Here is a 57671-nt window from a genome sequence, read left to right as displayed (position 1 = left end):
GGTATGGTGCGGCATTTTGGAGTTCTGAAGTCCAAAATCTTCAAGCTTTAGATGCCCTAATAAAGTAAGATATGAAATTGGCAAACAGACTAATTGGTCTGTAGTACTCATTCTCAAAAGCTATTAGAACTATAATAAACAAAGAGATTTACATCAAATAATCGATGAACGACACGTTTCAATATCTCAAAAAGATAAGTAGTAAAAATTACAAACTAGCTAGTTGGTAATAGTTAAAAGAGAGATTGCTGCTTTACGGGACTTTCATGATTCAATAGCCACTTTTTACGATGTAGGCCACCTGCATACCCTGTTAAAGAACCATCGCTACCAATTACACGATGACAGGGAACCACTATCCAAAGTGGATTTTTACCATTTGCAGATGCAACGGCACGTATAGCTTTTACGTCGCCCAAGGTTTTGGAAATTTCTAAATAAGATACTGTCTTGCCATAAGGTATTAGACACAAAGCATCCCAAACCCGTTTTTGAAAATCTGTTCCTTGCGGATTTAGTTTCATCTGAAAAGTATCTCGCTTTCCTTCAAAATATTCTTGCAGTTGTTCCGAAGCGTTTTTTAGTGTAGAGGGGATAGACTTAGATAGGATTTCTTCTGTATCAACTACAGTTATAGATGATAAACCATCGCTATCTCCTGCAAGTTTGGCTATGCCAAGAGGAGTACTGATAAAAGCCGTATCCATAGGTAAATAGTTTTATGGCCTAAACAAAAGAGAACTACCTTGGTGAAATCTATTCATCAAGTATTCCGGAGCGTTTTGCGCGGGTCTCCCAGTTTTTCCTTGCCAGCTCCTGTAAGTCGGCAACATTGTCGCTCTCGTCCATTATTTCCAGCCCTAGAAGTGTTTCTATAACATCTTCCATAGTTACTAGTCCACTTACAGAACCGTATTCATCTACAACCAGGGCAATATGTATTCTTTTGGCAATGAAGGTGTCAAAAAGGCGAGGTATTGGTGTATTCCTTTCGGTGATTAAAATTTCTCGTTTGATTTCAGAAAGCAGAATGTTTCCGTTTTTGTTTACCATTTCTTCTAAAATAGTATCCTTCAATACAAACCCGTCAATGTGATCCATTTTATCTCCGTATACGGGAATACGAGAAAACCTCATTTTAGGATTGGCCTCGAAAAACTCGGCAATGGTTTTAGTTTCAGAAGCAATTTTCATGACCGCTCGCGGTGTCATTACATCTTTGACCAAAACCTGGTCAAAACGCAATAAGTTCTTTATAATGGTTGATTCTGATTTTTCAAAAACGCCTTCGTCCCTAGCCATATCTGTCATTGCTGTAAAATCCTCTCGGCTTAGTACACTGCCATGATGCCCCTTACCACCTACAAGTTTGGTGAAAAGTTGTAAAATCCATAACAGTCCGGTGTATTTAAGTGCAACGACCATGATTTTTAGAGATTTAGCCGTAAAATTGGCCAATTGTCTCCAATAGGTTGCGCCAATTGTTTTGGGAATAATTTCTGAGGCTACCAAAATAAGAATGGTCATAATGGTAGAAACTACGCCAACCATTAAATCCTCAGTAAATGTTACACCAAATATGCTTTGTGTAGAAGTGCCGTACATTTCAGCATAAGCCACCTTGGCTTGGACCCCAACTAAAATTGCACCTACCGTATGGGCAATGGTGTTCAAGGTTAGAATCGCAATAAGCGGTTTATCTACATCTTTTTTGAGGTCTTCTAAGGTAGCTGCGTAAGTTTTACCTTCTTTCTTTTTTAAATTAACGAAAGTTGGACTAATACTTAACAGCACTGCCTCTAGTATAGAGCAGAGAAATGAAATGAAAATTGATATTAAAGCGTAAAATATTAATAAGCCCATGAAAGAGTTTTAGTAAAACGAAGATACCAATTTAAAGTATAATCTTATGGTCTTATTTGGTTGGTAATGTGGCTTTATAGAAAATTTGTTGAACGGCGGGACGTATATTCAGGTTATAGAGGTTTCTATTTTCCCTGGTTGGATTGACCCGATTGGACAAGAAAATATATACCATTTGGTTTGATGCATCTGCCCAAACGAAAGTACCCGTAAAACCACTATGTCCAAAGCTATCTGAGCTTACTTCGGGTGCAGGGTAAGCCTTTGATAGCGGTAGATTGGCGTTATCTAATGAGGGCTTATCAAAGCCTAGACCTCGGCGGTTGTCATTTCCGGGATACTGCACGCGTGTAAATTCTTTTATTGTAGCCTCGGAAATATAGCGTTTACCATCATATACTCCGTATTGCAGGTACATCTGCATCAATTTTCCTAAATCTGTTGCGGTGGCAAAAAGCCCGGCATTTCCTGAAATACCACCCAAAAGTGCTGCATTTTCATCGTGAACCCAACCTTGGGTTGTAGAATGTCTAAAAAGTGTATCTATTTCCGTGGGAATTATAGTATTGGAAAAACCTTTGGTTTTTGGTTTGAAGCCCATTGTAGGTGCATCCAACGGTAAATAGAAATTTTTCTCTAAATAGTATTCATAGGATTCACCTGTGAGTTGCGCTATTAACTCAGGAAAAATTAAAAATGTTAATCCGGAATACACATATTTCTTTTCAGCAGATATCTTAGAGCGTTCAATTTGGCGATACATTTTTTTATTGAACTTATTTTTTGCGAAAAGACCATCGTACGCCTGGTTTTTGAAACGCCTGTTGGACGACGTTCTCACAAATCGTTTCTTCAGCTTACCGTTTTTCCGGAAAACTTCATTTAGAAAAACGATATAGGGTTGAAGTCCTGCTTGATGCGCTAGAATTTCACGCAATGTAATATTCTGCTTGTCTTTTATTCCTTTCCAGCGCGTCCAATAGGTACTGAATGGCACATCCAAATCTAGTTTACCCTCATCAACAAGTTTCATGATGGCAGGCAAGGCAGCTGTAATTTTAGTCACTGAAGCTAAATCATAAATATCATCTAGCGCAACTGGTCGTATACTATCATAGGTGTGATAGCCATACGCTTTGTGAAAGATTATCTTCCCATTTTTGGCCACTAATATCTGCGCCCCCGGAAAAGCGTTCTTCTTTATTCCGTTTGTTATTACTTTTGAAACATTAGCGTTTATATATGCGGAATCTAGACCTACTTCGGAAGGATTTCCGTAAGCAAGAACATCGTTTACCGCAACATTTAATGGAATTGAAGTGTCTTCCTGTGCTTGCGCCAGTTGGATTGTTAAAACAAGGAGAAAAAATGAGGTTATTTTCACGAAAACTTTTTGATAATTACGATTAGCCTAGTAACCTAACCGCATCTTTGGCAAAATAGCTAGCGATAATATTGGCTCCAGCACGTTTCATGGCCGTAAGCTGTTCCATTACTACGGCATCATGATCTAACCATCCTTTTTCGGCAGCAGCCTTTACCATGGCATATTCTCCACTAACCTGATAAACGGCAACGGGAACATCAACCTCATTACGAATTTCGCGTACGATATCTAAATAGCAAAGCCCAGGTTTTACCATAACGATATCTGCGCCCTCGTCAATATCCATTTCAGTCTCCTTTAAAGCTTCGAACCGGTTGGCAAAATCCATTTGATACGTGTTTTTATCTTTCGGTACATTTTTAACATCCACAGGAGCAGAATCCAAAGCATCCCTAAACGGACCATAAAAGGCACTGGCATATTTGGCACTGTAACTCATAATTCCTGTATTTACAAGACCTTCATCCTCCAAAGCCTCACGAATAGATAGGATACGTCCGTCCATCATATCGCTGGGAGCAACAAAATCGGCTCCTGCCATAGCATGGGATACACTCATTTCTGCAAGGAATACGGTAGTTTCATCGTTTATTATTTCTCCGTTTTCTACAATACCATCGTGACCAAAAGAAGAATATGGGTCCATAGCAACATCGGTCATAACCAACATTCCAGGACAAGCATCTTTAACGGTTTTAATGGCGCGTTGCATCAATCCATCATCGTTCAATGCTTCCGTGCCTCTGTTATCTTTTAGGTCGTCCGGTACTTTAACGAAAAGTAGTACGGCATGTAGTCCCATGTTCCAAAGTTCCTTCACTTCAGTGGCAAGATAATCAAGGCTTAACCTGTAATAGTCTGGCATGGATGCTATTTCTTCTTTTATGCCCTTTCCTTCAGCTACGAAAAGAGGTACCAGAAAGTCCTTTGGCGATATGATGGTTTCACGCACTAAATTTCTGATAGATTCGTTTGTTCTTAGTCTGCGGTTTCTTCTAAGTGGGTACATGTTTTTGCCTATTTTTGAGTATTCAAAGTTACTTATAATCCTACTAAAAAACTGAAAAATGACGAACTCTTGAGTGAACTAAAACATAGCTTGAATTTTAAGTTTGAATGGCGGAGTTATCAGCAAAATTTTCTTGATAATTTTGAGGAGCATATAACCGATAATCACTTGCATGTGGTTGCTCCACCAGGCTCCGGAAAGACTATTTTAGGTTTGGAGATTTTAAAGAGGGTCAATAAGCGAACTTTAATTTTGGCACCTACTTTAACCATTAGAAACCAGTGGTGTGATCGGTTGGAATCATTTTTTCTAATTGAGGATTCTTTGGTGGACTATACAACGGATATCAAAAAGCCTAAGTATCTTACTTTTTCTACCTATCAATCATTGCATGCTTTAAACAAACGTCTTTTAGGTGATACGAGTGATTCTCTACTAAAATTCATCAAGAGATACGGAATTCAAACGGTAGTTCTGGACGAAGCCCACCATTTAAAAAACGAATGGTATAAATGTTTGATGGTTCTAAAAGAAATTAAGGGTTTAACCGTGGTAGCACTGACTGCCACGCCACCATATGATAGTTCCGGAGTTGAATTGAAGAAGTATTTTGAACTTTGTGGACCCATTGACGATGAAATTGCGGTACCTGATTTAGTGAAGAACGGAGACCTTTGTCCGCATCAAGATTTTATTCATTTCTCTAAACCTTCCGAAGCGCAGATAAAATATATTGTTGAGTACCGTGAGAACATCATTGCCTTTATGCATGAGCTGAAAGCGGATAAGAGTTTTCAAACTCTCGTTTTGGAACATCCATTTTATAGAAACACGGAAGAGGTACTCGAAGAAATTTATGATAAGCCTTCTTTCTTATCGGCCCTATTGATTTTTTTGAATGCTGCAGGAATTGAGATTGATAGGGAGAAACTTCTCTTTCTGGGTTTTGAACATACTTCTGTAGATTTTCCAACCCTTACCTACGATTGGTTGGAAATTTTATTTCAAGAACTTTTGGTGGTACAACGGGAAGCCTTGATGGCTTATGAACCCATTTTGAATAGCATTGAAAAGCGTATGAGTCGTATTGGCGTATACGAGAAAAAGAAGGTTAATTTTGTTGGTGATGAGCAACTTTATAAATCCTTGGCGAGCAGTCCCAGTAAGCTGCAAAGTATTAATAGTATTATTGAAAAGGAGCAAAATGTTTTAGGCGATAATCTGAAAGCGGTTGTGCTTACGGATTTTATTCGGAAAGAGTTTCTGGAATTTAACAGCGATGATGTAGAGGTACTTAATAAGCTAGGCGTAGTCTCTATTTTTCAATACTTGCGTATAAAATCCGCGCAAAAACAGAATTTGGGAATTCTAACGGGTTCTCTGGTCATTCTCCATAAAACGGTAATAAAAGATTTTCAGCAACTATTGGGTGAGGATTCCTTTGGTATGCAAACATTGGTCACAGATACGGATTTTGTTACGATTTCTGTATTTTCGAATGCCAAAAAAAATATAGTTGCTGCGGTGACGACCCTTTTTCAGACAGGAAAGATTAAAATACTCATCGGTACTAAATCTTTATTGGGCGAAGGTTGGGACGCTCCAGCAATAAACACTCTGGTTTTGGCATCTTACGTTGGTTCTTTTGTGTCTTCAAATCAAATGCGAGGTAGAGCCATAAGGACGGATGTAAGTGAGCCCTCTAAAACCGGCAATATTTGGCATTTGGCATGTCTGGACCCAACTGTTAACGATGGAGGAAAAGATTTAGAAAAACTGAAACGAAGGTTTGCTGCCTTTTCAGGAGTTTCCATTACTGGAGAAGCGTATATTGAAAACGGATTGGATCGATTGCAACTTCCTGAGGTGTTTGATAAAGAAACCAAGCTGGACGAGTTAAATGAAACCATGGTACGCTATGCATCGGAGCGAGAAGTCTTAAGAAATAGATGGCATGAAGCCATTGATAAAGGTAAAATGTTGGTGCGTGAGGTAAAAGTACCTTATGCAGGAAAGAAATCGTTTCAAGAAGTAAAAAAGATGCGCTCTGTAGATGCTGCGCAGTTTCTTTTGATCGAGGTGGTAGCCGGTTTAGGTTTGTTTTTCCCTGAGTTTTTAATGAAGAATATAGGAACACTATTGACCAAGGGTACATTTCAGTTTTTATATTTCTTGTTGGTAGGGATTATTATTGGCTTTGCGCCTAAAACCTATAAAGCACTCAAGTTATATTTCTTATTCGGGAACTCTATAAAGAAAACCGGGAATATAGGAAAAGCACTGTTGGCTTATCTTATAAAAACGAAGCGGGTTCATATAGGTAATTCTGAGATTATAGTAGAAACCGAGCAATATAGTAACGGTAGTTTTGCCTGTTATTTAAAAGGAGCTTCCAATCACGAAGGATCTTTGTTCGTAAACCTTTTACATGAAATACTTGCACCCGTAGAAAACCCTAGGTATTTACTGGTTAGCAGTAGTTGGGTAAAAAGGAGATGGGACGTCCGTAATTATTATGTCGTACCACAGGATTTAGGAAAACGAAAAAAGGATGCCATAGAATTTCACAGCTTTTGGAAAGAACATGTTGAGAATTCAGAACTACTCTATACTCGAACAAAAACAGGTAGGAAGGAACTATTGAAGGCACGATTGGCCCATGTGGTGTATCAGTTCAAGGAAGTTTCCGAAAAGGCAATTACTTGGAAATAATACGGTCGGTATTTTCCTTACAGCGAATCATTTGCTTTAACTGTTTCCGATATCCATAGGCAGACCATAAAGTGGAATCTTTTTTAATTTCAACAGGGTTTTCATCTGCATCTATAAAGCGTTTTGTTGCACCTACTAGTGGATGATCAAGTCCTTTGATTTTTAATATGGAATTATTGCCCGGGATTGTCAACTCCCCTTCGTAATCATAGCAGAAAACCAAAACCTTATCGCCCACGGACATATCCGTATTGCTAAAGCAGTCAGTAGAAAAATATTTCTGATTGCCATAACTATTGTGGCCCATATCCTTTATTTTGTAGACCTCATCTAAGGCTATGGTTCCTTTCTGAGATATATACAATGGGGCAGCATCATAATTGGCTTTTTCCAGGTTGACCACCGTGCCTGAGAATACAAGTGAATATTCCTTGCCACAATAACCAATAAATGGTCCCGATTCTTCCCACCAATAGGTGTACCCTACATCTAGTGTATCTTGGGTAAATACAATTTCTATATCACTTTTTGATCGTTTAGTGTCACACGATGTACCTATCGTCAGAATAACAAAGGCTAAGATCAACTTATAGATAAAGTGATTGCTCAAGTAGTCGGTATCAAGGGTTCTAAAAATTTTCACTTTGTAGGTCCGGGTTTTTTTTGGCCTTGTTTTGTGATTTCCTTCAAGCGTAATTTACGCGTCTCTTTCTCTTGCTTCAACTTCGCTTTCTTTCTATTTAAAAGCTTAGTATGCTTAGCTTTATTGACAGTATTTTTAGCTTTTCCTTTTTTTGACATTATTTGGTGTTAATGGTCTAGACCCAATCCTTAGGATTTTTTAAAGTTTCTACCAATCGGTATTCTTCACTTCCCTTTTCAGGTTGATGGTCATAACGCCACTGTACATGTGGAGGCAAGCTCATTAATATGCTTTCTATTCTACCATTTGTCTTTAGGCCAAACAAAGTGCCCTTATCATGAACAAGATTGAATTCCACATAACGCCCTCTTCTTACTTCCTGCCAATCCCTTTGCTCTTTGGAATAGGGTAAACCCTTTCTTTTTGAAACAATCGGTATATAGCTGTTCAAGAAACTGTTTCCGACCTCTGTAACAAAATCATACCAGTTTTGCATGGACGTCTCCTCGGTTGCTTTGCAGTAATCAAAAAACAGTCCACCTATACCCCGTGCTTCATTTCTATGCGCGTTCCAAAAATAAGTATCACATCTATTTTTATAGATAGAATAGAATTCTTGATGATGTGCATCACATGCTTTTTTACAAACAGAATGAAAATGAATTGCATCCTCATCAAAGAGGTAATAGGGCGTTAAATCTTGACCGCCACCAAACCATTGATCTACAATGTTCCCTTCTTTATCATACATTTCAAAATAACGCCAGTTAGCATGAACTGTAGGAACCATAGGATTTTTTGGGTGTAGTACTAAACTCAATCCGCAAGCATAAAAATCGGCATCTTCTACCCCAAAATAAGTTTGCATACTCTTAGGCAGTGCACCGTGTACTCCGGAGATATTAACACCACCTTTTTCAAAGACAGCACCATTTTCAATCACTCTAGTACGTCCACCTCCACCTTCTGGCCTTTCCCATACATCCTCATGAAATTTAGCTTCGCCGTCAACCTCTTCAAGTCTAGAAGTAATGGTATCCTGAAGATTTTGAATGTAACTAAAGAATTTGTCTTTCATCAAAAGAAAATGTTTGTGCGGATCAACGGCAAATTTACGACTTAGAAAGCAAGCAGTGAAGGCTTAATGGCTACAAAAGTGTTTTTAATTAGTTTTTTTGAGTTGTAAAAGGCTTTAAGCGTAGAGCTCGTATAACTCCATATCTAAAGGGGCTTCGTTTGGAGGTGTGTGTTCGTTTGGAAGAGTTTTTTGCCAGGTATATCCGCATTTTTCGGCTATACGAACGCTGCCTTTATTGGTTTTATGAACAACAATTTGAAGGGTTTCTAGCCTTAAATGTCTTATGGCATATTGGGATATTGTTTCAATTGCTGTGGTAGTAATACCCTTTCCTTCGTATTGATATCCTATGCAATAGGCAATTTCAGCCTGTTTTTTTTTCCACTCCAGTTCTTTTACATAAACAAGACCGATTACTGTACGGTTTTGATTGTCTTTTAAAATGAAAAGAAACTCCTCATTTTTATGATATTCCCGAACTTTTCGCTCAACGAAAATTTGAGAAAGTGTAGGAGTAAGGTTTTGGGCCAACGTTTTTGGAAAATAGCGTTGCAAACGTTTAGCATTTACAGTAGTAAAATCGCAAATTCGCCAAGCATATTTTTCATGGATCGGTTCTATGGAAAATTTTTCGAAATGGGCAATGAAGCTGTTTTCGTTTTCCATATCTAATTAAATTTAGCTTATTGGCCTCCACTCTTTTACCGCGTCTATAAACGCTTTGGCATTTTCAACAGGTACATTTGGTAATATGCCGTGACCAAGGTTTACAACATAACTGTCTTTTCCAAACTCATTGATCATCTGTGTAACCATCTTTTTTATTTCTGATGGGGGAGATAACAATCTAGCAGGATCGAAATTACCTTGAAGAGTTATTTTCCCTCCTGTTAAGTAACGTGCATTTCTTGCGGAACAAGTCCAATCTACCCCAAGAGCGGCGGCACCGGATTTAGCCATATCCCCAAGGGCAAAGCAGCAACCTTTACCGAAAACGATCACTGGCGTTTCCTCTTTTAGAGCATCGATAATCTGCTGAATATACTGCCAAGAAAATTCATTGTAATCGGTAGGTGAAAGCATGCCTCCCCAAGAATCAAAAACCTGCACGGCATTTACACCTGCTTTTATCTTCGCTTTTAAATAAGCAATAGTGGTATCTGTAATTTTCTGTAAAAGTTCATGTGCTACAACGGGTTGAGTAAAGCAAAGTTCTTTTGCTTTGTCAAATGTTTTGCTTCCTTGTCCTTGTACGCAGTAACATAGAATAGTCCATGGAGAACCGGCAAAACCGATGAGCGGCACTTCGTCATCAAGTTTTTCTTTGGTAGCTTTAATGGCGTCCATAACGTAGCCTAGTGCATCATTTACATCAGGGACTATGACTTTATCCAAATCTTTCTGAGAACGAATGGGATGAGGAAGATACGGGCCAAAACTAGGTTTCATCTCTACCTCAATGTTCATAGCCTGGGGAATTACCAATATATCGCTAAAAAGTATAGCGGCGTCCATACCGTATCTACGGATGGGCTGTACCGTAATTTCCGATGCCAATTCCGGTGTCTGACAACGCGTAAAGAAATCATACTTTTTTTTGATTTCCATAAACTCAGGAAGGTATCTTCCTGCTTGACGCATCATCCAAACGGGTGGACGATCAACTGTTTCGCCCTTTAGGGCTCTAAGAAAGAGGTCGTTCTTTATTGACATAGGTATAATTTGATTCCCATGAAGCGGGAAGTCTATTTATTATTCAACCATAAAAATAATTAATTCTTATGGTATGTTTCGTTCACCAATTCAATAACACTTTCTACCGTTGGTATTTTTGCTATATGAACTGTTTCAAAATGTTTCTTTGCTTCCGTAGCCGTAGTTTCACCAATACAATATGCAACTTTGTTGGGTGTATTTTTTATTAAATAGCTGGTAACCGTCGAGGGGCTAAAAAACAAAACGCCTTCTACACTGTCTTCAACCTCTGCAGGTGCGTGTTTGGTGGTATACGCTTCGATTTCGTTCACCTTGATCTTGTTCTCTTCCAAGATATTTGGCAGATCATCAAGTCTAAGGTTGCTGCAGAAGTATGTTACTTCCGTGCCTTCTAGATGTTCAACTAGGTATTCAGCTAATTTTTTAGCATCGCTTTCTTGATGCTTTACAGGGCCAATATAACGTTTGACCATACGTTTGGTCTTGCGGCCTACGCAATAGATATTGCTGAATTTTAATTCTTCTGGAGAAATACTTTTAATAAGTGCTTCTACCGCATTTTGACTCGTAAGGATAACGTTTCTAATTTCCTTTTTAAGGATTAGAGTAGAAATTCTATTGGAGCTCACTTTTATAAAATCTTCAGACTTGACTTTTATATCTGTATTAAAAAGCTCTTCTTGATCAGGAGTGAGGTTCTTGGTAGAAAATATTTTAGTATTTTCCAATGTGCCGGTTGCATTGGTCATTAGCAACTTACCGCCTCTGCTTAGAATGCTATTGGCACAATCTTTAGCTAGATAAATGTGTTTGCCTAACGGGGCCGTAAATTCCGCTTCTAATTTTTTCTTCCCATCTACAGTTAAGAGTACTCCTTTAAGAGTTACTTCGTTTTCCTTGTCTATAGTTGCAAGTGCACCAATTGGTGCTGAGCAGCCTCCTTCTAGAATGCGAAGAAATTCACGTTCTATTTGGGTGCATATCTCCGTTGGTCTGTGATTAAGTTCAGCACAAGCCTCGCGTACGAACTCGTCATCTTCCTTTGCAACTACCATTATTGCTCCTTGTGCAGGAGCGGGAACCATCCATGTAAGTCCAACTGTATTTTCTGGCTCAAGGCCAATGCGTTCCAATCCGGCTGCTGCAAATATGGCGCCGTTCCAGTCGCTGTCCTCTAATTTTTGGTAACGGCTATTGACGTTACCGCGAAGGTCCACTACGGTATGCGTTGGGTAGCGGTTTAGCCATTGTGCTTTTCTACGAAGGCTTCCGGTTGCAATGATGCCTTCTCTTTCGCCCATAAACTCTTCGTTCTTTTTAAACGCAAGAATATCAAGAAAGTTGGCGCGCTCAAGAACTGCAGCTTGCACAATACCTTTTGGTAATGCGGTTGGCACGTCTTTCATGCTGTGTACGGCAATATCAATATCATCATTAAGCATCGCCACGTCTAGGGTCTTGGTAAAAATACCGGTAATACCCATTTCGTATAGCGGTTTGTCTAGAATTAAGTCGCCCGTAGATTTTACGGAAATGACTTTTACCTTGTGACCTAATGATTTTAGTTTGTTTTTAACCGTGTTTGCCTGCCATAGCGCTAATTCGCTATCGCGTGTACCAATTCGTATGACCTTGCTCATGGAGTGTCGAGTTCGAGTTGAAAGACTTTTTGAATGAGTTCTAGACTGGTGTCAGAATCGACATTGTCGTCTTTTAGATGATTTGCGAACTGCTTTGTTATTTTTTGAATTATTCTATTGGAAATTACGTCTGCCTGCTCCTCGTTAAAGTCCGTTAGTTTTTTAGACTGATAGTCCATTTCTTCGTCCTTCATCGTTTTAAGCTTCTTTTTCAGGGCTTTGATGACAGGAGCGAATTTTCGAGTTTCAAGCCATTGGATAAAATCTCCCTTTACTGCATCTATAATAAGTTCAGCCTCTGGAATATGTTGTTTTCTTCGCTCTAACGTATCATCGGTAATTCTAGAAAGTTGATCTAAGTGTACCAAGGTAACATTATCCAGATCCGTTACATTATCAGAAACATTTTTAGGAATTGAAAGGTCTAAGATTAAAAGTGGCTTTTTGGTATGGATAAGGTCTTTTGAAATAGTTGGAGACTGCGCCCCGGTTGCAACGATCAAGACGTCCGTAGATCGAATCTCTGTCTGTAAATCTCCATAATCCTTAACCACCAGATGAAATTTTCCGGCAATTTTCTCTGCCTTGTTTTTCGTTCGGTTAATAAGGGTAATATGCGTATTCTTAGTATGTTTGATAAGATTTTCGCAAGTATTTCTGCCAATCTTGCCCGTACCGAACAACAAAATATTCTTATCCGAAATATCCGCAACATTTTCCATGATATAACGAACTGAAGCAAAAGAAACCGATGTAGCTCCCGAAGAAATTTCAGTTTCGTTTTTTATACGCTTACTGGCCTGAATGACCGAGTTACATAAACGCTCAATAAATGGATTAGCAATACCATGTTTTTTAGAACGGTTGAAACTGGCCCTTAATTGACTGATAATTTCAAAATCGCCCAAAATCTGGCTATCCAAACCAGTACCCACACGGAAGAGATGGCTAATAGCATCATTGTTTTTGTATACGTAAGCTACTTCCTGAAACTCCTCAACAGAGCCTAAAGTATTATCGCAAAGTAATTTTATAAGTTGAAAGGGATGCTGGGCAAAACCGTTAAGTTCGGTCCTGTTACAGGTTGATGTTACTAAAAGACCATCAATGCCTAATTCTGAGGCTTTTGTCAAAATGCGTTCCATGGCTACTTCATCTAAACTGAATTTGCCACGTACCTCGGCGTCAGCTTTTAAATAGCTAAGGCCTATAGTATAGAACGAGTTGTTTTTTGAAATATGGTAATCTTTCATGAAAGCTTTTAGAAGCGCAGGCAAAAATAAGAGCCCTGAGGGAATAAAAATAACGCTAGAAGAACAATAAGTGTCGTTAAGGGGTTTTTTGGATGTATATGGATGTAAATTCACTGAAAACCAGTATTTTTGTAGGAAATACTGTGCTTTACAGTAATTCTATTTAGAACGTTTCTAAATAAAAAAAAGCCAATTCGTGTTTAATATGGAAGGTAAAAATATCGCTCAAGGTTCATTTCAAGAAGTGCTTATTGAAGATGGGTTTTATGTGCTCAAGATTCAAAATGATACCACGGAAACACAACGTGTATTGCGGGATATTGATAGTAGTTACATACAATTTCACTTTTGCCTTAAGGGGGAGGCCAAGTTTGTTTTTAATGAAGGGCGGTACAACCTTGAAGTTTCTGAAGAAAATTCCTTGTTGCTCTACAATACACAGATAGACCTTCCGATGGACTTACAGTTAGCACCAAATTCCTGGTTGGTTTCTGTAGTTATGACCATTAGGAAATTTCATTCGCTTTTCTCTAAAGAGGCAGATTACATTCCTTTTTTAAGCGCAGATAATCAAGATAAGAAATATTATGCTCAAGAAGGGGTCAGTCCCGCTATTGCGGTTATTTTAAGTCAGATGATGAATTATAATCTTCATCCATCTATAAAAGAACTGTACATAAAAGGTAAGGTGTATGAGCTTATCTCTTTATACTTTAATAAAAGCGATGACGCAGATATTGAGCAATGTCCTTTTTTAGTAGATGAAGACAATGTGCGTCGTATCCGGAAAGCAAAGGAAATAATTATTTCACGAATGGCAGAACCACCTACACTGACAGAATTATCCGAAGAAATAGGATTGTCCTTAAAAAAGTTGAAAGAAGGATTTAAGCAAATTTATGGGGATTCGGTTTTTAGCTTCCTGTTTGACTATAAGATGGAATATGCTAGAAAGATGTTAGAGACTGGCAAGCATAATGTAAACGAAGTAGGTTTAAGAGTGGGCTATAGTACGGCCAGCCATTTTATTTCTGCCTTTAAAAAGAAATACGGCACTACTCCTAAAAAATATTTAATGGCGTCTGCAAATAGCTAAACTTTTTAGCAGATATATGAGGTTCATTTTCTGTTTCGCAAACTTGCACGGAAAAAATAAGAACCAACTAGTTAGTCGGTACAATGAAATATTTTTTGAAACCGTTATTTCATGGGAGCCGATTTGTATCGTGAAACTTTCGGTGAAAGGTGAAATGAGAGGTTTTAAATCCGATGTTTTAAATAAAACCGACTTGCGAGTTGGTATTTTAAAATGTTTTACTCAACTTAACTAATAGGTCTAGCCACCATAATCCCGGTATTTTTCTTGATGCCTTTAAGATATTCCGAAAGCGGTTTTTTGGAGACTTCTACTTTCATAGAACCGGTAGAGGCATGCAGCAAGTGAATACGACCATCTTTCTCTCTGGTTGCTATTCCGGTGTGTGTAATGTCCAATCCGTTTATTGATGTAGTCAATGCAATGATGTCACCAGATTGAATCATATGCTCGTTTGCGGCAATGTCATCCTGAGCCAATATACAAATAGGTTGATTGTTGAGGTAGTTTTCGGAAGCCTTTACTTTTTCAAAATTCTTGTCATCCTTTAAAAAAGGATAAAGGTCGCGATGTGTACTCATAAAATTAATAGGCTTGGTTATTTCCTTTCCCCCTATTTCAGCAGTAATATCTTTTAGTAATTTTTTTTTTTCATTGTTGGCAATCCATTCTGAAAAGTAATGCAGACGAGAGGCATATCCATCAAGCTCACCGTCTTTATAACGAATGCTTTCGAGGGTTTCTGTGAAATCATCAAAACTGGATTCTCCATTTTTTAACATCAGGCCAAAAGCAAGGACATTCTCTACATAAGTGGTACAATCTAAACCTTGTAAGTTAATAACTAAAGTTTCTGTATCGCCAATCTCTAATGTCTTGGCAACATAGGGCGTATCCATAAACGTTTTCCCAATAGCCACTATGGTTTTTCCAAAATCTTTCTCTAATAAGCCATCAATAGTAATCAACTTGTTTTCTACAGCTTGTTTATCTGCTGGTGAGCAAGTAATTTGCTGAGCAGAGGTGTATTGCGAAAGGATTAAAACAAAAATAAATAAGATGCTTTTTAGCATATGTATTGGTTTGGATTGATAAATGAAATTACATAATAATTCCTTGACTTTTACAGGTTTTACTACTGCCTAGTCTATTCCTGTTCAGGGTAGAGAATTAAAGATTCATTAATTATTGGATAAACAACATTAGTAGGGTTAGATAAGACGTTTAGAGAGACTTGGTAATCCTGACCTAGAAGTTGTAGTTCGGTATCGGAATACTTTAGTTTTTCCAAATTTAATTTTGGGTATAAATTTATTAGCTCTTCAGGTATTTCTCCTAATAAATGAGATGATGTATTTGAAGAATTAATTCTCCAAGAGGTATAATTGTTGAAGATTTCGGAAGAAGCTTCTTCTGATCTCCAAATACTTGACGTTGTGAGGTAACTTATATCCGTACTAAATTCAAAATTATATAAGGAGTTTTCAATAATACTAAAATTGGGTTTTTCTAGAATCGTAATCTGTTCTAAGGGGAGCTCACTTAGTTCTGAATATCTATAAGTGTAATTATTCTTCATTGTAAGGTTGAACTGAGTCAAGTAACTTTTAAAACCGGATATATATCCAATTCTGGAGATTTCGGGGTTGTCAAAATCAATTTCTACAACCATTTCATATCCCCTTCCGCTTCTTTCGGAGTTATCATATCCTTTTGAAACACTGAACAAATAAGTATTTTCAGGAAGCGTTGTTTCTAGAACTTGGTCATAGTCTGTAAACTCAGTATAATCAAGAGTAATATTTTTTGAATCATCGCTTATTTCGAAGAAAGTGTACTTCGGTAATTCTTCGGTATCTCCAATGGAAATTAAATATCTTATGCCGGGTTGTAATTCTAAACCCTCAACTTGAAGGCGGTCTCCTTCAACCTCTGTATCGTTACGAGCGACGACTCCCGTTTCAGGAGATTGGATATGGTATTTTAAAAATGCAGGCACAGAGTTTACGGTAATAGTGTAATCACCTACTTTGCTATTAAGTTTGTTATTTGAATGATTTGTTTTGCCAATATTTAATTCTCTAATTAAAGATGAATTCGCTTCCCCAGATTCTGATGAATTCCACTTAAAGCCTTTCTGGATATTTGTGTAGGTTAATAAATTGTGAGCAATATGATTCTCATATTCAGCTACGGATAAAGTTGTTACAACTAATTTTTCTGTATTTACTAAGGCAGTATCAATGGCGCTAAAAGTTAAAGTACTATCTTCTTTAATACTTTTATAATCTAGTAGTTCGCCATCTTGGTCATGAACAATTACCCAGTATTCTATTTCGGTTGTGTCCGAATGTTCATTTAATCTATACGTTAAGTAAACTTCTTCTTTAGGTTCTTCAGGAATTGGTTCTTCTTTGGCAATAGGTTCATCTATTTCTGTTCCTTCTGTGCAGCTTATTAAAGAGTAAATCGCAGTAAAAAAAAGTAACACATATTTAATTTTCATAAGAAGAGTGGTTAGTTTAATAGATGTTTAGATAAATATAGTATTACTTTATATTTTAAGTCTAAAATCAAAATCCATGATGGCCATACATGCCGTAACCATGTGGTCTATAGATATCTGCTCGTTTTCTGTCTTTAAGTTTAAAGGCTTCGGTAAGGTATTCAATTACATCTTCATCAGTGTCTGTATCTTCAATACGCATTGCATCACTCTCGTAGAAAGGCTTCGTCTGAAGTTTTTTATTGTTTTCAAAGATGAGGAGGTACATAGAGAAATTCTTATCGTAATCTTCGTTATTTCGCTTTTTAAAATAATAGCCTGTGTACAATTCTCCTTTGAACTTAAACTTTTTTTGTGTTATGAAAACAACAGAATCTTTAGCGCGATTATATTTTGAATCTTCAAAAAGAATAGCTTCCGCCAAATACTGCTGTGAATTATATTCGGCAGGAAAATGACTGAGCACACCTACTTCTTCTAACTTATTGAACAAAGGAAGTCTTCCGTTTATATCAAAAGCCAAATCTATCAACGGTTTCTGTGGTACCGGTTTATTATTTTTAATTAACTGTGCTAGGTAAGTAGCTTGTACACCTGGGTCGCCAATTAATGAAATTTGATTAAAAAATTGTTCTACGGACTTATCAGTATGAAAAGGATATAATAGCGTTACGTAATTCTCTAGCAAAGACGTATTGCTTCTGCTGGTTCTTGGATTGTAGAAGTCCGTCTGGGAATTGGATAGGTCCCTGCCCAGCTGTCTTTTAATGAGGGTTTTTGCGTCATTTAAAATCTGTGTTCTATACTTTTTATATAGTTTGGGCTTTATGACATCTTTTATCAGTAATTCTGATAATAAAGAAAAAATAGGTTCTTTATATTCAGGAATGGTACTGTAATCCAAAAGGGTGGGGTATAGCTTTTTTGCCAGTTCTAAATTCTCTCGATAAGGTTTAAAAATTAGGCTAATATTGAACGTATTAGAAAGCAGAGGCAAATCGGTTTCCATTAATTCTAATAACAATTTTGTTGAAGTGTCATTAGACTTTTTTGCGATTTCTTGAAGTAGTACAGCTTGTGCGGTGGAGTTGTTATAAGATTTTAAGTAAAAGCTTTTATAAAACTCAGTGAGATCAACATTTTTTAATTTTGCTAGTTCACGGATGAGGTGTAACTGAATTTGACGTTCTCCTTTGCTTAAATCAAACTCTATGATATGCTTTTTAAGGGCATTAACATGTTTGTTTTCAAATTTTATAAATCTATAGCCGTCTAGTGCAATACTGTCATTGGTGGTTAGTGCGCTAAAAAACTCAGGAACCTTATCTTCAAATAAATTACGTCCGATAACGGTGTCTTGTGGTACAAAATTATCAAAGAACGTACTTACAAATGTACTGGGGCTTTCAATGGTATCAACCACTGCTTTTAATTCATATAGAAGTCCATCTTTTAAAATGTTTTTTACTAAAATCCCCCTTGTACTTGCAGTATCCGATAAGGTCATTTGTAGTTCATGATATCCGTTGGGAGAGGTTTTGGTTTCCTCTCTGATAACGTTATATTTTTTGTGAGCGTAGAGTTTTTTGCGCAAAGCCCAAGCAGAATCTAAACTTCTAAACATTAAGAAATCGTGAGATTTATTTAGTTCTATGGACACGGCCTCGCCGTTCTGATTTTGATAAACGGTTTTTTTATGGAAAGGGTCGTAAGATTTTCTTTTGGGTGCACCAGTGTAATAGTTAGTGCTACTTTCTACAAATTTGGGTGGTTTTACAGTAGATTTAGTACTGAAAAATAAAGCGGTATCCACAACGGTTGTAAAAGGTTTTTGGTCTTTTGTTGATGTAAGCTTAAAGGACTCAAAAAACTTGGATGCTGTATTTTCATCTTTCCCTACCATGCCCAGTAGATAATATTCACCACGACGTATAGTGGTCATGAGGTATAGATGTTTTTTAGTTTTTGTGTCTATTACTGCGGATGAGGTTAGAATTCTGCCTTTAAAGGAATTGAAGGTAGGCTTAAGTTGCAGGTCTTGATAGAACCGTTTTTGTATTTGTTTCAATTCAAAAGTATCTGCCTCAATAAAATTGAAATCGTTTAAAACTGATTTACGAAGAAAGTAGTAATTCTCTGTTCTAGAATCATAACCTTCTACCCATCGGGTACCACTTCTACTGCGATTAGTGAAACTATAGAGAGGAGGCATTTGGATCTCAAAATCTTCGAATACGGAAGAAACCGTGTTGGGTCTCTTAACTACATCAGCCCTAAATTTTAGGCTATTAAATATGGTATCCGAAAATTGAGTAACATAATCACCTTCACCTCCCATTTTTATAATAACCAGTTCTAAAGGTGTTTCAAAAATCTGATACCGCTGGTGGTCGCCGTTTTTTAATTTATTTTTTATGTCCAATCCTTTAAAAGGACCATTTTTAATCGATTTTTTTTCAATTATTTTGCCGGGAATATTTTCAAAAAGGAGTTTATCTATTTCTTCTAAGGAAAATAGAGCATCTTTTTTTAGAAAAGAATAGGTGGGAATGCGGTTTATTACAATAAAACTTCCATTTGCTAAATCTGGCGATACATAGGTGGTTTTTCCAATATCGGATATTGGATACAGTTTGTTGGGAAGATCAACCGTAAAAAAACCATCTTCCGGACCATAGTTACTGTATTGGTTGTCACGTTTTTTAATTTCAAATTTCTGTTTCAGTATTTTACCCTTGGAAGTCGCTTTTGATAACAATGGTTTTACGGTATAGCCTTTTTTTCTCAAGAGAGAAATAACACCTTGTTCACCGGGTAAATGTGCTGCACCAATACCTGCAAAAACCTTTCCTTTTTGCATAACGGAATCCATCCTGTGGGTCATATTGGCATTGCGTATGTACAGCATATTTTTCATATAATGCGGGGTGTACATAGCGCGATCAAGAGAATCTAATAGCGCTATATTACGATTCCTGTACGCATCTTGAAGCAAGAACATGGGGTCTGATTGCTGCATCTTTTTTTGAAGCCATTCATCTGGCTTTTGTTTGACGGCATTTAAACTGGCCCTTCCTACAAGAGCAGCAGATTCCTCCATGTCCTCTAAAGCAATAATAGGCTTATTGAACTTTTTGCCAGCTTGGTAAATAAACATGTCTAGATAAGTCTCCTCCTCAAAATTCTGGGAAAACTCATTTGTACGGTAAAGAATGTTATTCACAATTCGGTCTTCGTAGGCCAAATATGCTCCTAAAATCTCTTTCTTAGGATTATCCACCTTAAAAGAACGGGCATAAAATCCCTTGGTAACAAAACCGGCTTCGGCCGCATATTTGTTGGAGCCAGAGATGTTATCTTTTTCTAGCCAGAGACCAGGATCAGATTCTAGGGCTACCATATCACTTTTGTCCAAGGCATCAAAAAAGACATCGTCTAACCTAAAAGCAATTTTTTTACTAACGTGCATAGTGCCATATAAATACGATGTTTGCTTTAGGCCATTTCCAGAAATTTCCCATAAAAGGCTATTTTTTTCTTGGGCATTGACCGAAAAAGAAATCAGCAAGAGAAAAATCGATACAATTCGCATAAATGCTTTTTAGTTGAGGGAACATAATAACAGTAAAGGGCCCATGGCTAGCAATGAGCGCTTTTCACAAAAATAGAGAAGCGTTTGGTGCAATATATCCCTATAAACCGTTAAAATAAATATTGGTTTTAAGGTATAACGGCTATTCGTGAGTTGTATTTCCCGAACCTTCCATATTTTCTAAACGGAGTCTGGTACGGGGTAAACTTTCGGGATAATTTTGTTGTAAGAAGGTAATTAATTTTTCGCGAACATGTACACGAAGGTCCCATGCAGTAGAGGAATCCTTGGCACTCATAAGGGCTCTTATTTCAACGGAATTTACTTTTGAGTCAGTGACCTGAATATTGTTAACTTCTCCGTCCCAAAGCTCTGTTCCTTTCAATATTCGCGTAAGTTCTTTTCGAATAGCATCAAAAGGAACGGAATAATCGGTATACAGAAAAACAGTCCCTAAAATATCTGCAGAAGATTTGGTCCAGTTCTGAAATGGTTTGTCAATAAAATAAGTAGTGGGTAATATTAAGCGTCTTTTATCCCAAATCTTCACTACAACATAGGTAAGTGTAATTTCTTCAATACGGCCCCATTCTCCCTCAACCACTACAACATCGTCTAATTTGATTGGTTGTGCTATAGCAATTTGGATTCCGGCCAGTATGGTCCCGATCATTTTCTGGGCGGAAAAACCAATAATGATACCTGCAACACCTGCAGAAGCAAATATGCTTACCCCAATCTCTCTAATGCTATCAAAGCTCATAAGAGCTATTCCTGCGGCAAGGATTATGATAATAAAAATTATAATTCGTTCTAATATATTAAACTGCGTAGCAACTTTTCGGGCTCGTAAATTGTTTGACGTGTTCATGTCATAGGTGTGCATGACATGTTCTTTAATAATCTGAATAACTGTTATAAGCAACCATGTAAATGCGAAAATAAAAAGTAGCGTACTGGCTTTTCTAAAGTATAATTCTAGATGTGTTAAACCTAGTAATTGACGTAAAGACCCCATTCTAATTAAAATAGAAAGTAAAATGAAAAAAATGGGTGTACTTACTTTTTTTACGGAAGAAGGAGGAATTAGATATTTTGGGTTTTTCCCCAATTTGCGCAGTATTTTAAGAACTATAAAATAGGAGACCAACAAGACTGTAAGGGAACCTAATAGCAAAAGAAGGGATTTGTAGTTGTCGTTGAAAAAATCGTTTAACATAGTAAAGGTTTCAAAAGGCAAGTATAATTGGTATTAAGAAATATACCGGTCTAAATCGCTTATATAATTGATCTTATCTATAACAGCATCAAAAAGTATTTTAATAACATGCACATTAGATAGGTCTCAAGGCTTATTTTTGTGAAAATTATACGTTTGTCCAATTAAATGGGCACTTGAAGATAGCCATATTACCTTAAAGGCGAAAGTCCTTTATTGTGAAATTGCATGTCTAATAAACCGAAAAAGTATTGCCAAACTATGAAAGGAGTTTTATTGGTTAATTTGGGTTCTCCAGATAGTCCCACTGCAAAAGATGTTAAGCCGTATTTAGATGAATTTTTAATGGATGAACGCGTAATAGACGTACCCAATTGGTTGCGTAATATTTTAGTGCGTGGTATAATTCTACAAACGCGACCTAAAAAATCTGCGGAGGCTTATGCTAAAATATGGTGGGAAGAAGGTTCTCCTCTTATTGTACTTTCAGAGAGGTTTACAGATAAGGTAAAGGAACATTCGGATATTCCTATCGCCCTAGGAATGCGCTATGGTAGTATGACCATTAAAGGAGCCCTTAAAGAACTTCATGATAAAGGCGTGGATGAGGTGTTGTTGGTGCCTTTGTATCCGCATTATGCCATGTCTTCTTATGAAACGGTAGTAGTTAAAGTGATGGAAGAGCAAGAAGCACTTTTTCCACATATGAAATTAACCACTTTACCGCCTTTTTATAAAAATCCTGAGTACATACGTGTACTTTCTGAGCGTATAGCAGAAAACCTTGAAGGCTTTGATTATGATCATATTCTATTCTCGTATCATGGTATTCCGGAAAGACATATTCGCAAGTCAGACCCAACCCGTTTTCATTGTAAAATTGATGGTAAATGTTGCCAGACGAACTCTGTGGCACATAACACCTGTTATCGTCACCAGTGTTTTGATACTACGGAATCCGTTAAAGCGTATTTAAATCTTCCTGAAGATAAGGTGAGTAATTCCTTTCAATCACGTCTTCCTAATGATCCTTGGTTAAAACCATATACCGACTTTGAGTTTGAGCGTTTTCCAAAAGAAGGTATAAAGAATCTTGCGGTCATAACTCCTGCATTTGTTGCTGATTGTTTAGAGACACTAGAAGAAATTGCCATGGAAGGACAACATCAATTTCAGGAAGCTGGTGGTAAGGAATACAAACACATACCTTGTTTGAACGAAAGTGAAGGATGGGTTAAGGTTATGGCTACTTGGATTAAGGATTGGCAAACTACTGGTGCTCTGCCTGCATAAGTCAAAAACCAATATGAGCTGAATGTCAATACCAATGAATAATGGCTAAAGTATCTGCAGAACAATTAGGGTCGGACCCAATAGGTAAACTGTTGGTAAAACAGGCCGTACCAGCTTCTATAGGTATTTTAGTGATGTCGCTCAATATTTTGGTCGATTCTATTTTTGTTGGAAATTGGATCGGTTCAATTGCCATTGCTGCAATAAATGTAGTGCTGCCGGTTTCTTTTTTTATTGCAGCATTGGGGATGTCCATCGGTATTGGTGGTTCTAGCATTATTTCTAGAGCTCTGGGTGCCGATAATCATGCCAAGGCCATAAAGACTTTTGGGAATCAAATTACCTTAACATTACTGATTACTACAGTAATGGTGGTACTCGGACTTTATTATGTAAACGAGCTTATTCCTGCTTTTGGAGGGAAAGGAGCTATTTTTGAACCTGCCAAAATTTACTATACTATTGTACTATATGGAGTTCCTTTTTTGGCATTTTGTATGATGGGAAATACGGTTATTCGCGCAGAAGGGAAGCCTAAATTTGCCATGATCGCTATGATCATACCTTCCGTAGGTAATCTCCTAATGGATTATGTGTTCATTTATATTTTTGATTGGGGAATGGAAGGAGCGGCTTGGGCTACGACCGTAGGATATTTGTTATGCGCCGCTTATGTACTTTACTTTTTCCTGTCTGATAAATCTGAACTAAAGTTAACGCCGGCCTGTTTTAAGCTGGAGTTGCCCATTATAAAAGAAATTGGTTCTTTAGGTTTTGTTACCTTATCCCGTCAGGCAACAACTAGTGTGGTTTATTTATTGATGAACAATATTCTTTTTGGGCTTGGAGGTGAAGCAATGGTAGCTGTTTATGCTATCATAGGTCGTATGTTAATGTTCGCACTTTTTCCTGTATTTGGAGTTACTCAAGGTTTTTTGCCTATTGCAGGATTTAATTATGGGGCAAAAAAATACCAAAGGGTACGAGAATCGATTATTACTGCAATTAAATATGCTTCATTGCTGGCGGCCGTTGTATTTATTGGGTTGATGAGTTTCCCGCAAGAGATTGCATCTTTGTTCTTAAGTGATAGAGCCGGGCAATCTGCAGATGATTTGGCGGCCAATGCCTATGTTTTGGAACATATACCTCTAGCCATGCGATTGGTATTTGCCGCGACTCCTATTATTGCATTACAGTTAATAGGTGCTGCCTATTTTCAGGCAATAGGAAAAGCGATACCGGCATTATTACTGACCTTATCTAGGCAAGGTTTCTTCTTTATTCCGTTGATTTTGATTTTACCCGATTATCTGGGTGAACTTGGGGTTTGGCTTTCCTTTCCTATTGCCGATGTTTTGGCCACTATTGTAACCGGGTTGTATTTAAGAAAAGAAATCAAGAATAAGCTAGTTAAAGAAGAGGCATGATTTATGCCTCCTCCCAACCTCATATTTTTATTGTTTCATAATTGTATCCGCAGCCTTGGCGTGCATCAACTGCATTCCTGTGGAGGATCGTGGTTTAAAACCATTCCAATCTTTCTCGTTAGATTCTACAGGAATATCTAAATATTCAGCATAATCAGCACCTTTTAGATAGGTTCCTAAAAATGCAGTTAAAAAATGTTGGTTGATATTATTTATTTTTCTCTGGTCCCAAGAAGGTTCAGCATACCTGTAATATTCATCTATATGTAAACCTGGCTGTAAAGCCTCTGCTGGCGGAGGGTTTGGAGCTACGTTATGTCTCGCATTTTTATAGGTAAGCATATATCGGTCTGCGTTAACAGCACCTTCAAAAATTGCTTTAATACCTTTTTCATAACCTGAAATATCATCTTGATCACCAGCTACGAATAATGTTGGTTTTTTTAATCCTGCCAGTCCATTAGCATCCCATACACCGCGTTCCATTCCCCATGGGGCAAAGGCAACTACCGCTTTGATTCTTGGGTCTATTTGTTTTTGATATTCGGTATTACTAGCCGCTAAGGTAGAAATTGCAGAGCTTCCACCTGTCATTTGTCCAAAGAAAGCAGTCATACCATCACTATAACCGGCGCCACCAACATTAAGTACGCCAAAACCTCCCATAGAATAACCAACAATACCAATATTTTCGGCATCTACCATTCCGGCCAATTGGTCCTTAGAAGAAGAATTTCCTTTTTCAGCAATCGTATCAATTACAAATTTGATGTCTTTAGCTCGGTTTAACAGGGTGCTTTGAAAAGCATTGGCATCCTTAAAAGTTGAATCCGTGTGATCTATTGAAACTACTATATACCCTTTTGAGGCTAGGTTTTCGGTTAAATAAGTCATTAAATATCTGGAGCCTACATATCCGTGAGATATCACAATTAGCGGGTATCCGCCAGCTGTAGCCTTCGGGGCTGCATCGCGATAAGCTCTACCTTTAAAAGAAAAGGGTACCAATGGTCTCAGAGTATCACCTCTCGTTCCCATAACCTCCTCATACGTTACGGTTTCATCTTTGTTTGCCGGTGCTCCAGTAGGATACCAAACCTCTACGGTAAGTGGCCGATCATACAACGGGTCTTTACCTTCTTTTGAATTTAATATATCTATTTGGTCTTCATGAACTAAGTTGAAAGTGCGTACTCCAACGGCGTTATCACCTCTTTCTGCTAACTTAGGAGCATCAGGGAGTGCATCTCCATATAGGAAATCTTGAGCGAAAACGGTTGCGGAAAAAAACAATAATACCGCGGTAATTTTAAGGTTTGCCTTTTGGGCAAAGGGGACTTTAATTTTCATATCGTTTAAATTGAGTTGAGTTTAAATGTAATGAAATTACATAGAAGTTTATGTGGCATTAGATTTTTGCAACGGACAGTTCTTCATATTGCAGTCTAATTAGCTCTTCGCCATACTTGCGTTCCAGCCTTCTAATACTAAAATGAGCATGTGCCATATTTTGAAAGTGATCAATGAAGGCAAGGTTAATGGTTGCGCCTCCTGCAGCTCCTACTATGGGAATAGCCTGAGCTACAAATTTCTCTGATACCTGCACGCTAAATCTAGATGCTACTTGAGCTATTAATTGTAATAGGGGGTTGCCCGTGGTGTTCAGTAACGTGGTTACAGTTTTGCCTGCAATTCCACTAGCACCTTTAACCGTAGAACTAATGGCTAATTTTGTAGCATAATAACCGGTATCCAAATTGTCATCATGTTTGCTCTTTCCACCTAAGGCAAAAACTTGTAAACAGGCCAACTGTGAATCAAGGGAATTTAAATCCTCTCCTTCGCTGCGGGCGATATCCATGATGGAGCGCATCATAAGTTTGGTAGCCAGTGTAAGGTCTACCGCAAAAGCACTCGCTCCTAAAGCCCCGCCAATAGCACCGGATGAAGTTACCAATGCTTTGTACAAATTGTTCATGGACGTTGTTTTAGCTTTTTTATTCATCGAAATTAAATTGGTCTTCACTACGGTATGCAGAACTTTATAGGTAATTTGCTGTAACCAGTTGCGTTGCTTTTGCGGTAACAATTGAATACGACTGTCTATAATGTTACCCATTTTATTAAGCCCTTGCATGGCCCAACCTATTTGCTCCATTTTCTGCTTGGCTGAGCGAAGCGTTAGCAAATCTTCAGGACTCAATGTGTTTTTGGTAATTCTCAAAATATATATTTTTATAGGTAGCCCTAAAATAAGCATTCCTGCAATTTATTGGCCTAAGCAAGGCAACTTTTGTAATACGTTCATTTTTATTACATTTATAGAAATGAATAGAATAAAAGAGTCTATTCTTATGCCTTTCCAACCATGAAAAACTTCCCCACTTTTTTAGTATTCACCATTCTATTCTGCACTCAACAAATAGTTGCCCAAAAGTATTTTAAGATAGCAAATGACGTTGTCGATGAGGCTACATTTAAAGAAGGATTAGCCCTGATAGCTCAAGAATATGATCCGCAGATAGTGACCTATAAAACTTTTGAACGGGTTACTGCGAAGGATAGTATAATAGAAAATATTTCTATAGTTGTTCTACAGGAGGATGAAGAAGAAAAGGTGTATAGGGTATTTGACTTTTTGGGTAAACCCTTACCCGATTTTGAGTTTAGCGATATAACGGGGAGCGCCATTTCAAAACAGAAATTCTCCGGAAAATATACTGTAGTAGGTCTTTATAAAGAACCTGCACAAGTGCGTAAGTCGCATATAAAATCATTGAATGCTTTGGTAAATACCGGAGAATACAATGCTGTAGCTCTTATTGCAAAAAATGGTAATACCGCTGGCATCGCTAAAAAAGCGGATTTCCCGGTTTTGAACGAGTGTATTTCATGGTATATTGATAATATATCTATTCCAGAATCACCCAAATTTTTAGTATTGGACGAATCCGGTAATTTGAAGTATATATTTCAGGAATTTCCCCAAAAGGAGGATATTACCCAGCCTTTAGACCCCGTTCATTTAGAAATTTACGATATTCTTAGATAAGGAGTTATCTATCTTTTTGTAGCGGTTATTTCTTGTTTTGTCTAACTTTGTGTAATCATTATAAAGCAAAGAACTATTGTACGAATACATAAAAGCACTGCATTTAATTTTTGTGATTACTTGGTTTGCGGGGTTGTTCTATATTCCTAGATTATTTATTTATCATATTGAAGCGGCTGATAAGCCTTCTCCTGAAAAAGAAATTCTTACTAAGCAGCTGAAGTTGATGACAAAAAGACTTTGGTTTATTATTACCTGGCCTTCGGCTATTTTGGCGCTTGTTTTTGGTATTTGGTTATTGGTCATAATACCCGTTTGGTTGCAACAGCCTTGGATGCATGTAAAACTTGCGTTCGTAGTGCTACTTATTGTATACCACTTAAAATCACATCAAATTTTTAAGCAATTACAAAGAGATGAGGTTAGATATACCTCTAAATTCATGCGTATTTACAATGAAGGAGCTACCCTTATATTATTTGCAGTGGTATTTTTGGTGATTCTCAAGAGTGCCTTTAATTGGGTTTTTGGTGTTGTAGGAATATTAGTTTTGGGTATTCTCCTTATGTTAGGTATTAGATTATATAAGCGCATAAGGGCAAAAAACCCAGAAGCTTGAGTTGTTTCGCCTTTATTTAGGCATTTTAGATAGCCTTGATCTAAACCGGTTTGACACGGAAATGAACTTGCATATAATGGCGTGATATTTGCTACCTTTGATGTAAACTCCAGTCTTTTGTTCACAAAACTTTCCCTAAGATCACGCATATTTCTTTCCATGATCCTACTGGTGGTTGTAGCCTCCATTTTGATTGCTGGTGTTACGGTATATCAGTATAAGGAGCAAGCAGAAGACTACCATTCAGACCGTTTAGAGCGTAAAGAGGATCAGGTAAGGCAAAGTGTTGAGTACGTGCTCAGAAAAACTACTTACCCAGTTACTACAGAGAACTTAGGCTTAATTTTTAATGATGAAATATATCAAATCGCCAACGTTCAGAATCAACGGTTAAATATCTACGATTTAGAGGGGCAGCTAATTAAAAGCTCCAGAGCAAAGTTTGAGGTAGATTCAATAGCCAACTGTTTAAGCCCATCTATTTTAAGCTTGTTGGAGACCAGTCCCACAAAAAGGTTTGTAGATCAGAAAGCGCTTGCGGGAGATAATTACAAAGCTTCATATACCTATATTAACGATAAACGATTTAAACCAATAGGTATTTTAAATTTACCTTACTACGAAGATGATTCCTTCAATAATATGGAACTTAGGGAATTTCTTTTGCGATTAGGAGGTGTTTATTTTCTGATGTTGCTAATTGCTATCGGTTTGGCCTACTTTATTTCTACCTATATAACCCGATCTCTACAGACCATCTCCGATATGTTAGATCGTACGGATTTAGGAAAAAGTAACTATAAAATATTGATTGATAACCCTAGCGAAGAAATAGAAAAGTTGGTGACGTCCTACAATGCTATGATTGATGAGTTGGAGCATAGCGCGGTAAAATTGGCACGTAGCGAAAGAGAGCAAGCTTGGCGGGAAATGGCAAAACAAGTAGCGCATGAAATTAAAAACCCGCTTACACCAATGCGCCTTACGGTTCAGAGCTTTGAACGAAAATTTAACCCTGAAGATCCTAATATAGACACGAAGATTGCAGAATTTTCCAAGACTCTTATTCAGCAAATAGATACTATGAGCAGTATAGCATCTGCCTTCAGCAATTTTGCAGAAATGCCAGCTCAGCAGAATGAAACCCTTAACATAGTTGAGATTGTGCGCCTGGCATTGGATATTTTTAATGAAGATTATATCCATTTTATTTCGGAAGAAGAAGAAATTATTACGAAATTAGACCGTACCCAATTAATACGCGTAGTTACGAATCTGGTGAAGAATGCTATTCAGGCTGTGCCTGAAGTAGATGAACCGCAAATTGTAGTTTCTGTAGCCTCTGATGGTGATTTTGCCAAAATAAGTGTAGCAGATAATGGAATTGGTATTGAAGAGGGCTTCAAAGAAAAAATATTTGAACCAAAATTCACTACAAAAACTAGTGGAATGGGCTTGGGTCTAGGTATGGTCAAGAATATAGTGGAGACCTATAAAGGCCATATTAGCTTTACCTCAAAACCGGGAATAGGAACTATTTTTTCGGTTAAGTTCCCTCTTGAGAAGCAGGATTAAATTAAAAGAACAATACAGAACATATAAAAAACGCTATATGAAATTTAATAATATTCTTGTAGACGATAAACAATCTACCGCCATTGTAACGATTAATCGTCCTACAAAACTAAACGCTCTGAATAAGGAGACCATTTTAGAACTACACGATGCTTTTAAGGCTTTGGAGAAGGATAAATCCGTACAGGTTATTATTTTAACGGGTAGTGGTGAAAAAGCTTTTGTTGCTGGAGCCGACATTTCTGAATTTGCCGATTTTTCAGAGAAACAAGGGGAGAAACTATCAGCTAAAGGACATAAGGTCCTTTTTGATTTTGTGGAAAATCTTTCTAAGCCTGTTATTGCTGCGGTCAATGGTTTTGCCTTGGGCGGCGGATTGGAACTTGCCATGGCCTGTCATTTTAGAGTAGCGAGTCATAATGCTCGTATGGGCCTTCCTGAAGTATCCCTTGGGGTAATACCTGGTTATGGTGGCACTCAACGTTTACCGCAACTAATCGGTAAAGGAAGAGCTTTTGAACTGATTATGACCGCGGGTATGATAGATGTAGAACGCGCATTGGATTATGGTTTGATTAATCATGTAGTATCTCAGGAAGAATTGATTGCTTTCTGCCAGAAGTTAGCGAACAAGATATCGAATAACTCCCCTGTCGCGCTTAGTTACGCAATAAAAGCGGTAAATGCGGGTTTTAAGAACAGTAATGGATATGATGAAGAAATAAAGGCTTTTGGTGCTTGTTTTGGAACCGAAGACTTTAAGGAAGGTACATCCGCATTTTTAGAAAAGCGGAAGGCCGAGTTTCCTGGTGAGTAACATGTCCGCTTAAAACCTACTTATGCGAACCCGAAGAAGCTTAACGGCACTGCTGTTCTTGGCTACCCTAACTTTTACAAATGCACAGGAAATCCCTGTGGAATACAAACTTGGCGATAATTATTCCGATAGGTATAAATATTCTACCGTCTTGGCAATAGACCGTTCTGCCCAAGAGCAGACAGTATTGGTGCGAACCTATTATGGCGGTATGCCACTTAGGCCTAAAGGCCACTTCATTGAGGTGTATGATACGGAATTAAACCTAGTGGCCGACTATAATTATAAATATGCGGGCAGACATATGGTAGACGGTTTCGTAAAAAACGGTCAGTTGTATCTGCTGGAACTTGTATATAGCAATAGAGATGAGGCTTACAATTATGTTGTACATCAAAGTCCGTTAGATGAATTTAATTTTACGGAAAGAAAACTACTTTCCATTCCCTCCAAAGAAGTTATAAATCCGCTGGCAGTTAGTAAATACAATCAGAAATTCGGAAACGGATTTTCAACAGCAACTCATTTCAATGATGACAGGTCCGCTTTTGCCATAACTGTTCACCATAGGGAGGGAAAAGAAGAAAAATATCATATTTATCTTTATGGAACTGATTTAAAACTTCAACTGGACTATGATTTTAGTGCTAATATTGAGGAAAAGAATTATGCTTTTGAGAATATTGAGGTTTCAAAAGATTTAAAGGAATTATACTTAATGGGAAAGGCCTTTTTTAAGAAAAGAAGGTTTGACGTCAAGGAAAGAAGATTTCAGTATGAATTAGTACGTATTACGCAGGGGGGATATAAGACACAGGAGTTTGCTGATGCTGGAAGGTTTCCGGAATCTTTAAAGCCTATACTATCCCATAATGAGATGAAGGTAATTGGCTTCTATGCAGATAGAAAAGATAATAGATATAATGGTCTAGTTTACTTCAATCTTGATGCAAATTCTTTAGACATTAAGGCTAAAAAATACAATCCGTTTTCAGACCAGTTTATGTTGGATAAATTTGGCCGTGAAGTAGATGCCGAAATAAAGAACCTTATTTTTAAGAATGTACATATCACCCCAAATAATGATATATTATTCAGTGCCGAAGAGTATTTCGTTACTGCAGGACAGGACATAGGAACGGGAGCTACCAAAAAGGTAGATCGTTTCCATTACAATGATATTGTGATAGCCAAATTAAATGCATCCGGTTCAATGGAATGGGCCAGGAACATTAACAAAGCAGAGGTAACCCAAGGTGATGCTTCCTACGCTTCATATACAGCTTACGGTGAAGGTGATAATATGTATTTCTTTATAAATTCTGGGGAGAATCCTCAGAAAATGAGCAAAGAACGTATTTTATTTAAACAAGGGTTTAGTAGAAACCCTAATATGTTCGTTATAAAAGTTGATAGTTCAGGAGACCTTTCATACAAGAAATTAGTGGACGATAAAGAGGTGAGATTACCTATTATGGTTTCTAGGCCGTTTATAGATGAAGCATCGGATCACCTTTTGTTTTATGCTAAGCGAGGCACGAAAAAACAATTAGTGGAAGTTACTGTTAAATAACATTTAAGATATTTTACAATTGGATTTATTCCATAAATTTGTAATAAATCCAATTAATTGAAATCTGATTCCTATATTAGAGGCCGTGGCGCCCAACAGAATGTACACAATAAGTTTCTGCAAAACATCTATGAAACCCGAGATGATTTTCTCGAATTTTGCCGAATAGAGGGCGAGGAGGCAGATAAAAACAAGACCCAATACATTCCTATTTTTCCTAAGACCATAGTTAATAAGGTTACTAGCCCAGATGTGGGCATGCAATACTCTATGAATCCCTACCAAGGATGTGAACATGGCTGTATTTACTGCTATGCTCGTAATACACATGAGTTCTGGGGTTACAGTGCCGGACTGGATTTTGAGCGGAAAATTTTAATTAAGAAAGATGCTCCAGAATTATTGGAGGCCAAATTGAAAAATAAACGATGGGAAGCCAAAACCATTGTTCTCTCCGGTAATACCGATTGCTACCAACCAGCAGAAAAAAAATTTAAGATTACCCGAGCTTGTCTTGAGATATTTTTAAAGTACAAACATCCTGTTGGCATAATTACCAAAAATGCTTTGGTATTACGTGATCTGGATATTCTAAAGGAACTGGCAAAAGACCAATTGATTGGAGTTAACGTATCAATAACCTCATTGTCTGAAGAAACCAGACGTATTCTAGAACCTAGAACAACTACAATTAAAAAACGTTTGGAAACCATTCGCGTGCTTTCTGAAAATAACATTCCCGTAAATGCTATGTTGGCACCGATCATCCCTGGTATCAATAGCCATGAAGTTATGAATTTGGCAAAAGCGGTTTCCGATAATGGCGCAAAATCATTCGCTTTTACTGTGGTCCGTCTCAATGGAGCAATTGGTCAGGTTTTTACAGATTGGATTCATAAAACTTTACCGGACAAGGCAGAAAAGGTATTACATCAAATTGAAGAATGCCATGGGGGCACTTTAAATGATAGTAGGTTTGGAGTTCGCAGTAAAGGAGAAGGCAAAATTGCTACTCAAATTCATGATTTGGTACGTTTGGCACGTCATACGTATTTTAAAAACAAGGTATTCCCGCCTCTTAACCATGAACTGCATAAACAATTCAAAGACGGTCAACTAAGATTGTTTTGATTTTAGATGTTAACCTTTTTATTATAATGACATTAATAAGGGAAACAATTAAAAAAACATTTAGATTATGAAAAAAGTAGTATTTCTTTTAACTGCACTCTTAAGTGTATCTATTTCGCAGGCACAAGACTTTACTTTTGGTGTTAAAGGAGGTCTTAACATCGCTTCCGTTGGTGGTAATGCCTACTCGGGTTTAGGGGGTTTAGGTAGCAAAATAGGTTTCCATTTAGGTGGTGTTGCAGAATTTCCGATTTCTGAAAAAATGGCGGTACAACCAGAGTTGTTGTTTTCCTTACAAGGCACAAAGTGGAATTATGGTGTTGGCGGAGATGATTTGAATTTAGGGTATGTAAACCTTCCTATTTTAGGTAAGTACTATATTCTTGAAGGTTTAAGTGCCGAAGCAGGACCATTGGTTGGATTTTTACTTACAACAAACGTAGATGATGATGACCGCTTTAAAAAGTTGGATATTGCCTTTGCGATAGGTGCTTCATACAAACTAAATGAAAATATCTTTTTTAGTCTTCGATACAATAAAGGTATTGCCAATATTAATGATGATTCTTTTACTAACGATAAGAGCCAGAATAACGTATTTCAACTTTCTGCAGGTTACGCATTTTAAACTTTTATCAAAACTTATTCCTGAGCGCAATAGAAATCTCCTAAAATTTCCATTGCGCTCCATTTTTTTGACTTCCTAGAAATTCAGTCATCTTCAAAGCAATTAAATAAAGATGTGTGCCAAGCCATATCAATTTTATAAACAAGTCTTTTCAAACCAGTTATTTATAAGCTGAATATATGTTTTAAGCGATGACGAGCAAATAGAATCAAAGAAACAATTTAAATTCATTTTTAGTAAAATCTCATAAATTGTCTCTAAACCTTCTAACATCGTAAATTTTCATTGTAGTCGTTGTGAATAGTAGGTGATGTGCGCCAAAGCATTGAGTCTCTCATAATTCCTCTTTTTTTCATACATGTTAAAATAGTGTAAAGGGGAAATCCAAACGAGAACCGGGCAACGTATAAGAGACTCAGAACATTATTTGATATACCACATATGAAATCAGAAACCACATTGAACATACCAAAATCAAAATCGAGTTTAATTCAAAAATTCAAAATTTTTATTGAAACGGCAAATGCCTGGGGCATTTTTGTCATGGGAAGCACTTTTGTGTTGATGATAGGGGCAGCTTATATGTCTTACATATTAAGAAGTGATTTAAACCAGTTTAATTTAGAGCGTTCGGCATCGGCATTTGGTCAAGGGTTTATGTATTTGGCCCTAGGCCTCTTTATTTTTAAAGCAGTCTTTTTTCTATTTATTATTTACAGATATTTTAAATATAAGGCTATTGAATCTGTTTCAGATGAAGAATTGCCAACTTGTACCGTAATTGTACCGGCATACAATGAGGGTAAGCAGGTATATGATACTTTAATGAGTTTGGCGGAAAGTGATTTTCCACATGAAAAATTACAATTACTATCTATTGATGATGGTAGTAAGGATGATACTTGGCACTGGATGAAAGAAGCCAAAAAGGTTTTGGGTGATCGTGTAACGATTTTCCAACAACCTAAAAACATGGGTAAACGCCATGGTTTATATAGAGGTTTTAATGAAGGCACAGGGGAGATTTTTGTAACTGTGGATAGTGATTCTATCGTTGATCCAGATACACTTCGTAACTTAGTAAGTCCTTTTGTAGTAAATGAAAATTGCGGAGCGGTTGCTGGAAATATCCGAGTGCTAAATAACCAAAAAGCATTACTTCCAAAAATGTTGGATGTAAGTTTCGTTATGAGTTTTGAATTTGTGCGATCAGCAGAGAGTTCCTTGAATTCTGTTTTATGTACTCCCGGAGCCTTAGCTGCTTACCGTAGAACAGCTGTTTTTAATTGCTTGGATGAATGGATCAATCAGACTTTTATGGGCCAACCTTCAGATATAGGAGAAGATCGCGCTATGACTAACATGATTTTGAAACAAGGTTTTCATGTATTGTTCCAAAGGAATGCATTTGCTTATACCAATGTACCTGAAAAATACAAAGGCCTTTACAAAATGTTCATTAGATGGGGTAGAAGTAATGTTCGTGAAAACATTGAAATGTCTAAATACGTTTTCACAAACTTTAGAGAAGGTTCAAAAATTGGATCACGTTTATTGTTCATCAGTCAATCCATTAAAATATTGATGAGCTATCCGTTCTTGTTCTTTATGTTCTTCTTTATTTTAACGCATCCACTTTTATTCTTAAGTTCTACGCTTGTAAGTATATTGGTATTATCTACATTTCCGGTATTGTTTTATGCAAAACGATATGATCTTAAAGAATCAGTTTGGGCATATTCATATAGTATCTTATTTACTTTCGGTTTATTTTGGATTACACCTTATGCTATAGCAACTGCAAATAAAAGAGGTTGGTTAACCCGTGAATTACCTGCACAGAAGTAACAGTCACATCATAATAATTATATAACGGTAGTGTTAAACAGTCCGTTCAAAACAAAAAGTCCCGTAACCTACGGGACTTTTTGTTTTTATAAAACAAGCTGAAGTTTTTATTTTAATTCCCAACCTTTACGGTACCTGCCTTTTACCCATTCGTTAGCCATATCCCAATTAGTAACGTTCATATTGGCACCGTCCCAGAGGATTTTTCTTCTTCCAGGGTATTCAAAGGGATCCCAATCTCCAAGTTTTTTGCCGGCTTTCAGCTTTTTATATTGAAAAGCTTTAATAGCTAAGTTGCCCATCAATACCGCTTCGGTTAAAGGTCCTGACTTTCTAAAGTCCGATGAGGTTTCGGTACCTTTTAAGCAACCTTCTACAAAGTTTTTTTGGTGACCATCAACATCGCCATCAATTCGCTTCAAATAAGGGGCAGGAGCTTTAAACATATCCATGTTTTGGCTAGGTAACAATCTTGCGTTACGTGAGTAGGTATCTGTTACTAAAATACCTTTGGTGCCATAAAAAACGGAACCACCACCGCCATCGCCAATAGTTTCACCATCTGCCAACTCATCCGGTAAATCAGGCATAAGTCCACCATCATACCAATTTAAGGCAATATCACCATGTTTTTCGGTATTGAATTTTAATCTCACAATAGAAGATGCGGGGCAGGATTCGCTATAATCCGCTTCTACAAAATCACCTACCCAATTGGTAGTACAACTTGCTTCAGCTTCAGTAGGATATCCTAAATCCAGAACGCTAAATGGAGTTTCCATAATGTGGCATCCCATATCTCCTAGAGCGCCAGTTCCAAAGTCCCAGAAGCCTCTCCATTTAAAAGGAAGGTAGGCGTCATTGTAATCACGGTTTTCAGCAACTCCCAACCAAAGGTCCCAATCAAGCCCTTTTGGCACTGGCTGCTTCGCAGTAGGTGCAGGAACACCTTGTGGCCATACAGGACGGTTCGTCCAGCAATCTACTTTGTATACTTTTCCGATGATACCAGAATCTATCCATTCTTTTGCTTCGCGGCTACCATCACTAGAAGCACCTTGGTTACCCATTTGGGTCACTATACCGTGTTCTTTGGCAACTTGAGTCATCATTTGTGCTTCGTTAATATTATGAGTCAATGGTTTTTCAACGTAAGCATGCTTTTTGGCACGCATGAAAGGTAGGGCAATAGAAGCGTGCATATGATCTGGGGTTGCTACCATAATAGCGTCAATTTCACTTAAATGCTTATCATAGACTTTTCTGTAGTCTTTATATCTTTTTGCCTTTGGATATTTTTTATAAGTATCTGCCGCTCTTCTGTCATCAACATCACAGAGGGTTACGAATTTCACTTTACCGGTTTCGTCTAGCCCCTTCATAACGCCCGAGCCACGACCGCCAACACCAAAAGCACCCACATAAAGGGTATCGCTAGGAGCAACATGATTTTTGCCCAAAACAAAACTTGGTACGATGGAAAATACGGTGGAGGCCGCTGCCGCATTCTTGATAAACTTTCTTCTTTGCATCTTCAAAAATTGGATTTAGGTTCTGATCTTTAAGATACAAAAAAATGTAAAATGGACGAGTTAAATTTATGGTGATTGAACTGTGAACCCTGTATTTGACACTAGTGGGTCCCATTCTTTATAGAATTGTTTAAGAAAGTCAACCATATACTCATGCCGCCCGAGAGCTAATTTTTTTCCGGTATCGGTATTCATTTTATCCTTCAACAAAAGCAATTTTTCATAAAAGTGATTCAAGGTAGGAGCCTTTGTTTTTTTATATTCTTCTTTGGACATTTTTAAGTTAGGAGCAATGTTTGGATTGTAGAGTTCCCTGTTTTTAAATCCTCCATAATTAAACGTCCGGGCTATACCAATGGCACCTAAAGCATCTAGTCGGTCTGCATCTTGTACCACTTCTAGTTCTAAAGAAGAAAACCGGTTGCCTTTATTTTCCTCAAGAGAGTTTTTGAAAGATATGTTTTCAATAATATGAATGACATGGCTAATGGTATTTTTATTTACTTCCATTTCGCTTAAGAAACGTCGTGCCAATTTAGGACCTACCGTCTCATCTCCGTTATTGAATTTAGCGTCTGCAATATCATGCAAGAGCGCGCCTAGACTAACAACCAATATATCTACCTTTTCTTCTTGTGCAATGAGCAAAGTGTTTTTAAATACACGTTCAATATGAAACCAATCATGCCCGCCTTCAGCTCCTTTTAAGGTCTCTTTTACGAAGGTTATGGTCCGTTCTACAATTTGGGTATCAGTCATTTTCTGCTTTAAAGGCGGTTATTCCAGAGATTACTTTTTTTTCGGCTTCCGATAAAATGGAGTCAAAGTTTGAATTTACTTCAATGGGTTTGTGTACTTGAAAAGTAATATGATTGCCAATTCCGTTCGGAAATTTACCGTATTTAAGCATTTTCCATGAGTTGTTAATACTAATAGGAACAACTAGGGCAGATGGCGCATTTTTCATTAATAGTTTCAACCCCGTAGCTTTGAACGGCTTTGGATGTCCTGTACGGCTTCGGGTTCCTTCAGGGAATATTACGGCACTTCGGTTGTGCTTTTCAATATAGCGGCCAAGTTTTGCAATCTCTGATAATGCTTGTCTGCTATCATTTCGGTCAATTAATACGGAGCCACCGTGCCTTAAATTATAAGAAACGCTTGGTATACCTCTACCTAATTCCTTTTTACTGACAAATTTGGGATGGTGTTTTCTCATGAACCAAATTATAGGAGGAATATCATGCATACTTTGGTGATTGGGAACTATAATTAATGGCCGATCCGTTGGAATGCTATGTGGATTGTTAAACGTATAGGTGGTTCCTAACACATGTGTACACCGCATAAGCGATAGGTTGAGTAAGGCTACGCTCATTCTATGGGCATTGTATCCAAAAACATTAAAACAGACCCATTGTATGGGGTGAAACACCAATAAACACAATCCAAAGAAAATCATGTAAAGAAAGGTAAGCGGGTATGCCAATATCTTTTGCATAGTGCAAAAATAAAAAACCGCTTCGTTGTGAAGCGGTTTTTTCTATTCTTTTATAATCTCCTAATCAGAGAAGCCTTTAAACGGTTCTAGCAGAACTCATCATAGGCAGTAACCAGGTTTTCAGCAATTAATTCTGCTGGTCTGCCTTCAATGTGGTGACGTTCTATCATATGAACCAATTCCCCATCTTTAAAAAGCGCCATACTTGGCGATGATGGAGGAAACGGAATCATAAGGTTTCTTGCTGTATTTACGGCTTCAATATCAACACCCGCAAAGACCGTAACGATATGGTCTGGTTTTTTAGCATTGTGTAAACTTAATTTAGCCGCAGGTCTAGCGTTTGCCGCTGCACAACCACAAACAGAATTTACTACAACTAAAGTAGTACCTTCTTTTTTGATTGCATTTTCGACTGCTTCTGATGTATGTAATTCTTCAAACCCAGCTGATGCCAAGTCTTGTCTCATGGGTTTTACCAATTCTGCAGGATACATATTTTTATATTTTATATATGGTTAACAAAGATACTTAATTTGTCGCATTTAGTTGATCTACTTAACTTTTCGTTAGATAAAATCGATAAAATAGTGCTTACTGCTGAGTTGCCCTGTCTAACTATTTCACTTTAAAAAGGTCTCTGTTCTTTTAGCTGCTTATTTCTTGCCGCTTTTAATATCTTTGCCAAAATTTAAAAAAGGCATGATTAAATGGTTCGCGGCCATCATTGGGTATTATTTTTTTAGGTTTCCAGGAGCAATTTTGGGATACTTGGTAGGTAGTCTTATAGATGGTTTAAAAATTAGTGGTGGCGGTGGAGCGCAATCTGTTTTTGGAGATATGACGCGGCAAAAAGTTTCTCCCGCAGATTTTGAGTTGAATTTACTATCCCTATGCTCCATAGTAATTAAGGCAGATGGCACGGTTAGTCAGAGAGAAATGGACTATGTGAGGCAGTACTTTGTTAGCACATATGGCAAGGATAAGGCCAATGCCATTTTTAGAACCTTTAATGAAATAAACAAGAAGCATGAGATTTCCGCACAGCGTATTTGTAGCTTTTTAAATCAACGCACACGTTATGAGGTGAGGTTACAGTTGCTTCACTTTTTGTTTGGTATAGCTCAGGCAGATGGTTCGGTAAGTACTCCTGAAATTCAAAAAATTCGTGAGATTGCAGGTTATTTACGGGTGAGTCTTAGAGACTTTGAAAGTATAATGGCCATGTTCATTAAATCCGTGAACAATGCGTATAAGATTTTGGAGATAGAAAAATCTGCCAGTAATGATGAGGTAAAAAAAGCCTACCGTACTATGGCAAAGAAATATCATCCAGATCGTGTAAACACTCAGAACGAAGCTATCAAAAAGGGAGCGGAGGAAAAATTCAAGGAAGTGCAAAAGGCATATGAAGAAATTCAATCCGAGAGGGGTTTGTAGATAAGCGGACTTGAACAAGGTTTTTTTAGTTCTTACTTCACTTTAATAATCAATTTATAATGGAGGAGTTTCTTTTCTATATTAAGATGGGTTTAGAGCATGTGCTAGATTTAAATGCATACGACCATATTCTATTTCTAGCGGCATTGACCATTCCTTTTTCGTTTAAAACGTGGAAGAAAGTAGTGTTGTTGGCTACCGTATTTACTGCAGCGCATTGCTTGTCTCTTGCATTAAGTGCGTACGGTCTGGTAACCGTAAATGCAAGTCTAATAGAGTTTTTAATTCCTGTTACTATAATGTTGACGGCACTTTTCAACTTATTGTATATGCGCAATACAACTACGGCTCAAAGTATGCAAGGTCATGTATTGACCACTTTACTCTTTGGGTTGATTCATGGCTTTGGTTTTAGTAATTATTTTAGAATGTTAATGGCTGAGGAGGACAATAAGTTAATTCCCCTTTTAGGTTTCGCGGCAGGAATTGAAATTTCACAGGTTACCATTGTTTTCTCCGTTTTATCTGTAAGTTGGGCCATAATCGTAGGCACGAAATTAAGGAAAGTGTTGTTCATCGGAATTACGTCTATTTTAATTATACTTCTAACAATACCAATGCTTGTTCGTACGTTTCCCGTATAGCACTAATATATTTTCACTTAAAATTAACCCCTTATTATTGTTGGGCTTTTTGAAAGCAGGTATCTTAGTTGTATAGCAAGTAAGATAAGTAGCACGTATGGCTATTGTTGTATCTTCGCGTTACATGAAAAAGTCAAAACAAGAAAAATACGACAAGGCTTATCTGCGCATGGCGCAAGAATGGGGCAAGTTGTCCTACTGCGAGCGTAAACAGGTAGGGGCAATTATCGTAAAAGATAGAATGATTATATCTGACGGCTATAATGGTACGCCAACAGGTTTTGAAAATATTTGCGAGGATGATGAAGGATATACCAAATGGTATGTTTTGCATGCAGAGGCTAATGCTATAAGTAAAGTGGCCTCTTCAACGCAATCATGTGAAGGAGCAACGTTATATATAACACTATCTCCATGTAGGGAGTGTAGCAAGTTAATTCACCAATCTGGCATAAAACGTGTAGTTTATAGAAGAGCTTATAAAGATGATTCTGGATTGCAATTTTTAGAACGGGCAGGTATAGAACTAGTGCATTTGCCGGAAATTGAATCAGCGGTAGACAAGCCAAAATAATTATGAAAAGACAACAAAACTACATATGGCCTACCGTAATAGCTGCAGCACTTGCCTTGGGTATTTTTGTTGGGGGAAAGCTCCATTTTGCAGATACACCTGAGAAACTTTTCACAACCAATTCTAAAAAAGACAAGCTCAACAGACTCATAGATTATATAGATTATGAGTATGTTGATGATATAGATACGGATAGTATTGTAGATGTTACCGTTAATCAGATTCTTGAAAAATTAGACCCACATTCCGTTTACATTCCCAAAAATGAAATGGACCGTGTTTCTGAGAACATGAAGGGTGATTTTGTAGGTATTGGTATTAATTTCTATCCTTATAAAGATACTATTTCCGTAATAAGAACAGTGCCGAAAGGTCCTAGTTATTTAAAGGGAATAAAGGCGGGAGACCGCATTTTAATGGCGAATAAGGATACACTTTACGGCAAAGATCTAGCTAGCGAAGATATTGTTGGTAAGCTTAAAGGAGAAAAGGGTAGTTCGGTAAAGCTAAAGGTCTATAGAAAATCCGAAGACAAAACATTTACAGTAAACGTAAAACGGGATATAGTTCCTATAAAAAGTGTGGAAGCCTATTATATGTTAACCAATGATATGGCATATATAAAGGTAAATCGTTTTGCAGAATCAACTTATAAGGAGTTTAAAGCCGCATTATCCGAACTAGTAAAGAAAGGCGCCCGTAAGTTGACTTTAGACTTAAGAGATAACCCAGGAGGTTATTTAGGTGTCGCAGAGCAAATGGCAGATGAATTTTTACAAGATGGAAAACTGATTCTGTTCACCAAGAATAAAAAAGGAAAAATAAATAAGATACACGCTACCTCAAAAGGTAGGTTTGAAGATAAGCCGGTTTATGTTCTGATAAATGAAAGGTCTGCTTCGGCAAGTGAAATTATAGCGGGAGCGCTGCAAGACAATGATATTGGCACCATTGTAGGGCGGCGTTCTTTTGGGAAAGGATTGGTACAGCGTGAAATGGAATTGGGAGATGGCTCTGCCATACGCCTTACCGTTTCTAGATATTACACTCCAACGGGAAGAAGCATCCAAAAATCATACGAAAACGGAAACGAGGATTACTATAAGACGTTTACAGATCGGTACCACAGTGGTGAATTAGTAACCGTAGATAGTATTAAAGTGGCTGATTCATTAAAATTTACGACACCTAAGGGAAAAGTCGTTTATGGTGGTGGCGGAATTATTCCAGATGTGTTTGTACCCATTGGTTCTAATGAAGAAGAGGCGGTAGAAAGTATGGATAGCTTTGGGTGGCTCTCTTACTTCATATTCGAGCATTTGGATGATGATCGAAAACGTTACGATTCCTATTCCAAGGAGGAGTTCATTCAGGATTTTAAAGTAGACGATATTCTTTTCGAGAAATTTGTAGACTACTCAATTCAAAGAAGTTTGCGAATGAATTTCTATGATTATGAAGATAGCATCAAATTATATTTAAAGGCTGCACTGGCGGAACAACTGTTCGGAGCTAACGTACACGCCAAAATTAAAAGTGCCGAGGATAAAATGTTGCAAGAGGTATTAAAACTAGATAATCCTGTTGTACAACAAGAAGAGGTTGAGGCTATTGAGAGCTCTAATTAATCTCTTTGCTCTACTTTTTGCTGAATTTTTTTACTTGTTCTAAAAATCAAGAGAAGCAATACGGCACAAAGTGAACCTACAATGCCTATTAGGGCAATAGTACTATCCCCGTTAAATGGATTTTGAAAATCAATCATTGTTACGTTATAGGCAATGAGTGCAATAGCTAAAACGATCAATATAATGGTTAAAGTCTTGTTCATGATTTAATTTTTTAAAGGTTCCTGTTTGTAGAATCTTTCTTTTAAGAACGTTAAAATAACTCGTTAGCGTTTGCGGCAAATAGTTTTACGGCAATGGCCAATAGAATAACCCCAAAAACTTTTCTAATAACATTAAGTCCGTTCTTGCCTAGCACCTTTTCAATCCTTTTGGAGGATTTTAGTACCAAGTACACAAAAATAGTGTTTAAGGCAATGGCAACTATAATATTCTCCACTCTAAATTCCGCCCTTAGCGAAAGTAATGCAGTTAAAGTACCTGCACCTGCAATTAATGGAAAAGCTATAGGTACAATAGATGCACTTTCTGGCTCATCTTCTTTATAAAGTGTTATACCTAATATCATTTCTAAAGCTAGAAAGAACAAAATAAAGGAGCCAGCTACCGCAAAAGAGTAGACGTCAATACCAATTAGCTTCAATATTTTTTCACCAACAAACAGAAAAGCAATCATTATAATCAACGAAACAAATGAGGCTTTTTCAGATTCTATATGTCCTACTTTTTTACGTAAAGTAATAATAATTGGTATACTTCCTAAAATATCAATAACCGCAAAGAGTACCATAGTAGCGGTCGCAATTTCTCGAAGATTGAATTGAATGTCCATACTTTAAAATTTTTCGCAAAATTACATTTTATTAAACCGATAGAAAGCATAGATGTGTAATTAATTTAAGCTTAAAAATCACCTTTTAAAAGTATCTTTGTACCTATAAACGTGCAGTATGTTTCAATTAGGAAATACCATAGTATCAGAAGAGATAATCGAGAACGATTTTGTCTGTAATATTACCGCTTGTAAGGGCCAGTGTTGTATAGATGGCAATGCGGGAGCACCACTAGAAGATAAAGAGACAGAAATTTTGGTTGATATCTACAGTAAAGTAAAGCCCTTTCTTAGAAAAGAAGGTATTGATGCTATTGAGAATCAGGGCGCTTTTATTAAAGGAGAGGACGGTGAATGGGAGACTCCTTTGGTAAACGACAGTGAGTGTGCCTATGTTATTTTCTCCGAAAATGGAACCGCAAAATGCGGAATAGAAGAAGCTTATAATCAGGGAGCTGTTAAGTGGAAAAAACCTGTTTCATGTCATTTGTATCCTGTTCGTATACGAGAGTATACAGAGCTAACGGCCGTTAACTATCATAAATGGAACATTTGCGATCCTGCTTGTGCGTTAGGAGATGAGCTTAAAGTGCCAATTTATAAATTTGTAAAAGAGGCCCTGATCAGAAAGTTTGGTGAAGCTTGGTATCAAGAATTAGAGCAAGTAGCCGCAGAACATCTTAAATAGTAGGTATGTGAAGTATAACTTTAGTTCCCAAGGGTTTTTGTTGTGCATCGTATAAATCTAAAATTTCTACTTCAAAGGAATTTTGAAGATCTTTGGAGAAATTTGCAAGTCGCTCTTTGGTAATATCTATACCAACGGACTTGCGTTTTAGCACTTTGTTCTGTTTGATTTTTTCTGCTGCAATCCGTCCAATTCCATTGTCTGATATGGCAATATGAATAAAATCCTGCTTGTCTTTTGTAATATGGAGGTCTACTATTTTTTCTCCGCTTTTTGGGGAAAGACCATGCCAAATAGCATTCTCTAAAAAGGGTTGAAGAATTAATGATGGAATTTTAACGGTGTGAGTGTCTATGCCTTCATCAACACGGATCTTAAAATTTATCTCATTTGAAAAACGAATGTTCTCTATGTTCATATAGAGTTCTACGGTTTCCAACTCTTCTGCTAATGGTATTTCACGAAGGGAGGATGCTTCTAAAATTTTCCGAACTAATTTTGAAAACTTGTTCAAATAATGAACCGCATTTTTTTGTTCATTATTGATAATGTACAGTTTTATTGAATTTAAAGAATTGAACAGAAAGTGCGGATTCATCTGGCTTCGTAACATACTTTGCTCTAAGGTCAGTACCTTTTTTTCATTTTTTAGTTGATATTGTCTGTAGAGGATGTAAAAAATGCCGGCCAATAATGCTAGTGCAATACCGCCAATAAGAAGCGTAGTGTAGCTATTACGGAGTTTCATTTGAACCGCTTCCTTCTCTTTGGCCAATATTTGAATTTCGCTATTTTTTTTCTCAGAATCATATCTATAGATGATATCGTTTACATAACGAACGGTATTTTCGTTTACGATTTCTTCTTCAAGTTCTGTTGCTTTAATATTGTACTCAAGTGCTTTTTTGTATGCATTGGTTTTCTGGTAGAGGTCTGTCAATAAGTGACTTGCCCGAGCGGCTTCGTTTCTAATATTGAACTTTTCAGCCACACGTAATCCTTCTAGAATATTCTTTTCGGCATCTGCGTAGTCTCCGTTTACCATATCTCCCCAACCGAGATTTATGTATATAGGAGATACAAGAAAACCGTCGCCTATTCTTTTAGCAGTAGGTAGTGTTGGTAACAGAAGTTTCTCAGCCTCGTTTATACGGCCTTTTTTTAGGTATACGCTTGCAATGTTTGTTTTGCAAATAACCCTGCCCATATCATCGTTTATTTGCTCGTTATAGGCTAATGATGTTCGGTAATTCTCTAAAGCTTCATCTAATTCACCCAAGGATTCTTGGCACTTCCCTATATTTCCATAATTAATTGCCATGCCCAGGGTATTGCCTAGTTCGGTTTCCAAAACTAAGGACCGTTTAAAATATTCTATAGCCTGATCATATTGGTCAAGCCTATTATATAGGTTGCCAATGGAATTTAGAGAAACGTTTATACTTTTTTGTAGATTTTTGGACCGATCCTCCTTTTTAACGGTCTCAGCAAGTTCTATAGCCTGTTGGTTATAGTCCATTGCCGTTCGTATGGAAGATATTCTACGGTATACAACACCTAGGTCATTCAAGCTTGCCACTTTAAATTCAATATCATTTGCCTTATTAGCAATACTGAGTGCTTTTTTGTGCAATTCTACTGCGCGCACGTACTGAGATTTATTTCGGTAAGCCCTGCCCAGTTCATTATAGGAATAAATTTGACCTGAAGTGTATTCTTTGTTCAGCGAAGCCGTAGAGAAATAACGCATAAGAAGTGTATCCGTCTTATATTTTCGCATTACCGAGTGAATATCTAAATAGTCGATCGGAGCTTTTGTTATAAGGCTGTCTACCGTTTTTTTGAATGTTTCGGGTATATCTTGGGAACTACCAATGGTTAAACCCAATAAGCAATATAAGAACATAAAAAGTTTGTCCAACTGAAAAGGACATTGGGCGGGGGTAGTTTTTTTATTTTTTAGTCGAAGGTGCATTAATGTTTTAGAGCATATCCAGAAAATCTGATTTCTTTTGTCTGGAAACGGGAATCTTATGGTTTGATTTCAAAATAACATATCCATCGGTTTTCAAAAACTCTTTTATTTTGGTCAGGTTAATAATGAATGAATTGTGGATTCTAAAAAAAGAATCTGCCGGTAATAATTCATTTACTTCTTTTAATTTTTTGGTAAGTACAATTTTATGCCCATCTGCTAAAAAAATGGTGCTATAATTTCCGTCAGATTCAGCGTAAAGAATCTCGTCACTGTCCAGAAAAACCAATTTTCCATCTGTGTTGAAAGTTATTTTTTTGTGCTTTGCGTTAGAGTTGAAATTCAACAACAATTTTTCTAATCGCTCTGCGGTAAAATTTTTGGCATTATGTTTTCTGATTTTAACGATAGTCTCCTTTAAATCGTCTGTATCAATAGGCTTAAGGAGGTAATCTATAGCCTCGTTCTTCAAGGCTTTTATGGCATATTGGTTGTAGGCCGTGGTTATAACCACAGGGAAATTTTTATTGGTTAATTTTTGAATAAACTGAAAACCATCCATCGTTGGCATTTCAATATCCAAGAAAAGGCAGTCAGGGGTATTTTTTTCCAAATATGCCAATGCTTCAAAAGGATCGGTAAAGGATGCTTCCACGTTTATTTCATCGCTAAAATTGGTCAATTCCCAAGATAGACTTTGCAGTGCCTTTATTTCATCATCAACGATTACGGCTTCGATCATAGAATTATACTTTAAGGTAAATTAAACAAATTTAAAGATATGGCATGTTTTGTGATAACAAAGATGTATCGATGGAGATAATTAAAGTGTGTTTGGTATGAAACATGGTAAAAATGGTTTAATAGTTGCTTGCAAAGATATTTTAGGTGCTGTTCATAGTATAAAATATAGTCTTGAGTTCTTTTCAGCCCTAGTAAAATATAGGCTTTTACCATTTATACAGAAAAATCTACCATTTATACATAACCGTAATAACCAAAGGATGTCCAAACCTATTTTAGCCCAAAGAATACATAATGGTTATTAATGTTTCCCCAGGTTTTTAATAGAATCCAAAAAGGTAAAACTAATAACAATAGCAATGAAAAAATGTTTGTTTATGTTCGGATTACTCGTCGTTACTTTAATTGCGGCGGCTTTGACCGAAACAAGTGAGATTCAAGAATTGAAGAACGATGGGATTGTTGGGGAACAATTTGCCGAAAATATGATAACGGACCATGAAGTGTCTGTACAGCAACCTTAAAACTAGGAATTATGTATGGTGTACTATCTCAGGTTTTTAGCAACATAACCAAAACCGGTATTTGGCTGGTTCTTTCCGTTTTCTTTTTTTCGAATACGGGGGTAGACCATAAACTGGCACCATCTTCATTTTTGGAGGATTCATACGTGTCAAATGATTTGGGTATAGCAGATAGTATAGCAAAGATCCTGGAGCGTTCTTTGGTATTTGAGTCTAATACGGGAGTTTCTAGAGATGGCACTTTGTTTACCAGTATTGAACTAAAACCGGATTTGTCCCATGCTAATAATGAACAATTGTTTGGATTAATGATTTCCAAGCCTACGGAGGACGTTTCAACAATACGTGGCAGGCATGAGATTACGGGAAATGTAACTAGTTTCTTGAGCGATTTTAATGGTGTGTTTGGCTATATTAATGTTACAAACATAGATGAGAAGCCTTACTTTACTTATAAAGGTTCCATTAATATTACAGAATTTAGCACAAAAACAATTAGCGGAAGTATGAACTTATCTTTCAAAAATGCGGATGCTAGGATAATTCATGTAAGCAAAAAATTCAGTGCTCAAAAGAAAGAAAGATTAAACTTACAATAGCATAGTTGTTTATTCGTTGATTTATGGGGACTTGTGTCATTTCTAACATTCTACATATGATGAAGTTAGATAGAAGAATTCTTGTGCTGAATAGTGGTGCGTGTTAAGAAAATGCTTATTTTTACAACCCCCAGATTGGTAATCGAAGATATAATATACATTGTAGTACTAGATATATACAAAATACCAAACCAAATATAAAACGAAATCTACGTATGGGGAACAATCTTACAAATTTATGAAACTGCCAATCCAAAATGGTACGGTTCTAGGCAACATGTTATGAAATAGAACGTGTTTAGTCCGTCTGATGAAACCACTCTGGGTCATCTGTTCAACTTGTTGACAAGATGATTGCCGATTATAGGTTTCGGGGGAACTACCTGAATCAGCACCCTTTTTGGTACCAATCGATTTTGATACATTAGAAGGACCGTACGGTTTGGCGGTATCATATAAAACAAAAGCCCGAAAATTTATTTTCGGGCTTTTTTTGTGCGCTATTGTTGCCTGGTCCCGTAAAGTCATCATTAACCTCTTCTTCATATTTGCAATTGTATTTAAGTTCTCCAAAAACAGGTCTGTTATTTTTTTTATTTGAGCGCGTTAACCTTTTATTATTTATGACATTAATGCTTGTAGTAAGTTCTAAAGGACCTGTGTTTCCGGATAGAAGCCTACAAAAATATAAATGATTAACAAATAAAATTATGATGATGAAAAATTTTAAAAAACCGATTTTTTTAGCCGTATGCGGTGTAGCAATTATGTTTACCTACAGCTGTAGTAAAGACAACCCATTGAACCCTGTGGGAAACTGCTTTGGAGGAAATTGGACAGAAGCCTATTCAGATGAATTAACTGCTTGGACAGCGGCCATACAGGAATATAATGATAATCCAACAGTAGAGAACTGTACGAACTATAAGAGTGCAGCCAAGAATTACTTAGATGCTCTAGATGATATTTATGATTGTATACCTACTGCTAGTAGAGCGGATATTGACCAAGAGATAAAAGAAGCCAAAGCGGATATTGATAAAGAAGATTGTACCGGACAATAAATACCAGAAAATTTTATATGATGAAAAGGACAAGTAAATATATTGCTCTTCTTTTAGTGTCTTTGTTTTTTGGGTCTTGCGTTGGTGAGGTTAAAGATAAACTATCCAAAGCCAAAGAAGGAGTGTCCAACGCAACTGCTTTTGTAAAGGAAGCCAGAAAAGCTGAAGGAAGAATCGAAAAACTCAAAAGCACGACTCCGCTAACTAATGGAGAATTAAGAGAGTGGCTGCCAGAGAACTTGGGAAATCTAAAAAGGACAGGATTTAAAATAGGTCAAGCAGGTATGTATCAAGTTAATTCTGTGGAGGGAACCTATAAAATGTCCGAAGAAAAAAAGAAGTTCAAAGTTGTTGTTATTGATGGAGCTGGTCCTACAGGTAGTATGATGGCTGCCAGTTATGGATTGCTAGGAAATTTTGAAATGGAAACCGAAGATGAATTTAAACATCAGCAAACCGTTGAGGTAAATGGAGTGAAGGCACAGCAGACCTACAAGAAAAAAACCAATGATACGCAGCTAATGTTTGCTTATGAAGAGAGGTTTTTTGTGACCGTGAACGGTAGTGATATGCTTCCCGATGAAACATGGGGTATGGTCGAGAAGCTCAAATTAGAGGAGCTAGCCAATTAGGCCCGTTAATACAGACTATAAACCAATTAAAATAAATGAAAATGAAAAATACAGATACGGAATTAAATACAGCCCAAACTGCGACATCAGTAGAAAATGACAAGACAATGGCAATCTTAGCCTATATTACCATAATTGGTTTGGTGGCTGCTTTTGTAATGAACAATGAAAAGAAACAAGAGTTTGCCAGTTATCACATTAGACAGTCAGTTGGACTGTGTCTTACCGGTTTGGCGTTGGGAATTATTGGTGTTATACCAATTTTAGGGTGGATTATAAATATTTTAGGAATTTTTGTACTGCTATATATGTGGGTCATGGCACTTATGAATGCTTTAAATGGCAAAGAAAGTCCAGCGCCTATTTTGGGTAAAAAATATGAGGTGTGGTTTGCAGGAATTCAATAGTAGATGAGTGGCCAGCTAGGTTTTTCCACTTAATAAAAAATGGTATAGATAAGATTCTTTAGTACTCATCTTACACGATAACCACTCTTTTTAAATTTCATTGATAAACAAACCAAATGAAAACACTTGTTCTAATGCTTCTCTTTGTTTCAATCTGCCAAAATAGTCTTTGTCAAGAAAAAGTATTGAGTATTGTAAATCAAACCCTCAGTAAAGAAGTGCTTTTAAAAGAACACCGAAGAATAAAGTTGGTTACTAAGCAGGGTGAAAAATACGAAGGTAAATTCGGTATTCTAAATTCTGATACCATCAGGGTAAATGGCGTTATTATTGGCTTAAACGAAATTAGTATCATAAGGAAAAACCCTTTAGCGCTTACTATTTTGGTTAAAGCTAATTTTTTCCACATGGGTGCAGTTGGTCTATTTTTATCAGTCCTGTTATCTGGCTTTTCGGAAAATGTTTCATTTGTTTTGGTGGGAGTGGGTATTCTTGCAAGCGGTATATATGGTGGGATAAAATCCCCCAATATCAAGAAGGGGTATAAAGTTTCGGATAATTGGACATTCGCAATTACGAGTGGTAAAAAGGGTGTAAAAGAGCCCAATATAAAATAGCTGTAAGGCATACATTATATTTTCCTTTTTAAACAGATTATACATAAGTAGCTTCCAGTTGTACAATTTTAATTTATTAAAATAACGCTTACTGGTATATTGTCATTGATTTTAATGAAGCAATGTATCAATGGGTGTATATCTTCTTCTAAATCTTCCCAAATCAGTTTCCCCCTATTCGCCGCAAGGTCTTGTCTTTAACATAAAGAATAAACAGATGGAACTGATTAATTCACACATACTTCGTTTTAGCTTTCTAATATCATATACAGATAAGTATGCTGTATTTCCGATTAAGAACAATTACTATAAAAGGCTTTACAGAATCCGATAAACTTTTAGTATTCCATTTGTGGATAACAATACGAAAACCCAAAACCCACAGCTATGAAAATTACATTTCTTCTACTTGCAGCCTTACTGGTCAATACTTCATTGATATTTTCTGAATCGCTTTTTTCACTCGTAAATTTTATTCATCCACTATTCTTACTGGGTATTGAGGTGGTGTTACTTTTTCTTTTTGCAAGCCATAAATTCTCGTCGGATTTTTCGAAAACTAAAAAAAGGAGATAATTATTCTGCACCGGAGTTAACCTCAGGCTCAGAAAAACATGAATATTAAAATGAAAGAAAATGAATAAAAAACTACTCTTCTTTTATCTGATAATAAACAGCACATTCTCATCTGCCCAGTCTTTAGAACGCAGTGTTATAAGTAATGTAGGCGGGACAATGACCGGTACGGATCTAACGGTAAGCTTTACCGTTGGAGAACCTATAGTTGGGCTGGTAGTCAATGATAATTCTGTAGACCAAGGTTTTTGGGCGGGTAAGGGCATCCTTGTCATTCCATTAAGTCTAGAAGAAGAACCTTCCAATATTTTGGTATATCCAAATCCTGTTGTAGAAGAAGTAACCGTATTTACCGATCAAAACAAGGTTTTGGGTATAGAGTTATTTGCTATGAATGGGCAGCGGGTGCTTAGCCAAAGAGTAGACGAAGCCAAATTGGAATATAATATAGATATGGCCTATATGGCTAAAGGGGTTTACGTGTTAAAGCTTTATTTAGAAAACAACTCGGAAACCAAGGAATTTAAACTGATCAAAGAATAGAACCATGAAAAAAAATTACATTTCAATAGTAATGTTACTAACGATTATGTTTTGTGGAACATTGCAAGTTAGAGCGCAACAAAAGAATTATATAAATTATCAAGGTGTAGCCCGTAATTCCGATAACGAATTAATGGAGCAAGAGATCATAGAAATTGGTATAACGCTAAAATTTGGTAGTGTGGATGCTGCTGCGCAGTATCAAGAAACGCACTCGATTACTACGGATGCAAACGGTGTTTTTAATCTGCAAATAGGTAGTGGTAATAGTGGCGGCGGTAGTTATGCCAATTTGCCATGGGGAGAAGCAGCTTTTGTAGCGGTTTCTTTCAACGGAACCGAGGTGGGCACTACAGAGCTTATGGCGGTACCTTACGCCATGGCTTCCGGAGATAGCATGTGGAAATCGAACGGAGTAGATATCGAAAATAAAAATACAGGTGAGGTAAAAATAAAAAGCGATTTGAGAATTTTAGGTGGGTTCAATCTTAACTCTGGTAACCAAGTTAATGAAATATCCGATGACGGTGGCTTGGTAGAAAATAGCAACGGAATTTTACCCACTCAAAGAGCGGTGAAAACGTATGTAGACAACCGTTTGTTCAGTGGTGGCGGAGATGCTCAAATTGCATCGGAAGTACCTTATGACAATACAGATTCCGGACTTACAGCCGATAATGTTCAAGATGCTTTGGATGAGTTTGTTAGTACAAGTGGTGGTGGAAGCGATGCGGACGCCGACCCAACGAATGAATTACAAGATATAAGTCTTTTGGGAACAGATTTGAGTATTACAGATGGATCTACCATAGATTTATCGGCAATAATTCCACCGGGAGGAACGGATGACCAGAATGCTTCCGAAGTCCCTTTTGATAATACGGGTACAGGTCTTGCCGCAGGAGACACTCAGGCTGCTATCGAAGAATTAGCTTCTGGTGGGTTAGTAGATACGGATGATCAAGGTCTGATTATGACTGGTGATGTACTGAGTATTGAAGATGGCACAGGCTCAGTAGATTTAAATGATTATGTTGATGTTACAGGCGAAAGCGGATTGCTTTTAGGTGATGGCACGAATATAAGCGGACTCGAGGGTGCGGCAGATGGTCAAGTAGCCAAATGGGACGGAGCAACAAATAAATGGGTTGCCGGTACCGATGAAGTTGGAAGTGGAGGAAGCTCTCTTTGGACCACAAATGGAGATGATATTTATTTTGATAGCGGAAATGTGGGTATTGGTCTGGCAGATCCTAATGCAATACATCAAATTCATACCGATAGTTATCAGAGTAATTCTATTTATACAACAGTAGATTCTGGAGATGGCTCAAATGACGGTATGTATGTTGGCTTGATAAATGATCTAGGCTTAGGGTTTATGGCAACAATTACGAATCAAGAAAATGGGCCACTTCGATTGGGTACGAATGGAACTGGTCGATTGATTATTACAAATGATGGAAATGTGGGCATCGGCACGAATTCCCCATCAGCTCCATTAGAAATAAAGACCGCAAACGGAAGGCCATTCTTAATGGAATCGACTAGTACAAATAGTTATATGCAATATGCAACTTCCTCTGGTAGTATTGGATATTCGGGTGTTTGGTCAGGCGATAATGATGTTGATTTTGGGACAACGGATTCCAATCCAACGGGTAAGGTACATCTGACAACTGAAGCGACACCAAAATTAACGGTTCTTCCGAACGGACATGTCGGCATCGGAAATACAAACCCAGAAGGGGCATTACATATTTCAAATAATTCATCGTTAACCAAACCCTTACTTAAACTAGAAGAAGAGGGCAATGATTTTGCCCGACTAGAATTAACTAATGATGCGGCCTCAGGTGCCTTTTGGCACGTAGCAGGTTTTCCGTCATCAACGGCGGCCAGTGCTAAACTTAATTTTTATTTTCGAAATGCTAGTGGTGGTGGTGATCAGATGACAATTACAGGAAATGGACAGGTAGGTATCAATACCAGTAATCCTTCTGCTCGTTTAACAATAAACCAGGCTGGTCAAGAGGTAGGTACCGGTCTTAGTTTTAGGGATGGTACAGCTAATAAAGATTGGCATATTACCCATGGTTTTGGCCTAAGGTTTCACTATGGAGGAGAATTACGAGGCTTTATTAGCGCCAATACCGGAGCGTATACTTCTGCTTCAGATAGACGCTTAAAGTCTGAGATAAGAGAACTTCCAGATGTTTTAGAGCGGGTATCCTTGCTTAAGCCATCTAGTTATATTTTTAAAGCAGATAAATCACGGACAAGAGCAATTGGCTTTGTAGCTCAGGAGGTGCAACCATTATTTCCTGAACTGGTTAGTGAGAGCGGGGATAATGATATACTAGGAGTTAATTATTCGGGTTTTAGTGTAGTGGCTATAAGAGCTATACAAAAGCAACAAGAAATTATTTCAGAGCAATCAAGAATGATATCAAAACTAGAAGAAAGGTTACAGAGGTTAGAAGCTATAATTGCAAAATAGTCCGCTTAGTTGATATTTCAATTTTTAAACCAAAAAGTATATTAAAACATACTTTTTGGTTTAATTTTTTGTGTTCAACAATCCTATAAAACTTTGGATAATTGCCCATGCTTGTTAACCTCAGTGAATATACAATGCGAGGGCACATTTCAACAATTCCTGTTAAAAACTTTGTACTCTAAATGATTGAACAGTACTCGAGTTCTAATGCTTTTTTGCGACCTTTGTTTCCGTCGCAATGGAAGAATTTTCTTCTCAACATTCAAATCTTTTACTATGTCCACAGCTTTAGAGCCAATCTTGGAAGAAAACAATGACCGCTTTGTAATTTTTCCTATTAAACATCATGATTTATGGGAATGGTACAAAAAATGTGAAGCTTGTTTTTGGACGGCCGAGGAAATTGACCTTAGTGAGGATTTAAATGACTGGAATAATAAATTAAGTGATGACGAACGCTATTTCGTTAAGCATATATTAGCATTTTTTGCGGCTTCTGATGGTATCGTTAACGAAAACCTGGCAGAAAACTTTGTGAGTGAGGTGCAATATGCAGAGGCCAAGTTCTTCTACGGATTTCAGATTATGATGGAGAATATTCACTCTGAAACCTATTCTCTTTTAATCGATACCTACGTAAAAGATGAAAAAGAGAAAAATCTTCTTTTTAAAGCAATAGAAAATTTTCCTGCTATTAAGAAAAAAGCGGATTGGGCTTTAAGCTGGATAGAATCTCCAAGTTTTGCAGAAAGATTAATCGCTTTTGCAGCGGTTGAAGGTATTTTCTTTTCTGGTGCGTTCTGTTCTATTTTTTGGTTGAAAAAAAGAGGTTTGATGCCAGGTCTTACTTTTTCAAATGAGCTGATTTCAAGAGATGAAGGCATGCACTGTGATTATGCAGTACACCTTCATAATAAACACCTGATCAATAAAGTGCCAAAAGAGCGTATCACTCAAATTTTGACTGATGCCTTGGATATAGAAAGAGAGTTTATAACAGAGTCTCTTCCTGCAAGTTTAATAGGAATGAATTCCAAATTAATGACGCAGTACCTAGAATTTGTAACGGATAGACTTCTTGTTGAGCTGGAGTGCGATAAAGTTTATAACACCACCAATCCGTTTGATTTTATGGATATGATTTCCCTTCAAGGAAAAACCAATTTCTTTGAAAAACGCGTTTCCGAATATCAAAAAGCAGGTGTTCTAAATAAGGAAAATGATGAGGATGCCCAGAAAATTAGCTTTGACGCAGATTTTTAATTAAGATATAATAGAGAACCCTTTCAATTTGGAAGGGTTTTTGTTCCCAATTTTAAAATTGTTAAATTTTTTAACAATTTATCGTAAACAAACCCAACGTATAACCCCCACTAAAAAAGTATTCACATGTTTGTAGTTAAAAGAGACGGCAGGAAAGAAGTGGTCATGTTTGACAAGATTACGGCCAGAGTAAGGAAATTGTGTTATGGCCTAAACGGTTTAGTAGACCCCTTAAAGGTTGCTATGCGTGTTATAGAAGGCTTGTATGACGGTGTTACCACATCGGAACTAGATAATTTGGCAGCTGAAATTGCAGCTACCATGACTACTACGCACCCGGACTATGCAAAATTGGCCGCTCGTATATCTGTTTCTAATTTACATAAGAATACCAAAAAATCTTTCTCTGAAACAATGACTGATCTTTATGAGTATGTGAACCCACGTACAAATAAAGCAGCTCCTTTGGTTTCTGACGAAGTATATAAGGTTATTTCTGAGAACTCAGAGAGATTGGATTCTACCATTATTTACAACAGGGATTTTGGTTACGACTATTTTGGTTTTAAAACATTGGAGCGTTCATACCTATTAAAACTGAACGGCAAGATAGCGGAGCGTCCACAGCACATGCTTATGCGTGTATCTGTGGGAATACACCTAAATGATATTGATTCTGCGATTGAGACGTATGAGCTCATGTCAAAAAAATATTTTACGCATGCCACTCCTACCCTTTTTAATTCGGGTACACCAAAACCACAAATGTCTTCCTGCTTTCTTTTAGCAATGAAAGATGATAGTATAGATGGTATTTATGATACCTTAAAGCAAACAGCCAAAATTTCACAATCTGCGGGAGGTATAGGTTTGTCCATCCATAATATTCGTGCAACAGGCTCCTATATTGCAGGAACAAACGGAACTTCTAATGGTATAGTCCCTATGCTTCAAGTGTTTAACGACACCGCACGGTATGTAGATCAAGGTGGTGGAAAACGTAAAGGTAGCTTCGCTATTTATATGGAGCCATGGCACGCAGACATCTATGCATTCTTAGATTTGAAAAAGAATCATGGAAAAGAAGAAATGCGTGCACGTGACCTTTTCTATGCCATGTGGATTTCTGATTTGTTCATGCGAAGAGTAGAGGCCAATGAGGAGTGGACATTAATGTGTCCTAACGAGTGTCCGGGTTTGTTCACACATCATAGTGAGGAATTTGAAGCATTGTATACTAAATATGAATCCGAAGGAAAAGGAAGAAAAACAGTAAAGGCACGTGAACTTTGGGAGAAAATACTAGAATCTCAAATTGAGACGGGTACACCATATATGTTGTACAAAGATGCCGCTAACCGTAAAAGCAACCAGAAAAATTTAGGTACCATTCGTTCTTCTAATTTATGTACCGAAATTATGGAGTATACCTCTCCTGATGAGGTTGCAGTATGTAATTTGGCATCTATTGCGTTGCCAATGTTCATTAAGAACGGAAGCTTTGACCATAAAGAATTGTTCAGGGTAACTAAAAGAGTGACGCGGAACTTAAACCGCGTAATTGATAGAAATTATTACCCGGTTAAGGAGGCGGAGAATTCTAATATGCGTCACAGACCAATTGGCCTAGGTGTTCAAGGTCTTGCAGATGCTTTTATTATGTTGCGTTTGCCTTTTACCAGCGAAGAAGCTAAAAAGTTGAACCAAG

At 37.2% G+C, this 57671-nt stretch carries 53 protein-coding genes (2 of these 53 running past the window's edge); 27 read left to right on the top strand and 26 right to left on the bottom strand.

Translation table 11 applies throughout. The features are described from left to right. From KO521_RS15695 to hemB, 5 genes are all read right to left on the bottom strand, one after another. On the bottom strand, positions 1–111 hold the 5' portion of the coding sequence (locus tag KO521_RS15695; protein WP_215940860.1) for a hypothetical protein. It extends 75 nt beyond the left edge of the window; only the first 111 of its 186 coding nucleotides appear in the window; it begins with the start codon at positions 109–111; its stop codon lies off the left edge, out of view. Between the two features lie 122 nt (positions 112–233). Next, entirely contained in the window at positions 234–707 is a 474-nt protein-coding gene (locus KO521_RS15690; RefSeq protein WP_215940859.1) for a methylated-DNA--[protein]-cysteine S-methyltransferase, read from the bottom strand. Between the two features lie 49 nt (positions 708–756). Next, positions 757–1863, bottom strand: coding sequence for a CNNM domain-containing protein (locus KO521_RS15685; protein ID WP_215940858.1), 1107 nt, complete (start codon positions 1861–1863; stop codon positions 757–759). A 52-nt stretch (positions 1864–1915) separates the two neighbouring features. Beyond that, positions 1916–3247: a serine hydrolase domain-containing protein gene (locus KO521_RS15680; protein WP_215940857.1), complete on the bottom strand. Its 1332-nt coding sequence runs from the start codon at positions 3245–3247 to the stop codon at positions 1916–1918. Positions 3248–3269: 22 nt separating this feature from the next. After that, positions 3270–4259, bottom strand: a complete 990-nt coding sequence (gene hemB, locus KO521_RS15675) for a porphobilinogen synthase (RefSeq protein WP_215940856.1) — start codon at positions 4257–4259, stop codon at positions 3270–3272. A 69-nt stretch (positions 4260–4328) separates the two neighbouring features. Between hemB and KO521_RS15670 the strand changes: the two genes are divergently transcribed. Next, complete coding sequence (locus KO521_RS15670; RefSeq protein ID WP_215940855.1) at positions 4329–6971, top strand: DEAD/DEAH box helicase family protein; 2643 nt, start codon at positions 4329–4331, stop codon at positions 6969–6971. On the opposite strand, the gene KO521_RS15665 is transcribed toward KO521_RS15670, so the two are convergent. The 7 genes from KO521_RS15665 to hemA form a co-directional block, all read right to left on the bottom strand. Further along, on the bottom strand, positions 6958–7614 hold the full coding sequence (locus KO521_RS15665) for a hypothetical protein (RefSeq protein WP_215940854.1): 657 nt from the start codon (positions 7612–7614) through the stop codon (positions 6958–6960). The two genes, KO521_RS15670 and KO521_RS15665, sit on opposite strands and share 14 nt — an antisense overlap. Further along, positions 7611–7772, bottom strand: coding sequence for a hypothetical protein (locus KO521_RS15660; protein WP_215940853.1), 162 nt, complete (start codon positions 7770–7772; stop codon positions 7611–7613). Before KO521_RS15660 ends, KO521_RS15665 begins: the two co-directional genes overlap by 4 nt. 17 nt (positions 7773–7789) lie before the next feature. After that, on the bottom strand, positions 7790–8692 hold the full coding sequence (hemF, locus tag KO521_RS15655) for an oxygen-dependent coproporphyrinogen oxidase (RefSeq protein WP_215941558.1): 903 nt from the start codon (positions 8690–8692) through the stop codon (positions 7790–7792). Between the two features lie 114 nt (positions 8693–8806). Then, positions 8807–9358: a GNAT family N-acetyltransferase gene (locus KO521_RS15650; RefSeq protein WP_215940852.1), complete on the bottom strand. Its 552-nt coding sequence runs from the start codon at positions 9356–9358 to the stop codon at positions 8807–8809. A gap of 12 nt (positions 9359–9370) precedes the next feature. Next, the gene (gene hemE, locus KO521_RS15645; RefSeq protein WP_215940851.1) at positions 9371–10405 is read right to left on the bottom strand and encodes a uroporphyrinogen decarboxylase; all 1035 of its coding nucleotides are present in this window, start codon (positions 10403–10405) and stop codon (positions 9371–9373) included. A gap of 59 nt (positions 10406–10464) precedes the next feature. Further along, entirely contained in the window at positions 10465–12048 is a 1584-nt protein-coding gene (gene hemC, locus KO521_RS15640; protein ID WP_215940850.1) for a hydroxymethylbilane synthase, read from the bottom strand. After that, positions 12045–13301 (bottom strand): glutamyl-tRNA reductase, encoded by a 1257-nt coding sequence (gene hemA / locus KO521_RS15635; protein WP_215940849.1) that lies wholly within the window; start codon positions 13299–13301, stop codon positions 12045–12047. The genes hemC and hemA overlap by 4 nt, the downstream gene beginning before the upstream one ends. 205 nt (positions 13302–13506) lie before the next feature. Between hemA and KO521_RS15630 the strand changes: the two genes are divergently transcribed. Next, positions 13507–14397: a helix-turn-helix transcriptional regulator gene (locus KO521_RS15630; RefSeq protein WP_215940848.1), complete on the top strand. Its 891-nt coding sequence runs from the start codon at positions 13507–13509 to the stop codon at positions 14395–14397. A gap of 227 nt (positions 14398–14624) precedes the next feature. Here the strand turns inward: KO521_RS15630 and KO521_RS15625 are convergent, their stop codons facing one another. The 4 genes from KO521_RS15625 to KO521_RS15610 all read right to left on the bottom strand — a co-directional run bounded on the left by KO521_RS15625 (position 14625) and on the right by KO521_RS15610 (position 21714). Then, a complete protein-coding gene (locus KO521_RS15625) occupies positions 14625–15470 on the bottom strand; it encodes an N-acetylmuramoyl-L-alanine amidase-like domain-containing protein (RefSeq protein WP_215940847.1) in 846 nt (281 codons plus the stop codon). A gap of 74 nt (positions 15471–15544) precedes the next feature. Then, positions 15545–16903, bottom strand: a complete 1359-nt coding sequence (locus KO521_RS15620; protein ID WP_215940846.1) for a hypothetical protein — start codon at positions 16901–16903, stop codon at positions 15545–15547. Positions 16904–16970: 67 nt separating this feature from the next. Continuing rightward, positions 16971–20495: a TraB/GumN family protein gene (locus KO521_RS15615; RefSeq protein ID WP_215940845.1), complete on the bottom strand. Its 3525-nt coding sequence runs from the start codon at positions 20493–20495 to the stop codon at positions 16971–16973. Between the two features lie 142 nt (positions 20496–20637). Continuing rightward, positions 20638–21714 carry a mechanosensitive ion channel family protein gene (locus tag KO521_RS15610; protein ID WP_215940844.1) on the bottom strand — a complete coding sequence of 359 codons (1077 nt, stop codon included), beginning with the start codon at positions 21712–21714 and terminating at the stop codon, positions 20638–20640. A 261-nt stretch (positions 21715–21975) separates the two neighbouring features. On the opposite strand from KO521_RS15610, the gene hemH reads away from it, so the two are divergent. Together hemH and KO521_RS15600 are read left to right on the top strand one after the other, a co-directional pair. Beyond that, positions 21976–23007 carry a ferrochelatase gene (hemH, locus tag KO521_RS15605; RefSeq protein ID WP_215940843.1) on the top strand — a complete coding sequence of 344 codons (1032 nt, stop codon included), beginning with the start codon at positions 21976–21978 and terminating at the stop codon, positions 23005–23007. Positions 23008–23048: 41 nt separating this feature from the next. Beyond that, complete coding sequence (locus KO521_RS15600) at positions 23049–24437, top strand: MATE family efflux transporter (protein ID WP_215940842.1); 1389 nt, start codon at positions 23049–23051, stop codon at positions 24435–24437. Positions 24438–24464: 27 nt separating this feature from the next. On the opposite strand, the gene KO521_RS15595 is transcribed toward KO521_RS15600, so the two are convergent. Together KO521_RS15595 and KO521_RS15590 are read right to left on the bottom strand one after the other, a co-directional pair. Next, entirely contained in the window at positions 24465–25787 is a 1323-nt protein-coding gene (locus KO521_RS15595) for an alpha/beta hydrolase family protein (protein ID WP_215940841.1), read from the bottom strand. Between the two features lie 58 nt (positions 25788–25845). Then, entirely contained in the window at positions 25846–26661 is an 816-nt protein-coding gene (locus tag KO521_RS15590) for an EcsC family protein (protein WP_252730086.1), read from the bottom strand. A gap of 144 nt (positions 26662–26805) precedes the next feature. Here KO521_RS15590 and KO521_RS15585 point away from each other — a divergent pair, with 144 nt between their 5' ends. The 8 genes from KO521_RS15585 (at position 26806) to KO521_RS15550 (ending at position 35680) form a co-directional block, all read left to right on the top strand. Beyond that, complete coding sequence (locus KO521_RS15585; protein ID WP_215940840.1) at positions 26806–27489, top strand: TlpA family protein disulfide reductase; 684 nt, start codon at positions 26806–26808, stop codon at positions 27487–27489. Positions 27490–27565: 76 nt separating this feature from the next. Beyond that, the gene (locus tag KO521_RS15580; protein WP_215940839.1) at positions 27566–28108 is read left to right on the top strand and encodes a CopD family protein; all 543 of its coding nucleotides are present in this window, start codon (positions 27566–27568) and stop codon (positions 28106–28108) included. A gap of 159 nt (positions 28109–28267) precedes the next feature. Further along, positions 28268–29683 (top strand): sensor histidine kinase, encoded by a 1416-nt coding sequence (locus KO521_RS15575; RefSeq protein ID WP_215941556.1) that lies wholly within the window; start codon positions 28268–28270, stop codon positions 29681–29683. Between the two features lie 37 nt (positions 29684–29720). Beyond that, the gene (locus KO521_RS15570) at positions 29721–30500 is read left to right on the top strand and encodes an enoyl-CoA hydratase/isomerase family protein (RefSeq protein WP_215940838.1); all 780 of its coding nucleotides are present in this window, start codon (positions 29721–29723) and stop codon (positions 30498–30500) included. Positions 30501–30522: 22 nt separating this feature from the next. Then, positions 30523–32073, top strand: coding sequence for a hypothetical protein (locus KO521_RS15565; protein WP_215940837.1), 1551 nt, complete (start codon positions 30523–30525; stop codon positions 32071–32073). Positions 32074–32130: 57 nt separating this feature from the next. Next, a complete protein-coding gene (locus KO521_RS15560) occupies positions 32131–33204 on the top strand; it encodes a PA0069 family radical SAM protein (RefSeq protein ID WP_215940836.1) in 1074 nt (357 codons plus the stop codon). 67 nt (positions 33205–33271) lie between these two features. After that, on the top strand, positions 33272–33832 hold the full coding sequence (locus tag KO521_RS15555) for a porin family protein (RefSeq protein WP_215940835.1): 561 nt from the start codon (positions 33272–33274) through the stop codon (positions 33830–33832). A 441-nt stretch (positions 33833–34273) separates the two neighbouring features. Next, positions 34274–35680, top strand: coding sequence for a glycosyltransferase (locus KO521_RS15550; RefSeq protein ID WP_215940834.1), 1407 nt, complete (start codon positions 34274–34276; stop codon positions 35678–35680). 107 nt (positions 35681–35787) lie between these two features. Here the strand turns inward: KO521_RS15550 and KO521_RS15545 are convergent, their stop codons facing one another. The 4 genes from KO521_RS15545 to KO521_RS15530 all read right to left on the bottom strand — a co-directional run bounded on the left by KO521_RS15545 (position 35788) and on the right by KO521_RS15530 (position 39210). Next, positions 35788–37212: a Gfo/Idh/MocA family protein gene (locus KO521_RS15545; protein ID WP_215940833.1), complete on the bottom strand. Its 1425-nt coding sequence runs from the start codon at positions 37210–37212 to the stop codon at positions 35788–35790. Positions 37213–37278: 66 nt separating this feature from the next. Then, positions 37279–37971 carry an HD domain-containing protein gene (locus KO521_RS15540; protein ID WP_215940832.1) on the bottom strand — a complete coding sequence of 231 codons (693 nt, stop codon included), beginning with the start codon at positions 37969–37971 and terminating at the stop codon, positions 37279–37281. Then, on the bottom strand, positions 37964–38713 hold the full coding sequence (locus KO521_RS15535) for a lysophospholipid acyltransferase family protein (protein ID WP_215940831.1): 750 nt from the start codon (positions 38711–38713) through the stop codon (positions 37964–37966). Before KO521_RS15535 ends, KO521_RS15540 begins: the two co-directional genes overlap by 8 nt. Positions 38714–38799: 86 nt before the next feature. Then, positions 38800–39210 (bottom strand): BrxA/BrxB family bacilliredoxin, encoded by a 411-nt coding sequence (locus KO521_RS15530; RefSeq protein ID WP_215940830.1) that lies wholly within the window; start codon positions 39208–39210, stop codon positions 38800–38802. Between the two features lie 205 nt (positions 39211–39415). On the opposite strand from KO521_RS15530, the gene KO521_RS15525 reads away from it, so the two are divergent. The 4 genes from KO521_RS15525 (at position 39416) to KO521_RS15510 (ending at position 42999) form a co-directional block, all read left to right on the top strand. Next, entirely contained in the window at positions 39416–40153 is a 738-nt protein-coding gene (locus tag KO521_RS15525) for a TerB family tellurite resistance protein (protein ID WP_215940829.1), read from the top strand. 59 nt (positions 40154–40212) lie between these two features. Continuing rightward, positions 40213–40797, top strand: a complete 585-nt coding sequence (locus KO521_RS15520) for a HupE/UreJ family protein (RefSeq protein WP_215940828.1) — start codon at positions 40213–40215, stop codon at positions 40795–40797. Positions 40798–40921: 124 nt separating this feature from the next. Further along, positions 40922–41371, top strand: coding sequence for a deoxycytidylate deaminase (locus KO521_RS15515; protein ID WP_215940827.1), 450 nt, complete (start codon positions 40922–40924; stop codon positions 41369–41371). A gap of 2 nt (positions 41372–41373) precedes the next feature. Further along, complete coding sequence (locus tag KO521_RS15510; RefSeq protein ID WP_215940826.1) at positions 41374–42999, top strand: S41 family peptidase; 1626 nt, start codon at positions 41374–41376, stop codon at positions 42997–42999. Here KO521_RS15510 and KO521_RS15505 read toward each other — a convergent pair. Then, positions 42996–43202 carry a hypothetical protein gene (locus tag KO521_RS15505; RefSeq protein ID WP_215940825.1) on the bottom strand — a complete coding sequence of 69 codons (207 nt, stop codon included), beginning with the start codon at positions 43200–43202 and terminating at the stop codon, positions 42996–42998. The two genes, KO521_RS15510 and KO521_RS15505, sit on opposite strands and share 4 nt — an antisense overlap. Before the next feature lie 50 nt (positions 43203–43252). Further along, positions 43253–43831: a MarC family protein gene (locus KO521_RS15500; protein WP_215940824.1), complete on the bottom strand. Its 579-nt coding sequence runs from the start codon at positions 43829–43831 to the stop codon at positions 43253–43255. A gap of 118 nt (positions 43832–43949) precedes the next feature. Between KO521_RS15500 and KO521_RS15495 the strand changes: the two genes are divergently transcribed. Further along, positions 43950–44519, top strand: coding sequence for a DUF3109 family protein (locus KO521_RS15495; RefSeq protein ID WP_215940823.1), 570 nt, complete (start codon positions 43950–43952; stop codon positions 44517–44519). Here KO521_RS15495 and KO521_RS15490 read toward each other — a convergent pair. Both KO521_RS15490 and KO521_RS15485 read right to left on the bottom strand, forming a co-directional pair. Next, on the bottom strand, positions 44512–46425 hold the full coding sequence (locus KO521_RS15490; protein ID WP_252730085.1) for a tetratricopeptide repeat-containing sensor histidine kinase: 1914 nt from the start codon (positions 46423–46425) through the stop codon (positions 44512–44514). The two genes, KO521_RS15495 and KO521_RS15490, sit on opposite strands and share 8 nt — an antisense overlap. Before the next feature lie 76 nt (positions 46426–46501). Then, entirely contained in the window at positions 46502–47236 is a 735-nt protein-coding gene (locus KO521_RS15485) for a LytR/AlgR family response regulator transcription factor (protein ID WP_215940821.1), read from the bottom strand. A gap of 379 nt (positions 47237–47615) precedes the next feature. Here KO521_RS15485 and KO521_RS15480 point away from each other — a divergent pair, with 379 nt between their 5' ends. From KO521_RS15480 to KO521_RS15435, 10 genes are all read left to right on the top strand, one after another. After that, positions 47616–47762, top strand: coding sequence for a hypothetical protein (locus KO521_RS15480; protein ID WP_215940820.1), 147 nt, complete (start codon positions 47616–47618; stop codon positions 47760–47762). Positions 47763–47773: 11 nt separating this feature from the next. Next, positions 47774–48361, top strand: a complete 588-nt coding sequence (locus tag KO521_RS15475) for a hypothetical protein (RefSeq protein WP_215940819.1) — start codon at positions 47774–47776, stop codon at positions 48359–48361. A 710-nt stretch (positions 48362–49071) separates the two neighbouring features. Continuing rightward, positions 49072–49425, top strand: a complete 354-nt coding sequence (locus KO521_RS15470) for a hypothetical protein (RefSeq protein ID WP_215940818.1) — start codon at positions 49072–49074, stop codon at positions 49423–49425. A gap of 17 nt (positions 49426–49442) precedes the next feature. Continuing rightward, positions 49443–50057 carry a hypothetical protein gene (locus KO521_RS15465; RefSeq protein ID WP_215940817.1) on the top strand — a complete coding sequence of 205 codons (615 nt, stop codon included), beginning with the start codon at positions 49443–49445 and terminating at the stop codon, positions 50055–50057. 41 nt (positions 50058–50098) lie between these two features. Then, positions 50099–50464 (top strand): DUF4870 domain-containing protein, encoded by a 366-nt coding sequence (locus KO521_RS15460; RefSeq protein WP_215940816.1) that lies wholly within the window; start codon positions 50099–50101, stop codon positions 50462–50464. 116 nt (positions 50465–50580) lie between these two features. Then, positions 50581–51081: a hypothetical protein gene (locus KO521_RS15455; RefSeq protein WP_215940815.1), complete on the top strand. Its 501-nt coding sequence runs from the start codon at positions 50581–50583 to the stop codon at positions 51079–51081. Positions 51082–51717: 636 nt separating this feature from the next. Next, a complete protein-coding gene (locus tag KO521_RS15450) occupies positions 51718–52200 on the top strand; it encodes a T9SS type A sorting domain-containing protein (RefSeq protein ID WP_215940814.1) in 483 nt (160 codons plus the stop codon). Positions 52201–52204: 4 nt separating this feature from the next. Further along, a complete protein-coding gene (locus tag KO521_RS15445; RefSeq protein ID WP_215940813.1) occupies positions 52205–54700 on the top strand; it encodes a tail fiber domain-containing protein in 2496 nt (831 codons plus the stop codon). Between the two features lie 276 nt (positions 54701–54976). Then, on the top strand, positions 54977–55963 hold the full coding sequence (locus tag KO521_RS15440; RefSeq protein ID WP_215940812.1) for a ribonucleotide-diphosphate reductase subunit beta: 987 nt from the start codon (positions 54977–54979) through the stop codon (positions 55961–55963). Between the two features lie 126 nt (positions 55964–56089). Further along, a protein-coding gene (locus tag KO521_RS15435) for a ribonucleoside-diphosphate reductase subunit alpha (protein WP_215940811.1) crosses the window boundary here: on the top strand, positions 56090–57671 show its 5' portion. It continues 896 nt past the right edge of the window; 1582 of the gene's 2478 nt are visible here — the first part of the coding sequence; it begins with the start codon at positions 56090–56092; its stop codon lies off the right edge, out of view.

Origin of the sequence: Zobellia uliginosa (assembly GCF_018860745.1) — a bacterium.
GTDB lineage: Bacteria > Bacteroidota > Bacteroidia > Flavobacteriales > Flavobacteriaceae > Zobellia > Zobellia uliginosa_B.
This window is presented reverse-complemented; position numbering and strand designations above follow the sequence as displayed.

Bases quoted from the DNA above. Each gene is read 5' to 3' on its own strand.
- KO521_RS15690 (WP_215940859.1), bottom strand. From the start codon at position 707: ATGGATACGGCTTTTATCAGTACTCCTCTTGGCATAGCCAAACTTGCA.
- KO521_RS15685 (WP_215940858.1), bottom strand. From the start codon at position 1,863: ATGGGCTTATTAATATTTTACGCTTTAATATCAATTTTCATTTCATTT.
- hemB (WP_215940856.1), bottom strand. From the start codon at position 4,259: ATGTACCCACTTAGAAGAAACCGCAGACTAAGAACAAACGAATCTATC.
- KO521_RS15660 (WP_215940853.1), bottom strand. From the start codon at position 7,772: ATGTCAAAAAAAGGAAAAGCTAAAAATACTGTCAATAAAGCTAAGCAT.
- hemF (WP_215941558.1), bottom strand. From the start codon at position 8,692: ATGAAAGACAAATTCTTTAGTTACATTCAAAATCTTCAGGATACCATT.
- KO521_RS15650 (WP_215940852.1), bottom strand. From the start codon at position 9,358: ATGGAAAACGAAAACAGCTTCATTGCCCATTTCGAAAAATTTTCCATA.
- hemE (WP_215940851.1), bottom strand. From the start codon at position 10,405: ATGTCAATAAAGAACGACCTCTTTCTTAGAGCCCTAAAGGGCGAAACA.
- hemC (WP_215940850.1), bottom strand. From the start codon at position 12,048: ATGAGCAAGGTCATACGAATTGGTACACGCGATAGCGAATTAGCGCTA.
- hemA (WP_215940849.1), bottom strand. From the start codon at position 13,301: ATGAAAGATTACCATATTTCAAAAAACAACTCGTTCTATACTATAGGC.
- KO521_RS15630 (WP_215940848.1), top strand. From the start codon at position 13,507: ATGGAAGGTAAAAATATCGCTCAAGGTTCATTTCAAGAAGTGCTTATT.
- KO521_RS15625 (WP_215940847.1), bottom strand. From the start codon at position 15,470: ATGCTAAAAAGCATCTTATTTATTTTTGTTTTAATCCTTTCGCAATAC.
- KO521_RS15620 (WP_215940846.1), bottom strand. From the start codon at position 16,903: ATGAAAATTAAATATGTGTTACTTTTTTTTACTGCGATTTACTCTTTA.
- KO521_RS15615 (WP_215940845.1), bottom strand. From the start codon at position 20,495: ATGCGAATTGTATCGATTTTTCTCTTGCTGATTTCTTTTTCGGTCAAT.
- KO521_RS15610 (WP_215940844.1), bottom strand. From the start codon at position 21,714: ATGTTAAACGATTTTTTCAACGACAACTACAAATCCCTTCTTTTGCTA.
- hemH (WP_215940843.1), top strand. From the start codon at position 21,976: ATGAAAGGAGTTTTATTGGTTAATTTGGGTTCTCCAGATAGTCCCACT.
- KO521_RS15600 (WP_215940842.1), top strand. From the start codon at position 23,049: ATGGCTAAAGTATCTGCAGAACAATTAGGGTCGGACCCAATAGGTAAA.
- KO521_RS15595 (WP_215940841.1), bottom strand. From the start codon at position 25,787: ATGAAAATTAAAGTCCCCTTTGCCCAAAAGGCAAACCTTAAAATTACC.
- KO521_RS15585 (WP_215940840.1), top strand. From the start codon at position 26,806: ATGAAAAACTTCCCCACTTTTTTAGTATTCACCATTCTATTCTGCACT.
- KO521_RS15575 (WP_215941556.1), top strand. From the start codon at position 28,268: ATGATCCTACTGGTGGTTGTAGCCTCCATTTTGATTGCTGGTGTTACG.
- KO521_RS15570 (WP_215940838.1), top strand. From the start codon at position 29,721: ATGAAATTTAATAATATTCTTGTAGACGATAAACAATCTACCGCCATT.
- KO521_RS15565 (WP_215940837.1), top strand. From the start codon at position 30,523: ATGCGAACCCGAAGAAGCTTAACGGCACTGCTGTTCTTGGCTACCCTA.
- KO521_RS15555 (WP_215940835.1), top strand. From the start codon at position 33,272: ATGAAAAAAGTAGTATTTCTTTTAACTGCACTCTTAAGTGTATCTATT.
- KO521_RS15550 (WP_215940834.1), top strand. From the start codon at position 34,274: ATGAAATCAGAAACCACATTGAACATACCAAAATCAAAATCGAGTTTA.
- KO521_RS15545 (WP_215940833.1), bottom strand. From the start codon at position 37,212: ATGCAAAGAAGAAAGTTTATCAAGAATGCGGCAGCGGCCTCCACCGTA.
- KO521_RS15540 (WP_215940832.1), bottom strand. From the start codon at position 37,971: ATGACTGATACCCAAATTGTAGAACGGACCATAACCTTCGTAAAAGAG.
- KO521_RS15535 (WP_215940831.1), bottom strand. From the start codon at position 38,713: ATGCAAAAGATATTGGCATACCCGCTTACCTTTCTTTACATGATTTTC.
- KO521_RS15530 (WP_215940830.1), bottom strand. From the start codon at position 39,210: ATGTATCCTGCAGAATTGGTAAAACCCATGAGACAAGACTTGGCATCA.
- KO521_RS15525 (WP_215940829.1), top strand. From the start codon at position 39,416: ATGATTAAATGGTTCGCGGCCATCATTGGGTATTATTTTTTTAGGTTT.
- KO521_RS15520 (WP_215940828.1), top strand. From the start codon at position 40,213: ATGGAGGAGTTTCTTTTCTATATTAAGATGGGTTTAGAGCATGTGCTA.
- KO521_RS15515 (WP_215940827.1), top strand. From the start codon at position 40,922: ATGAAAAAGTCAAAACAAGAAAAATACGACAAGGCTTATCTGCGCATG.
- KO521_RS15510 (WP_215940826.1), top strand. From the start codon at position 41,374: ATGAAAAGACAACAAAACTACATATGGCCTACCGTAATAGCTGCAGCA.
- KO521_RS15505 (WP_215940825.1), bottom strand. From the start codon at position 43,202: ATGAACAAGACTTTAACCATTATATTGATCGTTTTAGCTATTGCACTC.
- KO521_RS15500 (WP_215940824.1), bottom strand. From the start codon at position 43,831: ATGGACATTCAATTCAATCTTCGAGAAATTGCGACCGCTACTATGGTA.
- KO521_RS15495 (WP_215940823.1), top strand. From the start codon at position 43,950: ATGTTTCAATTAGGAAATACCATAGTATCAGAAGAGATAATCGAGAAC.
- KO521_RS15490 (WP_252730085.1), bottom strand. From the start codon at position 46,425: ATGTTCTTATATTGCTTATTGGGTTTAACCATTGGTAGTTCCCAAGAT.
- KO521_RS15485 (WP_215940821.1), bottom strand. From the start codon at position 47,236: ATGATCGAAGCCGTAATCGTTGATGATGAAATAAAGGCACTGCAAAGT.
- KO521_RS15480 (WP_215940820.1), top strand. From the start codon at position 47,616: ATGTTCGGATTACTCGTCGTTACTTTAATTGCGGCGGCTTTGACCGAA.
- KO521_RS15475 (WP_215940819.1), top strand. From the start codon at position 47,774: ATGTATGGTGTACTATCTCAGGTTTTTAGCAACATAACCAAAACCGGT.
- KO521_RS15470 (WP_215940818.1), top strand. From the start codon at position 49,072: ATGATGATGAAAAATTTTAAAAAACCGATTTTTTTAGCCGTATGCGGT.
- KO521_RS15465 (WP_215940817.1), top strand. From the start codon at position 49,443: ATGATGAAAAGGACAAGTAAATATATTGCTCTTCTTTTAGTGTCTTTG.
- KO521_RS15460 (WP_215940816.1), top strand. From the start codon at position 50,099: ATGAAAAATACAGATACGGAATTAAATACAGCCCAAACTGCGACATCA.
- KO521_RS15455 (WP_215940815.1), top strand. From the start codon at position 50,581: ATGAAAACACTTGTTCTAATGCTTCTCTTTGTTTCAATCTGCCAAAAT.
- KO521_RS15450 (WP_215940814.1), top strand. From the start codon at position 51,718: ATGAATAAAAAACTACTCTTCTTTTATCTGATAATAAACAGCACATTC.
- KO521_RS15445 (WP_215940813.1), top strand. From the start codon at position 52,205: ATGAAAAAAAATTACATTTCAATAGTAATGTTACTAACGATTATGTTT.
- KO521_RS15440 (WP_215940812.1), top strand. From the start codon at position 54,977: ATGTCCACAGCTTTAGAGCCAATCTTGGAAGAAAACAATGACCGCTTT.